A 54,815-nucleotide genomic window follows, 5' to 3' on the forward strand; every position below is an offset into this window, starting at 1 on the left:
CTTTCCTTCAGGTCGTCGCCGTAGATGCGCAGCACGAGCGGACTATGCGCGCCGCCCACGGCGTCGTTCACGCCGTCGATGATGGGCTGGCTGATGCCCACGTCGAAGCCCGGCATGCGCGCGAAGCGCTCGGTCAGGGTGCGCACGAAGTCGGCCTTCTTCACCCCGGCCGGCCACTCGCCATAAGGCTTGAGGCCCACCGGAACCTCCATGTGCGAGGGCGTCCACGGGTCGGTGCCGTCGTCGTTGCGGCCCAGCTGCGTCACGACGTACGAGACTTCCGGGTATTCGAGCAGCACGTGCCGCAGCTCGGTCGCCATCTCGCTGGCCTTGTCCAGCGACAGGCCCGAGGGCAGCTGCACCTGCAGCCACAACGCCCCTTCGTCGATGTCGGGCAAAAATTCGCGCCCGGCCGTGGCTCCCAGCACCACCACCGCGGCCAACGCCGCCACGCTCAGCCCGTAGGCGATGGCCGGCACCTCCAGCAGCCGCGCCAGCACCCGCCGGTACGCACCGGTGAGCCACACCAGCGGCTTGTTGACGAAGGGCTTGCTCGGCTTGCGCAGCGCCACGTAGGCCAGGCTCGGAATGAGCGTGAGCGCGCAGAGCAGGGCACCCACCAGCGCGTAGCCGACCGTGAAGGCCATCGGCTTGAACAGCTTGCCCTCGGCCCGCTCGAAGGCGAAGAGCGGGAAGTAGGCCGTGATGATGATCAGCGTCGCGAAGAAGATCGGCCCCGACACGTGGCTCACCGTCTCGAGGATGTTGCCCTCGGTGAGCGTGGCGTGCGGTTCTTCTTCCCGGCGCCGCAGGATGGCCTCCATCACCACGATGGCGCCGTCCACGATGATGCCGAAGTCGATCGCGCCCAGCGAGAACAGGTTGGCCGGCATGCGGGTGAAGTGCATCACGATGAACACCGTCACCAGCGACATCGGAATGGCCACGGCAGCCACCACCGCACTGCGCGGGCTGCCCAGGAAAAGAATGAGCACGAAGCACACCAGCGCCATGCCTTCGAGCACCGTGTGCGTCACCTTGTCGACGGTGAGCTTCACCAGGTCGTCGCGGTCGATGTAGGGCACGATCTTCACGCCCATGGGCGCGAGCTCGGCCTGCAGCTCGTCGATCTTCTTGTGCACACCCTCCAGCACGCGCGAGGGGTTCTCGTACTTGAGCATCAGCACGATGCCCTCGATGGTGTCCGGATTGGTGTCCTTGCCCAGGATGCCGCCGCGCTCCTGGTGGCCGAACTGCAGCCGCCCCAGGTCGCGCACCTGCACCGGCGAGCCATTGCTCTGCGCCACCACCACCGTGCCCAGGTCGTCCAGCGTGCGGATCTGGCCGATGCCGCGCACCACATAGCTCTGGTCGCCGCGCGCGATGCGCCCGCCGCCGGCGTTGGCACTGTTGTTGTTGATGGCCGTGACCACGTCGTTGAGCACCAGCCCGTACTTCTGCAGGCGCGCCGGGTCGAGTTCCAGCTGGAACTCGCGGGTGAAGCCGCCGAAGTTGTTGATGTCGACCACGCCCGCCACCTGCTTGAGCGCGGGAATCACCTTCCAGCGCTGCAGCTCCGACAGTTCCATCAGATTCTTCGTGTCCGACTCCAGCGTGTAGCGGTAGATCTCGCCGGCCGGCCCCGCCACCGGCCCCAGGCTGGGCTGCGCGCCCGAGGACAGGCTGACCTGGCCGATGCGCTCGGTCACGCGCTGGCGCGCGAAGTAGTCGTCGGTGCCGTCCTTGAAGGTCAGCGTGATCAGCGACAGCCCGAAGGTGCTGCTCGAGCGGATCGAGGCCAGCCCCGGCGTGTTGCTCAGCGCGCGCTCCAGCGGCGTGGTGATCTGCTGCTCGATCTCCTCGGCGGCCAGGCCGTTGACCTGCGTGGTCACCTGCACGTTCACGTCGCCGAGGTCGGGGTAGGCCTCCACCGTCATCTGCGTCCATGACCACGCGCCGAAGAGCACGAGCGCCACCGACATCGCCCAGGCCAGGTGCCTGCGGCGGAAGAACTGGGTGATGATGAGATTAATCATTCAGCAGCACACCGCCACGGACCACCACGCGCTCGCCGGCGGCCAGGCCGCTGCGGATGCGAACCTTGTCGCCGTCTTCCCGGCCCAGCTCCACCGTGCGGCGCACGAAGGTCCAGGGCTCGGCCTCGACGAAGACGCTCACGCTGTCGTTGTTCATCAGCAGCGCCGATGCCGGCACCTGCGGCTGCACGCCCTGCGGCACGCCCAGCACGGCCGTCGCGTACATGTTGGGCTTGAAGATGCCGTCGGGGTTGGCGAAGACGATGCGCGCGCGGGCGCGGCGCGTGTCCGCGTCGAGCACCGCGCTCACGAAGGCCACCTTGCCGGTGAAGCTGCGCCCCGGGTAGGCCGCCAGCGTGACCACCACGTTCTGCCCAGGCGCGACCGTGCCGACCACGCCCTCGGGCACGTTGACCGTGACCCAGACCGAATCCAGGTTCGACACCGTCATCAGCACCGCGTTGGCGTCGTTCAGGCTGGAGCCGGCGGCCGCGTTCAGCGCCGTGACCGTGCCGGACGTCGGCGCGACGATCTTCAGCACCTGGCCGGCCTGGGCGCCGCTCGCGTCCGCGCCCAGGCTGCGCAGGCGCGCCTCGCTGCGCTGGAGCTCGGCCTTCTGCTGGGCGACGCTGCTGCTGGCGGCTTCAACGTCCTTCGCGGCGTTGGAGCCTGCCTCGTTCACGCCGCGCGCGCGCACCAGCGCGCGCTGCGCGAGGTCGAGGGCGTCGCGAGCCTTCTGCGCGTCGGCCACGGCCTGCGCGAGGTCGGGCGAGCTCATCGTCGCAAGCACCTGGCCGCGCTTGACGATGTCGCCCAGGCGCACCTTCAGCTCGAGCAGCCGGCCGGTCAGCGGCGGCAGGATGTTGGCGGTATTGGCCGGATTGGCTTCCAGCGTGGCGGGCAGGCTCACCTCGTGCGGCAGCGTGTCCTGGCCGACCGTGGCGACCAGCAGGCGATCGCGCAGCGGCGAGCCGGCGGGCACGCTCAGGCGGTTGCCCTGGCGCACCAGCATCGGCGCAGGGGCGGCGGCCACCGGGGTGGCTGCATGGGCGGTGCTGTCGAAGGAATCGACGCACAGGGCCGCGCAGGTCATCACGCCGAAGACGATGCGCGCGGGAGTCATTTGGTAGAGGGATTTCTTCTTCATCGCATGCGGATGTCGAGGGACGGGCGCGCCGTGCACGGGACGCCTTCCCATGCCCTCGATCCGCTCCCGTCTCCTGCCGGGGAGCATAAGAAATGGCGCCTGAAGAAGCTCCCAAGAAATCCTGAAGAAATCTTCAGGATCGGCCTTCGGCGGCCCCGCTGGCCGGAAGTCAGGAACACGCGGCATGATCCGCGCGATGAGAATTCTGCTGATCGAAGACGACCGCAAGGCCGCGCGGCTGCTGGCCCGGGGCCTGCAGGAAGAGGGCTTCGTGGTCGACGTGGTGCACACGGCGGAGGAGGGCGACGAGGAGGCGTTCGTCGTCGCCTACGACCTGATCGTGCTCGACTGGATGCTGCCCGGAAAGGACGGCCTCACCCTGTGCCGCGACCTGCGCCAGCGCGGCTGCAAGACGCCCGTGCTCATGCTCACCGCCCGCGATGCGCTCAGCGACCGCGTGGCCGGCCTCAACACCGGCGCCGACGACTACCTGACCAAGCCCTTCGCCTTCGACGAGCTGCTGGCACGCGTGCGCGCGCTGCTGCGCCGCTCCGAGCTCGTGCGCCCGATGGTGCTTGCGCTGGCCGACCTGAGCCTCGATCCGATGAGCCAGCGCGTGCTGCGCGGCGGCATGGTGCTGGAGCTGACCCACAAGGAGTTCGCGATCCTGCAGATCCTGCTGCGCCACGCGGGCGAGGTGGTCAGCCGCTCGCGCCTGGCCGAGCAGGTGTGGAAGGACGACCTGATCGCCATCGACAACCTGATCGACGTGCACATCAGCAACCTGCGCCGCAAGGTCGATGCGCCGCCGGCCGCACCGCTGATCCAGACCGTGCGCGGGCGCGGCTTCAGGCTGGCGCTGGCGGACGACGGCGCAGGTGCCGGAAGCGTCGCGCATGCTTAGCTTCCGAAAGCGGCTAGCGCTGGCGCACGTCAGTGTGATCGTGGTGGTGATGGCGGTCGCCGCCCTCGGCTCGTACCTCGTGTTCTCGCGCAACGTGCACCGCGAGCTCGACGCCGCGCTGCTGGCGCTGGCCGAGACCGAGATGGGCATGCTGCTGTCGGCCGGCGAGGGCGACACCGTCATCGTCCACGAGGCTCCGCCGGGCCCGGGCGCACCGTCGTTCGTGCGGCTCGACCGGCTGGTGCAGATCGTCGATGCCGACGGCCGTGTGCTGGCGCGCAGCAGCAACCTCGGCGAGGCGCAGCTACCCATTCCGGCCGCGCTGCGCGAGCGGCTTGCGGCGGGCGAGACCGTGTTCGAGACGCTCGACGGCTACGGCGAGGAACCCACGCGCATGGTCTCGGTGCCCGTGCCGGGCCGCGCCTCGGTGCTCGCGGTGCAGGTGGCCGGCTCGCTGGACGACGTGAACCGCACCGTGGCCATGGCCAGCGCGCTGTTCATCATCCTCGGCGGTGCGCTGCTGCTGGCGCTGGGCGCCGCCGGCGCGCTCATCACCCGGCGTGCCTTCGGCGCCATCGACGACGTGGTGCGGCAGGCTCACCGCATCGGCGACGCGAACCTCGGCGAAAGGCTGCCGCACCCCGGCACGCGCGACGAGATCGGCCGGCTGGTGGACACGCTCAACGACATGCTGGCGCGCATCGAGCAGGGCATGGAAGCGCAGCGGCGCTTCACGTCGGATGCCTCGCACGAGCTGCGCTCGCCGCTGTCGCGCCTGCGCACCGAACTCGAGCTGGCACTGCGCAGGCCGCGCGAACCGGCCGCGTATGTGGAAACGCTGCGCTCTTCGCTGGAGGAGGTCGAGTCGCTCACGCTGCTGGTCGAGGAACTGCTGGTGCTGGCCCGCCTCGACGCCGGCCAGGAGCGCGACGCGGTGGAAACGGTGTCGCTGAATCAGCTCGCCGAAGAGGCCCTGAGGCGGCTTGAACCACTGGCGCGCGAGCGGCGCCTTGCCCTGTCGCTGGCGCCCGCTTCGCCCGTGGCCGCGCGCTTCGCCCGTGGCGCGGCCAGCCTCGCGCTGGCCAACCTGCTGGACAACGCCCTGAAGTTCTCTCCGCCCGATACCACGGTGCGTGTGAGCCTGCGGGCGGACACCGAGGCGAGCGAGGCCGTCATCAGCGTGGCCGACAGTGGCCCCGGCATACGCGGCGACGAAATGCCTCACCTCTTCGAGCGCTTCTACCGCGGCGCCACGGCGCGCTCGGATGAGAAGACACCGGGCCTCGGGCTAGGGCTGGCGCTCTCGCAGGCTGTGGTGCACGCGCATGGCGGGCGGATCGAGGCGGCGAACGAGAGCGGTGGCGGGGCGCGGTTCGACATGAGGTTGCCGCTGGTGGTGCCGGGCAAACCCTGACCGGATGGGCGGATGGCGCTTCGAGAATGGCCCGGTCCATTCCCGAAACGACGCAACGAAAGAGTCTTCGCCGCCATGTCCCAAGCCACGCTGTCCCGCCGCCGCTTCACGCTCGCCACCGCCGCCGCAAGCCTCGCCTTGCCGTCCTTCGCGCAGACCGCATGGCCCACCAAGCCGATCCGCGTGATCGTGCCGTACACGCCCGGCGGCTTCACCGACCAGATGGCGCGGCTGGTGCAGGTCGGGCTGCAGACGAAGCTGGGGCAGCCTGTGCTGGTCGACAACAAGCCGGGCGCCAACAGCCTGATCGGCGTCGATGCGATCGCCAAGGCGGCGCCGGACGGCACCACCTTCGGCGTCGTCATCGCGGCCTATGCGGCCAACACCACGCTGTACCCCAAGCTGCCGTATGACCCGCGCAAGGACCTGACCGGCGTTTCGCTGATGGGCGTATCGCCGCTGCTGGCTGCCGTGAACGTCGATGCGCCGTTCAAGACGGCGCGCGAGCTCATCGACTATGCGCGCGCCAATCCGGGCAAGGTGAGCTTCGGCTCCTCGGGCAATGGCTCGGCCGCGCACCTGACCACGGAGCTGTGGAAGTCGCTGACGCAGACCTACATGATCCACATCCCGTACCGGGGCGCGGTGCCAGCATTGACCGACCTGATGGGCGGGCAGATCCAGCTTTTCTTCGATGCGCCCACGGGCCTCATCAACCAGGCCAAGGCCGGCAAGGTGCGGCTGATCGGCGTGGCGGGCGACAAGCGCCTGGCGGCGGCTCCCGAGGTGCCGACCTTCATCGAACAGGGCTTCGCGGGCTTCACCGGCAGCACCTGGGCCGGCATGGTGGCGCCGGCGGGGACGCCGCGAGACATCGTCAAGCGCATGTCGGAAGAGGTGGCGCGCATCATCAAAAGCGACGACACGCGCGCCAAGCTGGATGCGATGGGCACCATTCCGGCGGGCAGCACGCCGGAGGAATTCGATGCTTTCATCACGGCTGAAACGGTGAAGTGGGGCAAGGTGATCCGCACGGCGGGGGTGAAAGCGGAGTAGCTCCGGAGGCCCCGGCCTCAAGCCGCCAGCACCAGCACCTTGCACTGGCTCGGCACGATCCGCATCCCGACGATGTTGCTGCGGTTCTGCACCGACAGGCTCGTCATGCGCGTGCAGGGCGAGCCCTTCAGCAGCACGGTGAACGCGCCCGTGATGTGTCGCGAAGGACCCATCACGGTCTGCGACACCACGCCCATCATCACGCCCGCGTTGTCGCCATTGGTGATCGGTGTGATCGTGGCAAGGTTGTGCGCCGGCGTGCCGCCGTAGAGGATGTTCCAGGCATTGGGAATGGCGGTCGGTCCCAGCGCGAAGTTGGGGTAGGGAATGGGCACGGCCGGCGGAGTCTTGCAGACATCGGGGAAGGCGAGGTCCATGCCCATCATCTGGGAGTTGGCAAACATGGCGGGGGCTCCTTTTCCGGGCATCAGCCCATGTGGATCTGCTCGGCGTCGATCTTGACCAGCTCCTTGCTGGTGACGAGCGTGTTCTTCGCATGCAGGCGCAAGGTGCTCGACGACTGGATGTCGATCTGGCCCGCGCGTACCTGTTCGACTTCCTCGGTCAAGCGGAAGCTCGACCGGGTGAGCAGGTGAAGGCGGTCGAGCACCACCTCGCACGCGCGGCCCACGAAACGCGAGACCAGCGCGCTGAAGCGCACCTCGGCGCCCTGGTAGTCGAGCTCCGAGACCTTGCACAGGCCGCGCCCGGCCGTGAGGTTCCATTCGGGTGCGCGGGTGGCGACGGCGGTGTCCGATTGCAGATCGAGTGCGCCGGAGCTGCGCACGGCGATGCCGCCGTGCCTCGACGCCAGGGTCAGGTCGCCGTTCACCGCGAGCACCGCATGGCCCTGGTCGGCCTGTGCGACAACGGCGATCAGGTAAAGCTCGTCTTCGTCAGGGCCTGCGACCATGACGATGTCGCCCGGCGCGGGCACCAGCAGGCAGCTGGCGGCGCGGCGACAGGGCCGCGACCGGGTCTCTCCCGTCGGGACCACATCGTGGCTGTCGTCCGAATGGCTGGCCACCACCTTCGCCATGCAAATGCCCGGGGGCTGCGCGGCGGCCTGTCGCTTGGCGGGCGGCGCCTTGTGCAGCAGGGGGGCGAGTTCGCTTTCGCCGTGGACGTCTGCAGGGGGGGCGGTGGAATGGGAGCTTCGTGCGCTCATCGTCATGCGATGTCCTTTGCGTCGATGGAGAGGCGACCCTCGGCGTCGCGGTCGAGGCGGATGGCGCGGGCCAGGCGCTGGCGGGCGATGCGCTCTGCCTCGTACAGGTGGGGGTCGTTGTCGAGCACACCGATGCGGTCGCTCCAGCGCGAGCCGGCCAGCTCGGCCCGGTGCAGCTGGGTGCGCTCGAAGCGGGCCTTCTCGAAGTTCGCGCCGCGCAGGTCCGCGCAGGAGAAATCGGCGTAGACGAGCCGGCAGCGCTCGAAGCTCGCGTTCTCGCAGCGGGCGCGGAGGAAGACGCCTTGTTCCAGGCTCGCGCCGGAGAAGTCGGCTCCCGCGAGCCAGGCGTCGGCCCAGAGCGACTGGTCGAGCGCCGCGCCACGGAAATCGGCGCCGCGCAGGTCTGCCTCGACGAACAAGGTTTGCGGCGCTTGCACGCGGGCCATGCGCGCGCCGTCGAGCCTTGCGCCCTTGAAGTTGCATTGCGCGAGCTGCGCGTCCTCGAACACGCAGCCGGACATGCGCGCGTCCGTGAACTGGCACATCGCGAAGGCCTGACCCGCGAACGACTGGCCGCGCAGGTCGGCCTCGGAAAACACGGCGTTGTGGAAGCGCGCGGTTTGGAACGCGACCTCGCGCAGGTCGCTGCGGAAGAACACCGCGCTCGTGAGCGAGGCATTGCGCAGGTCCGCGTTGCCCATGCGGCTGTCGTTGAAGATCGTCTTGGTAAGCGTGGCGCGCTCGAAGCTGGCGCCGTGCAGCTCGCAGCCGTAGAAGACCGTTTCCGCCAGCTGTGCACCGGCGCAGCGCGCGTCGCGCAGGTCGGACTCGGTCACGACGGTGCGCGGCCAATGGCTGGCGGTCGCATCCACCCCCCGCAGGCTGCAGCGCAGGAGCGACACGCCATCCAGCCGCCCCGACGCCAGCGTCGCGTCATCGAAGGTGCAGCGCTCGAACACCGAGTCGTCCAGCCGGCTGCCGGCGAGCGAGGCCCGCGTGAAGCGGCATTCGCTGAACATGCCGCCCGAAAGGTCGAGGCCGTCGAGCGGCATGCCGGTGAAATCTTCTCCTTCCACGCGCTTGCCGTTGCGGATGTGAAGCACCAGCTCCTGCGGGCTCATCGGATCGGCGTCGCGCGCGGGGCCGGCACGGTCTTGGTCTGCTCGATGTAGGCACCCTGGGTGGCGGTGGTGCCGTCGATGCGGATCTGCGACATGTCGGCACGAAACAGGTTGGCCTCGCGCAGGTCGGCGCTAGGCAGCAGGGCCTTGTTGAAGTTGGCGGTCATCAGGTTGGCGCCCCGCAGCGACGCCCGGCTCAGGTCGGCGCGAATGAAGAGGCTGTCGGGCGCCTGCACTTCGGCGAGGTCGGCGCCGCTCAGGTTGCAGGAAGAAAAGTCGCAGGTGTCGAGCGTGGCGCGGGTGAGCCGCGCATCTTCCATGGCCATCCCGCGCAGGCTGCACTGCACCAGCGTGGCCGCCTCGAAGCTGGCGCCGCGCAGGCTGGTGCTGCCGGCAAAGCAGGTGGTTCGCAGCAGGGCCGCCGCGAACACCATGCCCTCGTCGCACGGCGTGTGGGTCCATGCGCAGGCTTCGAGCGTGGCGCCGGTGAAGTCGAGCCGCGCCACGCGGCACGACAGGAAGGCGGCCTTGTAGAGGCGGGCGCGCCGAAAGCTGCAGCTTTCGATGGTCACGTCGGAAAGGAAGCCGGCGTAGGCAATGTCGGCGTTGTCGAAGTTGCAGCCGCGCAGCCGCGAATCGATCAGGTGCAGATGGTGCAGGCGCGCGCCCTCGAAGCTGCAGCCGGCAAGCGTCACCTTGTCCAGCTTCGCGCCTTCGAGGTCGGCGCGCGAGAAGTCAGCCTGTTCGCAGGCGATACCTCCGAGGTTCGTGTCGCGCAGCACCGCGTCATGAAACCGGGCGCCCGAGAGTTGCGCACGCACCAGTACGGCCTGGCTGAAATCGGCGCTGTCGCATTGCGCGCCGCGCAGGTCGGCGCTTTCCAGCAGCGTGCGGCGAAAGCATGCGCCGCGCAGGTCCAGGCCCGAGAGGTCGGCGCCGGTCAGGTCCATCTCGGTGAAATCGCGGCTGCCTGCGAGCACCGACGCCACATGGGCACGAAGTGCCGCAAGCCGCTCGGGGGGCAGGGGATCGACGCTGGACTGGTGCTGGGCAGTGCCGCGGTACAGCGCGAGCAGGCCGCGCTCGCCGTCCTCTGTCATTTTTCGCATCGATTCCACCTGGTCCGGCGGCATGGGCGCGGTGCCCGTGGCCGCTGCGATGCCCGTGAAGCCGCGCAGCACCGACGCGCCATCCACGCGCGGCGGCCCCTTGATCTCGGCGCGGTCATGCTCGCGCACCAGCTTGCCGGTGTCGAAGCCGACCTTCCTCGACTCGCTGGCGTTGGCGTCGGCTTCGCGCTGAAGGCGCTCACGCTCGACAGCGCCTTGCGCGCGCTGCGCGCGGGCATAGGCATCTGCCTGCTCGACGAACCCGGGCAACTCGTGCAGGGTGGGTGTGCGCTGGAAGGGCGCGGGAAGAGCGCGCTCCCTGAAATGGCGCGCCTTGTGCCCGGCGTCGAGCGCCATCTGCTTGAGTTCGTCGCGGGCTTGCCGGCCGCGTTCGCGCATGTTGCGCACCAGCGCTGATTCGGTGGTTTCGGGCTGTTCGAGCCATGGACCAATGGCCTCTGGCGGCACCAGTTCATCGTCTCGGAACATGTAGAGCGCGCCCTTTTCCGGGTCGCAGCGCTGGCGCAGCACGGTCTCGTAGTGCGCGAGGCCGCGTGGTGCGTCGATCGTTTCGAGCGCGGGCATCACGTGGGTGACGTCGCTGGCGTCGTCTTCTTCGATGAGGGTCTCGCCATGGAAGACCAGCGCCACGCGCTCCAGGTGCGGGAAGAACCACGCGGTGGTCAGCCGCTGCGCGATGTCCTCGATCTGCCCCGGCGACCGGCGCCGCGCGATGAAGGCGACGGCGCGCCAGCTGGGCAGTCGGCCCCGCTGGATCGGCACGCCGGGGTGCATGTTCCACACCGCATAGGGGGTGCCCGGAGCGATCTCCAGGGCACCGGCCAGGCGCTGGTCGGGCGGCGCGGCATTGAAGAGCTGCCAGTCCATGTCCTCGGCAAAACCCGGAAACAGGTGGGCGCGCCAGTGCTCGTCGTACTGCCTGCCGATCATGCGCATGCGCCGGGGCCAGGCGATGTCGAGCGGGCCGAAGCCGGCGGGTTCGGGCTGGTCGCCGGGCCGGTGCACGCGGTGGGAGGGGTCTTCGATGTTGGGCAGGCGCTGCACCTCGCGGCCATCAACTTGTTCGAGGCCGTGGCCGCGGCCCAGCGGGTTGTCCGCGAAGGCGGGGCCGCCATAGGCGCGCGTCCAGTCCACGCGCATGGACTCGAAGGGCTGCGGCTGCGTGGCACGGCCGCCAATCCAATAGCGGTCACCAAAGACGGCCAGGTCCTTGGCAAGGCCGCCGAGTTGCAGCCGTGCGGCGCACATCGTCTTTTCCGCCTGGTGCGCGGTGTAGGCGAAACCGGTGGCAAGCACCTCGGCGCGGATCTTCGGCAGGCCCAGGTCGATGGCGGTGGCCGGACCGAGTTCGTCGGACAGCGCTTTCCAGAACTCGGGTTCGGGCGTCAGCACGGGCTGCTCGCCCATCGATGCCATGCACAGCGTGGTCACGGCCAGGCGCTGCTCGCCACCGCGCAGGAACGGCCGCGTGGTGACGCTCAGCCGCAATGGCTTGACGGTCTTCATCGGCGGCGCATCCGCGGCATCCGCTCAGGACGCACGCGGGATCTCCAGCGGCGTGCGCTCGCGGTCGATCGCGACCGAGGCGGCGTTTCGCGGGTCGTAGCGCAGATGAACGATCTTCAGCGGTTCCTGGAACCGGGGCACCAGCGCGTCTTCGACGAATGTGCGGATCGACGCCGTGTGCAGCGTGCCGGCGGTGTCGGCGTAGTCCACGTCGAGCACCACGGCGCAAACGGTCTGCCCGCGCGAGCCGCCGCGGGTCATGTTTCCCGGGTGCATGCGCAGGCTGCGAAGCACGCCGTCGGCCGGCTGGCCCGTTTGCGCGAGCGACAGCCACAGCTTCTGTTCAGCCGAATACAGCCGGCTCTCGCGGCGCATGTAGCCCACTGCGCCGATCGAGAACACGACGACCGCCGTCATGACGACGGCGAAGACAACCCAGAGAAGAATTTCCCAGACAGGCATCGTGTCCTTCACATGACGATGTGCATGGCCTGCGCATAGGTCGCGAGACCGTCCATCAGGAAGCGCAGCGCGGCGTTGCCGACCTGTATGGCTTCCTTGGTGATGTCGGTGCCCTTGTTCGCGATCTTGAAGGTGAGGAAGTCCACCTTGAGCACGGCGTATTGCGAATTGATGCCGTAGAACTGTTGCCGCACGCCCCAGAAGTCCAGCGAGGCGCCCACGGCTCCGAAGCGAAAGCCCACGCCGCCCGAACGCGCCAGCCGCCAGTCGCTGCTCTTGGCGTAGTTGTTGGTGTAGCTGACGGAGTTGTTGGTGTAGTTGTTCGTCAGGTTGTTGTAGGTGTTCGACGTCGTGTTGTAGACGCTGGTGTTGATGACGTGCTGCGTCGTGTTGTGGATGTGGTTCGTCGTGTTGAAGGTCACGTCCGGCGAGGTGTGCACCGTGGGGCCGGTGACGGTGGTGGTCGAGGGGCCGTTGACCTGCACCGTGTTCGAGGCGTTGATGGTGTCCTGGCGGCCCGCGCTCACGAAGCGGATTTCCTGTCCGTCGATGGTGCCGTTGAAGCCGCCGCTGATCGCCAGCTTGACGCCGCCCGTGATGGTGTCGTTCAGCCCGCCGCCGATCGAACGCGTCTTGCCGCCGGAGATGGTCTGCGTCACGCCGCCGGTCACTGTTTCGGTGAAGCCACCGGTCACGCTGCGGGTGTCGCCACCGCTGATGGTTTCCTTGGCGCCCGCGGTGATGTCGCGCGTCTCGCCGCTCTGGTAGGTGGCCGACTCGTAGCCCTTGATCAGGGTGGTGCGGGTGCCGCCGGTGGTGTGCGTCTCGTCGGCCTCCACCTCCACGTCGAGGTTGCGCTCGGCGTGCAGCAGGATCTGCTCGGCGCCCGAGCGGTCCTCGAAGCGCAGCATGTTGGCCTGGTTGGCCGCACCGCCCGCGCTGGAGCGCGTGAGGATGCCGCTGGCCGTGGCGTTGGCGGGCAGCTCCCATGGCGGCATCTGGTCGCTGTTGTAGACGCGGCCGGTGATGATGGGACGGTCGGGCTCGCCACCGATGAAATCGACGATCACTTCCTGGCCCACGCGCGGCATGTGCATGGTGCCGTAGTTGGCGCCGGCCCAGTTGCTGGACACGCGCACCCAGCACGAGCTGTTCTCGTCCGACTGGCCATATCGGTCCCAGCGGAACTGCAGCTTCACGCGGCCGAAGCGGTCGGTCCAGATCTCCTCGGGACCGACCACCGTGGCGGTCTGCGGGCCGTTGGTGCGCGGGCGCGGCGTGGTGCGGGCGGGGCGGTAGGCCACGGAGGAGGGCAGCACGGTGAAGTCGAACTCGCACACCGATTCGCTGCTGCCGCCGGTGGAGTACTCGGGCTCCTGCAGGTTGTAGCGGGTCTCGGTGACGAGGTATTCGCGGTTGTCCGATTCGCGCGGGCAGTGCGTCATCTCGAACAGGTAGCCCGGCGCCATGCCGACGACGTTGGTGTGGCCCGAAGCCAGCTCGTGCGCGCACTGCAGCTCCTGCAGGCGGACCTTGGCGTAGGCATCGCCCTGCTGGTGCTCGCTGTAGCCGCCCAGCCATTCGTAGACCTCGTAGGTCGAATGCTCGTGGGCTTTGGGGTCTTGCTGCACGCTCTGCAGCGAGGCGCGCGACTTCTTGAAGTCGAAGTCGTCGAGCATCACGCGGCCCGAGGTGATCTGCTCGGCCACGCGCCACTGGTCGATGCAGGGCTCCAGCGCATTGAGCACGCGGTCGCGCGGGCGGTAGGCGATGCTGGCGTGGCCGGGCAGCGGCTTGTAGCTGCCGGTATCGTCGGCCAGCACCAGCAGGTGCGAGCCGTTGCCGTGCTCGAAGTGATAAGCGATGCCTTCGTGCTCCATGAGGCGGCTCACGAAGGCGAAGTCGCTTTCCTGGTACTGCACGCAGTACTCCATGGCGGGGTAGCTGCCCGTGAGGCGCTTGTCGAACTGGAAGCCGTACTTGCCCAGCACTTCGTCGAGCACCTCGGGCACGCTCTTGTTCTGGAAGATGCGGCAGTCGGTGGTGCGCGTGAGGTACCACAGCCACGGCTGCACCAGCGCACGGTAGATGTAGTGGCGGCCGGTTTCGTTGGCGCGGCCTACAAGCTCGAAGCGCACCACCGTGCCGTTGAGAAAGCGCGGCGCGCCTTCGTCGGCCAGCTCCAGCGTGAGCGAGGTGCCGAGCAGTTGCTTCAGGTCGAGGCTGAAGCTGGTGCTGACCATGTCCACCTCGAACTCGAAGAGTTGCGAGAGCCCCTCCCGTCCCCGCATGGCGCGGAACTTGAGCTGCTCGGCGCTCAGGACGGTGTGGACTTGGACAGTACGCGGCATTCGGAATTTCCCTGACCCATGGGGCTTCTGCGGATGCGAAACCTTCGATGGGCAGTCTAGAAATTCCTTATGTCATATACATGACGCGCAGGGGCGGCACGGGCCGCTTTCCCCTCTGAAAACAGGCGTAGAAGAAGCCCTTACATCGAGGCTTCGAGCATGGCCTTGTAGTCGTCGCGTGTGGCCAGGCGCGGGTTGGTCTTGTGGCAGTGGTCGGCCATGGCGCCGTCGATGATCTGCTCGAACATCGCGGGTGTCACGCCCACCTCGGCCAGGCCCTTGGGCAGCCCGAGGCGCGCGTTCATGTCGCGGATGGCGTCGCCGAGATCGCCGGCCGAATCGAGGTGCATGGCCTGCGCCATGCGCTGAAGGCGCTGCTCCTTCTGCACCGATTCGGCGCCCGAGTTGAAGTGGATCACCGCGGGCAAGAAGAGGGCGTTGAGCGTGCCGTGGTGCAGGCGTGGATCGACGCCGCCCAGGCTGTGGCTCAGCGAATGCACGCAGCCCAGGCCCTTCTGGAAGGCCATGGCGCCCTGCATCGATGCGCTCATCAGGTTCAGGCGCGCCTCGCGGTCGCTGCCGTCCTTTGTTGCGCGTTCGATGTGGCCCCAGGCGCGCTCCAGCCCGTCGAGGCCGATGCCATCTGCGGGCGGGTTGAACGCGGCCGACATGAAGGTCTCCATGCAATGCGCGATGGCGTCCATGCCGGTGGCGGCCGTGAGCCTGGGCGGCAGGCCGAGCGTGAGCTCGGGGTCGCAGATGGCGGCCTTGGGCATCAGGAACCAGCTGTGAAAGCCGAGCTTGCGGTGGTCGTCGACGATGACGATGGCGCCGCGTGCCACCTCGCTGCCCGTGCCGCTGGTGGTGGGCACCGCAATCAGCGGCACTGCGCGCTCGGTGATCTTGGGCGAGCCGCCTTCGATGGTGGCGTAGGTCTTGAGCGGGCCTTCGTGCGTGGCCGCGATGGCCACGCCCTTGGCGCAGTCGATGGCCGAGCCGCCGCCCACTGCGATGAGCCCGTCGCAGCGGCCGCTGCGGTACAGCTCGACGGCTGCGCGCACCGCGGCTTCGGTGGGGTTGGAGGGCGTCTGGTCGAACACCGAGACCTCGAGGTCGGAAATGGCATCGAGCGCCTTCTGCAACACGCCAGCCGCGCGCACGCCGGCGTCGGTCACGATCAGCGGGCGGTTGATGCCGATGCGCGCGCATTCGCTGGACAACAGCTTGATTGCGCCGAATTCGAACTGGATCTGGGTGAGGTATTGGATGAGTGCCATGAATGTGGATATGCCCTGGGGCAGTACGATTGCCGACCAGCCAAATCTAACAAGAGCGATCAGTCTTGCACACGAAAGAAACCCTTGCCGTTGTCGCGACCGGAACACCGCCGGCCACGCGGCTTACCCCGAAGATGGCCAGCGTGGTGGAGCGCATGGCCCGTGCCGGCCACCCCCCGCTCGACCGGCTCACGCCCGAGGAGGCCAAGGCCTCCTACGAAAAGGGCGCCGGCGTGCTCGAAGTGCCCAAGCCCGAACTGGCGCGGGTCGAAGACTTCAGCATCGAGGCCCGCGACGGGCATGCGATTCCGGCGCGGCTGTATGCGCCGTCCGTCGACGCGCTGCCCGCGCTGATGTACTTTCATGGTGGCGGCTTCACCGTCGGCAACATCCGCACGCACGACACGCTGTGCCGCGTGCTGAGCCTCAGGAGCGGCTGCGCCGTGGTGTCGGTCGACTATCGCCTGGCGCCGGCGTACAAGTTTCCCACCGCGTCCAACGACGCATGGGACGCCTTCGCCTTCCTGGCCCGCGAAGGCGGGCGCGTCGGTGTCGATCCGCGGCGCCTGGCGGTGGGCGGCGACAGTGCCGGTGGCACGCTGGCGGCCGTCTGCGCGATCCTTGCGCGTGACGCGGGCCTGCCGCTTGCGCTGCAGATGCTGATCTACCCCGGAACCACCGCGCACCAGGACACGGCCTCGCATCTGCGTCACGTCGACGGTCCGCTTTTGACCAAGTCGATGATCGATTTCTTCTTCGCTCAGTACGTCCGCACGCCGGCCGACCGCGACGACTGGCGCTTTGCGCCGCTGCTGGCCGACGACGTCGAGGGCGTGGCGCCGGCCTGGATCGGCCTGGCCGAATGCGATCCGGTGGTCGATGAAGGTATCGCCTACGCCGACAAGCTGCGCGCCGCGGGCGTGCCGGTCGACCTGGAGATCTACCGCGGCGTGATCCACGAATTCGTCAAGATGGGACGGGCGATTCCCGAGGCGCTGCAGGCGCAGGAGGACGCGGCCCGCGCACTCAAGGAAGCACTGGCACCATGAGCGAAGCAGCCACCCAACGCAGCAATTTCCGCTTCTTCCACCGCCTGCGCGTACGCTGGGCCGAAGTCGACATGCAGAAGATCGTCTTCAACGCGCACTACCTGATGTATTTCGACACCGCCATCTCGGACTACTGGCGCGCCTTGGCGCTGCCGTACGAAGAGGCGATGCATGCGCTGGGCGGCGACCTCTACGTGCGCAAGGCCACCATCGACTTCCGCGCCTCGGCGCGCATGGACGACATGCTGGACATGGGCGTGCGCTGCGCGCGCATCGGCAATTCGTCGATGGTGTTCGAGGGCGGGCTGTTCCGGCAGGACCAGTTCCTGGTCGGCTGCGAGCTGGTCTATGTGTTCGCCGACCCGGCGACGCAGACTTCGAAGCCGGTGCCTGCTGTACTGCGAGAAGTGCTGACCGGCTACGAGGCCGGCGAGACGATGAGCACCGTCGAGACCGGCGACTGGGCCACCCTGGGCGAAGGCGCTGGCGCCCTGCGGCGCGCGGTGTTCATCGAGGAGCAGAACATTCCCGAAGCGATGGAATGGGACGCGCAGGACGCCGTGGTGCTGCACGCGGTGGCGCGCAACCGCATCGGGCAGGTCATCGCCACAGGGCGGTTGCTGGCGGCCGAGAACGGCGTCTCGCACATCGGCCGCATGGCGGTGCACCGCAACCTGCGCAGCGGCGGGCACGGCGCTGCGGTGATGCAGGTGCTCGAAGACGCCGCCAGGGCGCGCGGCGACAGCGTGGTGGCGCTGAATGCGCAGCGCAGCGCCGAGCGTTTCTATGCGCGGCTGGGCTATGTGCCGCACGGCGACGGCTTCGAGGAGGCCGGCATCCCGCACATCGAGATGCGCCGGTCCCTTCTTCCTTCTTCTCAATAGCGCGCGGGCGGGTCCGGCACGTAGCCTGGGTCGGAACCCGGGAATGGCGACGGACCGGCCGGACGCGGCCAGCGCGGCGCGGGCTGCACCGGGATCACGCCCGCGGCAACGAGGTTCTCGCGGCTGTCGTAGCGGATGCGGACCACTTCGTCGGGCGACGGCTGTGCGCGCTCGAAGGTGGTCTTGCCGACATACGAGGTTTCGCGGCGGCCGTGCGCGGTGCCCAGGCTCGGGCTGGGCGCGGGCTGGCGCAGGCTGCCCGCGGGGGACTCCGCTGCTGCAGCGGCACCGTCGGCCGAACCGGCCTTCGCGCGCGCATCGCCCAGGGACGACGAGTCGCTTCGGCGCTCGCGCTCGCCGCGTTCGTCGCGGTACGGAAAAGGCGTGACCGGCGGCGGGGGCGGCTCGGGCATGCGCTCGCGGAACATCGCGACGCCGATCACGCCAACATCTTCCGGGCGGCCCGTGCGGCTCGCATAGGAGTTGCCGGCCGCGGCGAACTCGAAGGCCGCGATCTGCGAATCGCTCTTGCGCCAGCCGGTGATGTCGCTGCGCTCGCTGCCGCTGAACACATAGCCGTTCTGCCCGACGCCGGCCGTTTCGCCGGTGACGATGTTGACGCCGTCCACCGACATCACGGCCATGATGCGTTCGCCCGTCGCGTTGCGCGCCCGGATGGCGTAGCGCGCTCCGGGGCGGCCGGCCACCCAGTATTCGCCGCGGTGGCGGTAGATCGGCAGTTCGGTGCCGGTGCCGCGGTCGACCACGCTGATCTGCATCAGCGAGCCGATGCGGCTGGGCGGCGTGGGCGGGGCGTAAGGCCGCTCCGGGCTCTGCGCGCAGGCCGAGAAGGAGGCCGCGGCGCTCAGGGCCAGGGCGGTGGAAAAGAGTCTGCGCTTCATGGTGTCTTCCTTGCCGGGAGTTGATCGGTGCAGGCTTCTACGGCGCAGCATCGGCGGCAGGGTTAAACGACGCGCAAAAAAAATGGCGCCATCTGTTCGATAGCGCCGAACGCCCCTTTTCTTCAAGGGCGTTGGGGGAATGGGAGACTCAGATGTCCTCGAGCAGGGGGTAGGGCAGCGGATCGACCGTGAGTGCCGGGCCGTCGGCCGCGCCCGCGTGCAGGCCACCGGCCTCGAGCGCCGCGATCTGCATCGAGACCAGCGCGGACCAGCCGCCGCCGGGCGCCGGCGCGGCCTGCGCCACGATGCCCACGGGCTGCTCGGCATCGGCGGCCGCGAACACCTCCTGTCCGGTGGAGACGGGCGCATCGGCCTGCACGAGGTAGGTGCGCCGCTTCAGCGTGCCGCGGAACTGGCTGCGCGCGACCACTTCCTGGCCGGGGTAGCAGCCTTTCTTGAAGTTCACACCACCGACCGATTCGTAGTTGATCATCTGCGGCACGAAGGCGTCGACGATCGGCGTGGTCAGCGTCACGATGCCGCTGCGCACCTCGCTCCATTGCCACAGGGCGGCATCTAGCGCGGGGCCCGTGGGTGCGGCGTGGCCGGCCGGCGCGATCCAGAGCGCACGCGGCACGCCGTCGGCCGGATACAGCGACACGGCGCTGGCGTCTTCGCCGACGGCCGTGCGCTTGCCGGGCGAAGCGGCGGCGTCGAGGCCGTTGCCGGCCAGGGCGGTGCCAGCCAGGCCATACAGCGCAAACTGCTCGGTGGCGTCGGTCAACTTGGCCTTGGCGCGCAGCACGAACATCGACAGGCGCTTGAGCGTCGCGGCCAGGATGTCGCGGCTGCACACCAGCAGGATCAGCTCCGGTTGCGGCTTGATGCCGATGAAACTCGCGATCACACGGCCCTTGGCGGTGCACAGCGCAGCCAGCCGGGCGTCGGAGGCCCCGAGCAGCGAGAAGTCCTGGGTGAGCTGGCCGTGCAGGAAGCTGGCGGCGTCCGGGCCCTCGGCACGGATCACACCGAGGTGGGAGAGGGCGGTCACGCCATTGAGAACGACTGTGGTCATCGCTGAATTATCATGGCCGGGCCTGTTCCTTCGGGGCGGCAGGGGCTCCTTCCCTGCAGCCTGCGAATCCATCGGTTTTCTCCGGCTTTTTCCGTCTTCCCCATATCGGATCCGTGCGCAGCTTCTTCCTTACGCTTTTCCTGCTCGCTGCCCTGATCGCGCTCGCGCTCGGCGGCGCCGGTTTCTGGTGGGTGCACCAGCCGCTCAAGCTGCCGGCGCCCAGCGTCGACCTGTCTGTCGAGCCCGGCACCACGCCGCGCGGCATCGCACAAGCCGTGGCCGACACGGGCGTCGACGTGCAGCCGCAGCTGCTCTACCTGTGGTTCCGCATCTCGGGACAAGACCGCCAGATGCGCGCCGGCAGCTACGAGCTGGAACGCGGCGTCTCGCCCAAGCTGCTGCTCAACATTCTGGTGCGCGGCGAGGAAGCCACGCGCAGCCTGGTGCTGGTCGAGGGCTGGAACATCCGCCAGGTGCGCGCCGCGCTCGCCAAGGCCGACCAGCTCAAGCCAGACAGCGTGGGCCTGAGCGACGAGGCGCTGATGGCCAGGCTGGGCAAGCCGGGCCTGCATCCGGAAGGGCGTTTCTTTCCGGACACCTACACCTACTCGAAAGGCTCGACCGACATCGCCCTGATGCAGCGCGCGATGCGGGCCATGGACAAGAAGCTCGAAGCCGCCTGGGCCGCCCGCGCTTCCGATCTGCCGTTGAAATCGGCCGATGAGGCTCTTATTTTGGCCAGCATTGTCGAAAAGGAGACAGGCAAGGCCAAAGACCGCTCGGAAATCGCGGCTGTCTTCACCAATCGCCTGCGCATCGGCATGCCGCTGCAGACCGACCCGACGGTGATCTACGGCATGGGCACCGCCTTCGACGGCAACCTGCGCAAGAAAGACCTGCTGACCGACACGCCCTGGAACACGTATACGCGCGGCGGGTTGCCGCCGACGCCGATTTCCATGCCCGGCAAGGCAGCGCTGCTGGCTGCGGTGCAGCCGGCGCAGAGCAAGTCGCTGTACTTCGTCTCGCGCGGCGACGGCACAAGCCAATTCAGCAGTTCGCTCGACGACCACAACCGCGCGGTCAACCGCTATCAGCGCGGCGGCGGCAGCGATTCCAAACCGAAGGCGACCCAATGAGTGACAACGGTCTGTTTCTGACGCTCGAAGGCATCGACGGGGCGGGCAAGTCGAGCCACCTCGATGCGCTGGAAGCCCTGTTCAGGGCGCAGGGCCGCGAGGTCGTGCGCACGCGCGAGCCCGGTGGTACGCCGCTGGCCGAGACGCTGCGCGAGTTGATCCTCGATCAGCCGATGGACCCGCTGACCGAATCGCTGCTGGTGTTCGCGGCACGGCGCGACCACATCGCGCAGGTCATCGAGCCGGCGCTGGCGCGCGGCGACGTGGTGCTGTGCGACCGGTTCACCGACGCGACCTTTGCCTACCAGGGCGCGGGGCGGGGCTTCGATGAAGCCGTGCTGTCGACGCTCGAACAATGGGTGCAGGCGGAGGCGGGCAGGGCGGCGCCACTTCAGCCGCACATCACGCTGTGGTTCGACCTGGCGCCCGGGATCGCGGCGCAGCGATTGGCCGGCGCCCGCGTGCCCGACAAGTTCGAAGCCCAGCCCGTCGAATTCTTCAGCCGCGTCGCCCAGGGCTACGCGGCCCGCGCGGCCGCTGATGCGAACCGCTTCGTGCGCATCGATGCCAGCCAGGCCCGCGACCAGGTGTGGCAGCAGGTCGAAACGGCATTGGTGGCGCGTGGCGTGCTGAACCGAGGATCCGCCCGATGAGCGTGCCGGCCCTGTCCCCCTGGCTGCGCCAGCCGCTCACGGAGTTGCTGCGCCAGCGCGGCCATGCCTGGCTGCTTCAAGGTCCCTCCGGCATCGGCCAGTACGAACTGGCGCTGGCGCTCGCGTCCGCATGGCTGTGCGAGCAGCCGACGCCGGAGGGCACGGCCTGCGGCCACTGCGCCAGCTGCCATGCCATCGAGGTTCGCACCCATGCCGACCTGTGCGTGCTGATGCCCGAAGTCGCCATGCAGGAACTGAACTGGCCGCTCGACGAGAAGGCGCAGGCCGACATCGACGACAAGAAACGCAAGGCCAGCCGCGAGATCCGCGTCGAGGCAATGCGCGATGCGGTCGGTTTCGCGCAGCGAACCAGCGCGCGCGGCCGTGGCAAGGTGGTGCTGGTGTATCCGGCCGAGCGCATGAACACCATCACCGCCAATGCGCTGCTCAAGACGCTCGAAGAGCCCGTTGGCGACGTGCGCTTCGTGCTCGCCAGCGAGGCCGCGTGGCAACTGCTGCCGACCATCCGCAGCCGCTGCCTGGGCTTCACGCTGCCCTGGCCTGAAACCGCCGAGGCCGAAGCCTGGCTGGCCGCGCAGGACGTGCCCGCCGCCGATGCGGCCGCATTGCTGCGCGCCGCCGGCGGCCGGCCGAGCGACGCCTTGCGGCTCGCGCGCTCGGGTCAGTCGCCCAAGGCCTGGTCCTTGCTTCCCAAGGCCATGACGCGTGGCGACGTGGGTGCGCTGGCCGATCACGCACCGGCGCAGGCCGTCGGTGCGCTGCAGAAGCTTTGCCACGACCTGATGGCTGTCGGCAACGGCGCCGCACCCCGGTTCTTCGATGCTGCCGACCTGCCCGCCGCGCCGTCGCGGTTGGCGCTGGCGCGCTGGTCGAAGTCGTTGGCAAGTGCCGCGAGAACCGCGGAACACCCGTTCAATGCGGGTCTCATGCTTGAAGCGCTTGTGAGCGAAGCGCGAACCACCCTAAACTCTGCCGCTCGTCGCCCATGAACCAACCTGTCGCCTCCGCCGTTCCCAACGCCACGCCCGCCCGGCCGAGCGTCATCCAACTCGCCATCAAGGAAAAGGGCGCGTTGTACGCGGCTTACATCCCTTTGTTCGCAGAAGGCGGCATCTTCATTCCGACCACGCGCGAATACCGGCTCGGCGACGATGTCTATGTGCTGCTGACGCTGCCCGAAGACCCGCAGCGCTATCCGGTGGCAGGCAAGGTCGCCTGGATCACGCCATCGCGTGCGGCAGGCAACCGGGCACCGGGCGTGGGCATCCGGTTTCCGTCCGACGAAAAATCGCGCCAGCTCAAGGCACGCATCGAGGCTGCGCTGGGCGGTTCGATGGCCTCCGACCGTCCCACGCAAACCATCTGAGTTTTCCGCCGTCCCCGTGACGCGGAACTCCGTCGACGGCGCCACCTCCCACCAGGGAGTGCGCCGCGCACTTCACCATTTCCGATGTTCACCGATTCCCACTGCCACCTCACGTTCCCCGAGTTCGCGGACCAGATGCCGCAGATCCGCGCCGCCATGGCCGCCGCGCAGGTCGACCGGGCGCTTTGCATCTGCACCAAGCTTGAAGAGTTCGACGACGTGCAGGCGCTGGCCGCCAGCTACGACAACTTCTGGGCCAGCGTCGGCGTGCACCCCGACAACGAGGACATCGCCGAGCCCAGCGTGGAAGACCTGGTGCGGCTGTCGGCCCGGCCCCGCGTGGTCGCCATCGGCGAGACCGGCCTCGACTACTACCAGATGGAGGAACGCAAGGGCGGACGCAGCATCTCCGACATGGAATGGCAGCGCGACCGCTTTCGGGTGCACATCCGCGCCGCTCAACAGACCCGCAAGCCGCTGATCATCCACACCCGCGAGGCCTCGTCCGACACGCTGGCGATCCTCAAGGAGGAGGGCGAGGACGGCGCCGGCAATGCGGCCGGCGGCGTGTTCCATTGCTTCACCGAAACCGCCGAGGTGGCACGCGCGGCGCTCGATCTGGGTTTCTACATCTCGTTCTCCGGCATCCTGACCTTCAAGAAGGCCCAGGATCTGCGCGACGTAGCCGCTTTCGTGCCGCTGGACCGCATGCTGATCGAGACCGACAGCCCTTACCTCGCGCCCGTGCCGTACCGCGGCAAGACCAACAATCCGTCGTACGTGCCATTCGTGGCACGGCAGATCGCCGAACTGCGAAAAGTGCCCGTGGAGGCCATCGCCAAGGCCACGAGCGACAACTTCGAAACGTTGTTCAGGGACGTTAAATCATGAAGAACTACATCAAAAAATCTCTTTATCTCTTTGTTTTTGCTGCATCTTTTTCAGTGCATGCTGGTTCGTTCGAAGACTTCTTCCGGGCCGTGCGTGGCGACAACGCCAGCGGCGTGCGCACGCTGCTGCAGCGCGGTTTTGATCCGAACACGCGCGACGAACACGGCCAGACGGGTTTGCTGATCGCATTGCGTGAGCCTTCGCCGAAAGTCATCCAGGTGCTGATTGAGTCGCCTCAGACCAATGTGGACCTGGCCAACGCCAAGGACGAAACCCCGCTGATGCTGGCCGCGATCAAGGGCCAGCAGGACCTGGTCACGCAACTGCTGAAGCGCGACGCTGCGGTCAACAAGACGGGCTGGACGCCGCTGCATTACGCCGCGACCAGCGGCCAGTTGACCATCATGAAGGTGCTGCTCGACAACTACGCATTCATCGACGCGCAATCGCCCAATGGCACCACGCCGCTGATGATGGCTGCGATGTACGGCTCGAGCGAGGCGGTGAAGCTGCTGCTGGCCGAGGGGGCGGACACCACGATGAAGAACCAGCTGGGCATGACGGCCGTCGACTTTGCCAACAAGGCGAACCGTCCGGAAGCGGCGTCGTTGATCACTGCGGCGGCGGCAGCCAAAGCCAATGCGCCCAAGGCGATTCCGAAGGACGGCAAATGGTGAAGCCGGCGGGCGCCATGTTGCTGGCGTTTGGACTGATGGGTTTCGCGTCCGGCGCGATGGCGCAGCACTCGATCTACAAGTGCGTACATGGCGGCAAGGTCGCCTATTCGAACGAGCCGTGCCCGGACGCGAAGAAGGTCGAGGTCAAGCAGACGAAGGGCGTGAACTACGAGGGCCGGGGTTCGGGGAGCGCGCTGAAGCGTTGATACCGGCTGGGAGCCTCGTTGTGTTCACCTGAAATAAACACAATGTGCATTATGTTAAATCATAACGGCCAATCGCCATGAGTTCGTCGTCAACGCCCTATCGCCATGGGCGTCCGTCATTCCACCGCGAACCAGTTGAAAAAGTGTTCCGCTGAGCAGTACGCGACGAGCGGCTGCAGCGGAAAGGCCCGCCACGGAAAATCAACGGTACTCGGCTGAAGTCCGTCAAGTACAAGATCGGCGACCCCGGGCTTCAACTGATGGCGATGATTCAAGACCTGTCCCCAGATGGAACTTCCGTTCAAATGGAGCGGCCCCTCTGCGGGTACGAGCGACTCGACATACGCCGGCGGGAAGAGCCGCGTATAGGCTTGAGTGTGATAGAGCCACGAGAAGCCGAGAACCTGTTGAACGTCGGGGTGCTGCCGACGAACTTCTGCGAACAGTGCTCGCAACTCCGCATGACGCTCGTGCGTACTACTGCTAGCAAGAGGGCTGCTGCGCCGATGGCGTGGATCCGGCATGAAGTGAAGTCGCAGTGTCCTGTCTGCACCGCCGGGGTCGTAGCTGAAGCATCCGAATGGTGATTGCCGGACTGTGGGCGCGGCGCTTGCAGCGCTCAGCGTCAGGCGCAAGAGATCGCGATGTTGCGCGCAGGGCGGAATCTCTTGCAGGAATGCAGCCCAAGCGCGATCGCCCGCGGGCCCCCAAAGACCGAATCTCCGACGCAAATTCGTGCATTTGCCGATCGCGTCTGCAACTGGGACATCGGTCAGCGCGCAATAGCGTTCGGCGAACCGCAACTGCAGGTCAAGGTAAGCCTCCAACGGACTGATCGTCATGACGCGATTATTGGCTCGACCGTTGGATTGGACTGCGGGGGGACAAAGTAGTTGGCCGGCACCCAACCAGCTTGCGCACCGCTCGTCAACACGGGATTGCTGCTTGCTTACGGGCTCCGTTCAAAGTGATCAATCCCGAGCCCCCCGCGCGGCGCAAGCACTGCATCGACCGGCCTCACTTCGTAGAGCAGTTGCCCATGGATTCCGGCCAAAGAAAGCTCTTGCGTCAGCACTGTGACAAGACTGGGTGCGCAAAACTGGGGCAACTGCTCGAATGCGGCCCAGCGGAACCCGTCCATCTCGGGGCGACGTCGTCCACGGCGGTCCATGTAGAAGCTGGAACACACGCAGGATTTCGCCTCGAAATGCCTCACCAGCACTGCAAAGAGCCGAAGCTCTTTGTCCCGGCGGTAGGGAAAAAGTCCAATCTCCCTCAGCTGAGCAGGCAGCAACCGGAGGCCGCATTCCTCGAACGCCTCACGCACGGCGGTCTGCGCGCCCTGCTCCTGCCCATCGCTTGCGCCCTTGGGGATGTCCCAATACCGGCTGTCGGTCGCATGGCAAAGCAGCAGTTGCCCTGCTGCATCGAACACCAGAACGCCACAGCTGGTCGACTTTTCCATTGCACAAGCCTCACGGCATCCGTACGGTGGCATCGCTCGCGCCTCGCGCCACGGGGGCACGTTGCGGACCGCGCGGAAGAATCGGCACATAGCTGCGGGCCGAGCCGCGCATGACCAGCAAAGCGACCGTGTCGCTCTCTCTGATGGACTGGATCGCCGCATCGAAATCCGCCAGGCCGGCCACTTGCACATCGTTGACCGCGATCAGCATGTCGCCGTAGCGCAATCCCGCCCGCTGAGCCGAACCCGAGGCCGATTGCACAACGAGACCGGGATCCAGAAGGCTGATGCCCAGCACACCCTTTCGCTCCGAGAGTTCGAGCCCGAAGCGCGTCTCTTGCGGCAAGGCACGTGCGGCCAGCCGGGGCGCGAGGTCCGGTGGGATTTCGGCCACGCCTACCTGCATCGTCAACGGCGTCTTGTGGCGCCAGACTTTCAGTGCGAGCAGGCTGCCCTTGCGGGCTCCGGCTACACGATCCTGTATGTCGGCATAGGGCATTGCGGCAGCGCCATCGACGGCCAGCACCACGTCGCCGCTGCGAAGCCCCGCCTGCTCGGCGGGGCTGTCCGGGTCGACGCGCACCACCAGCGCCCCCATTGCGGTATCGAGCCCGAAGGCCGGTGCCAGTTCGACGGTCAGGGGCTGGATACGGGCACCGATATGCCCCCGCATCACCCGTCCGGTGATACGAAGCTCGTCCGCAATGTGCATCGCCGTGTCGATCGGCAGGCTGAACGACATGCCGGAGTACCCCCCGCCGGGCGAGTAGGCCATCGAGTTCATGCCGACCACCCTGCCCCGTTCGTCGAACAACGGCCCGCCCGAGTTGCCCGGGTTGAGCGCGACGTCGGTCTGTATCAGCGGCACCCCGCTCCCACCTGACACGTAACGCGGATTGGCGCTCACCACGCCGGCGGTCACGCTGCGCTCGAAGCCGAAGGGGGCGCCCATCGCGGCGACCCATTCGCCCGGGCAGAGCTCGCTGCTGCGGCCCACGGTGACGACCGGCAAGTCGGACGCCGCGACTCGCAGCAGCGCCACGTCGGTGCGGCGGTCGATGCCAACCACCTCGGCATCGAAGCGGCGCTGGTCCTCGGTGACGATGGAGATCGCCTGGGCGCCGGTCACCGCGTGCGCACTGGTCAGGATGTAGCCGTCGCGGCGGAAGATGAACCCCGACGCGAAACCGCGCTCCACGCCGCGGCCCCATTGCGTCGGTGCGCGCTGATCGCTGGCGGCAACCCAGTCGTTGCCCGTGCCCGCGACTGTCACGCTCACCACCGCAGGCGACTGACGCGCCGCGGCCGCCACGAAATCAGAGCCTTGCAGTCCCGACGACGTGCGCTCAAGGCACGACGATCGCGTCTGCGACCAGGTGCTCGTTCCGCCCGCCAGCGCGAATGCACCGAAGGCGGCCACGATCACGCCCCGTGCCAGGGTTGCGGCACTCATTCAACGCACCAGCAAGACTGGCACCGTGCACGCAGCCAGCACCTTGGTGGCAACCGACCCCAGCACCAGGTTGGTCAAGGTGCCATGGCCCCGCGAACCCATCATCACGAGATCGAACTGCCCCTTCTGCGCGAACGAAGCTATCTCCTCGGCGGGGTGGCCGATGCGGTGCTCGAAGCGGGCTTCGATGCCGTTCCTGGCCAGCAACGCGCGCACAGGCTCGAGCACCACCCGCGCATCGTCTTCGTAGTACCCGTGCACGATGTCCGGCCCTGCGAAGGCCGCGGCACGGTGCGGCACCGGCAGCACCGCATGGAAGACCGTGAAGGTGTGGCCCGCATTCGCCCAATCCTTGTGCGTGGTCAGGTAGGACAGCATGCGATTCGTGTAGTCGCTGCCATCGACGGCAAGCAGGATTTTCATGATGGTTCCTTCGGCGGAGACGTTCCCCGGTGCAAGGATGGTCCTCGCGCACCCGGCGCCTCGCCTTGCGCCAAATCAAGAAATCCGATGGCTCGCAGCACCTCGGCGCGACACCGCCGGTACTTGATGCAGCGCAAGGCCGCGGCTTACGACGCTGCCTACATTGACTGTCCATGAACGCAGCAGAGGCAAGCATGAACAACGTCCTGGTGATCGTCTATTCCTACACGGGCACTTCCCGCCGGGTCGCGGAGCTCCTGTGCAGCCAGCAGAACTGGCACATCGCGAACGTCACCGAGGTGCGCCCTCGCAGCGGCGCCCTCGGCAGCTTGCGTTGCGTGCTCGACTCGTTCTTCCGGCGACAGCCCGCCATTCGCTACGACGGTCCGCCGCCCAGCGACTTCGATGCCGTCGTGCTGGTGTCGCCGATCTGGATGCTGCAACTCGCCGGCCCCATGCGCAGTTTCGTCGCGCGCCAACGCCAGCGGCTGCCCGATGTCGCCGTGCTCTCGGTCATGGGTGGACAGGGAGCACCGAACGCTGCAGCCGAGATCGGCAAGCTCCTGGGCCGCGCGCCGATCCTGAGCTCCTCGCTCACGATGCGCGAGGTCGACGACGGCAGTTGTGCGGCCCGCCTGCAGGCCTTCGGCAGCGCTGTGAGCAGTGCCGAAGATTCGCAGGCAGTGGTGCGCCCCGTGACGCTGTCGCCGCAATCGATCTGAAGGCCGAGTCCGGATCGACGTGGCCAACTTTCTCTTTCAGACAGGTGTGATACATCGCACCGCCCACCTCGCGTGGACGCTTGCCGCCGGCACTTCGCTGCTCTGTGCCTGCGCCGCGCCCAGACCTGTGCCTCCTTCGGCCCCTCGCGGACAGATAGCGGCCGCGACCGAGCCTGTTGCGGCGGGCACGAGTGGCTTCTCGTCCCTGGTTGCAAGTCGCAGCAAGTCGGTGGTCGATATCAGCACCCTGCGCATCGGACGCGACGAGACCCCGGAAGACATCGAACTGGAAATCGCCCCGGAGCACGACTTCGCCGACCGGCTGGCCTGGCCCCTGCCGGCGAGCGCGCGGATCAGCCAGATCCGCGACCTCGCCTCGGGCGTGATCATCCGCAGCGACGGCCTGATCCTCACGAGCGCCCACGTGGTCACGAACATCGACGAGGCCCAGGTCCAGCTGGACGACGGGCGCCGCTTCACGGCGCGCGTGGTCGGCGTCGACAAGCGCACCGACGTCGGCCTCCTGAAGATCGATGCGAGCGCCCTGCCCGTGGCCGTCATCGGCGACTCCTCGACGCTCAGCCCCGGCGACTGGGTGGCTGCGATCAGCTCGCCTTTCGGATTTCACGGCAGCGTGACGGCTGGCGTCGTCAGCGCTGTCGGGCGCGTCATGGGCGGCGCGGGCGAAATTCCCTTCATCCAGACCGACGTCGCCATCAATCCGGGCAGCTCGGGCAGCCCGCTGTTCAACAGCCGCGGCGAGGTCGTCGGCGTCAACTCGATGATCTACAGCGGCAGCGGCGGCTACATGGGCCTGTCTTTCGCGGTGCCGATCAACCTGTCGATGCGCATCGCCAACCAGCTGCAGGAACACGGAGCGGTGCTGCGGGCCTACCTGGGCGCCGAATTCCAGGAGATGACGCCTGCGCTGGCCCAGTCCTTCGGCCTGCCTGCTTCAACAACGGCCGGCGCCCTGGTGGTCCGCGTCGAGGCGGGCAGCCCCGCGGAAGCTGCGGGCCTGGCGCAGGGAGACGCGGTGCTGGCCCTCGACGGCAAGCCTCTATTGCACTTCATCGATCTTCCGCAGCAGATTGCGCAACGCGCGCCCGGCAGTCGGCTGCAGCTCGAGGTGTGGCGACGCGGCGCTGCCCGCGTGCTCCAGGTCGCGCTGGTCGTCCAACCCGCCGTCGCCGGCACCTCTTTCGCGGCCGCGGCGCCCGAATGGAACGACGGCCTGGGCTTGAGCGTGGGCGAGCTCTCCCCCGCGCAGCGGCTGCAGTTGCGCATCGACAGCGGCCTGATGGTGCGTGAGGCCGGCGGCCTCGCGCGCAGCGAAGGCATCCGTGCCGGAGACGTGGTCGTGGCCATGAACACAACGAAGCTTTATCGCCCGGAGGACTTCAAGCGAAGCCTTGCGCGGGTGCCTCCCGGAGACACGGTCGCGCTGCTGGTGATGCGCGACCGCCGGCTCGCCTACGTGGCGATCCGCCTTCCGGCCTCGCGCCGTGGCCGCCTCTGACCGCGGCGCAACACCTCCATCGCAGCCATCGCATCTCAAGGACGACACACCATGAAACACCTCGACGCAGCCGACCGCCGCTCGCTTCATCTGCAGCTCGACATGCTGAAGCGGCAGGTTCTCGACGAACTCCGCGCCTCGGTGCCCACGGCCCAGCTCCTGGAATCCGGAGGCGGTCGCGAAGTGACGACCCATGCCGACGAAGCCGAAGCGGAGCGCGCAGCCGACGTGCATCTGGCCGAGATCGAGATCGATCGCACCAGGCTCGAAGCGATCGAGCTGGCGCTCGCGCGCCTGGCGGACGGACGCTACGGCGTCTGCGAAGACTGCGGTGCGGAGATTCCGCGTGCGCGGCTGTTCGCGCAGCCCACCGCCGTCCGGTGCGCGGCCTGCCAGACGAGCGTGGAAACAGGCCACCGGCACTGAAGGGGCGAAGATCCATCACTCGCTGTCGTTCTGGCGGCGGGTTCTGGCCTTCATTCCTTCTTTGACTTCTTTGCTTTCGTGCCCTTCTCCTTCCGGTCAGGCAACGGCTTTCCTTCCTTGGCCTGCTGGCGGTGTACACCGTGGAGCAGCGACTTCTTGACGCCCCGGTCCCGGCTGGGTGCGCCGCAGCGCGGCATGCCGCCGTTGTGCGACGCGCCGGGCACCTACGTGCTGGTGCGTTGAGCCGGCAACCGGCTCAGAGGGCCGGTCCCAGGCCGATGGGCGCGGGAACGATGTTCACGATGCGCGTGAAGAGCGCGTTGTATTCGAGATCGGGCACGTGTCCGGTCATCGGGTCGCGGTTCTGGGCGAAGGCTTCGTCCAGGTCGCGCCAGTCGTTCTCGGTCAGCACGCGCTCGGCCAGCGGCAGGATCTCGCGCTCCTCCAGCGCCATGTGGCTCAGGTAGAAGTCGACATACTCGCCGACCGTTTTCTCGAATTCTTCGCGCCGCGACTCACCCAGCATCTCGAACGCGAGCAGCGCGTGCTCGACGTTGCGGATCCTGCGCTCACCCTTGGCATGGTCGCCGTCGAGCTTGTCGAGCAGATCCCGCGAGATCGGCGTCCTGGCGCGCAGCTTGGGAAACAGCAATTCGGTTTCCTTGCGGTGGTGGCGCTTCTCCGGAAACTCGTCCACGTAGAAGAGCATGGCTCGTAGCGTCGCGAAATCGGGCAAAGTGCCCTTCTTGCGGTGTTGCTCGAGCAGCATGACGATGGAGCGGAGCATGGCGGCGAGCGCGGCGTGCTCCTGGCGAATGATGCGAACGGTGGCGTGGGTCATGAGGGTTGTCCTGTGCATGCCTCAAGGGTGGCGCTTTCGTTCGCGCGCAGGCTTGTTCCAGATCAAGCCCTGGCCGTCGGCAGGCCCCGCGCTTGATCAATGTCAAGCCGCGCGGAGCGCCCGTGCGGATACTGGACCGATCCACACCACAAACCGGAGTCGTGCCATGTACCAGCGAATTCTTGTTCCCATTGACGGCAGTTCCACATCCAGCCATGGCCTGGCCGAAGCCATCAAGCTGGCAAAGCTCACGGGCGGGCGCCTGCGCCTGGCGCACGTTATCGACGAGTTGTCCTTCGCGCTGGCCATGGATGCCTACGCGGGCCATGCCGGCAATTGGCTCGAAGAACTGCGCGGCAACGCCACGAAGCTGCTCGAGGCCGCGCGGGCCAAGGCAGTCGAGGAAGGCGTCGAAGCCGACACCGTATTGCTCGACAGCTTCAAGGGCACCGTGTACGACCAGGTGATCGCCGAGGCGGAAGCATCGAAGGCCGAGCTGATCGTGATCGGCACTCACGGCCGTCGAGGACTCGGCCGCTGGGTCATGGGCAGCAGCGCGGAGCACATCCTGCGCCTGTCGCCAGTGCCGGTGCTGCTGGTGCGTGCGCCCGAAAGCGCGAAGACCGAACACGAGCGTTTCACGCTGCCGAGCGGAACGCTCGCCAGCCAGTGAGGGTTCAGCGGTTCGCGGTCGCGGTCGCGGCGCGCCAGCGCGCTGCGACCAGCGCGATGTCTACGGTGTCTTCCGTGGAAACCTCGATGGCCAGCGCGCGCTCGTCGGCCGCCAGCGGGTCTTGCCATTCGAACTGACGCTCCAGCACTGAAAGGCCGGCTTCCGAGGCGTCCGTGCCTGCCGTGTCGCGCTCGGCCACGCGGCGGCGCAGCGTTGCCGGGCTTGCGCGGCAATCCAGGATCGTGAAAGGCACGCGGAGCTCGGTTGCAAGGGCTTCGAAGCTGCGTCGCTCGGCGCCGCGCAGGAAGGCCGCGTCCACGATCACCGGATAGCCCGCAAGCAGTGCATCGCGGGCGCAGGCGCGCAGCCTTTCGAAAGTCTGCCGCGTTGCCTGCGCGCCGTAGATGTCGAGCCCAAGGGCGGCGGAGCGCGCCAGCGGATCGAGGCCATACAGCCGCTTGCGCTCCACGTCCGATCGCACGCGGACAGCGCCCGCGGCGCACAACAGTTGCAAGGCAACGCTGGATTTTCCTGAGCCCGACAAGCCGTGCGTGATCATCAGGCGGGCGCCCTCCTCCGGCTGCACCGTCATCCGCGTTGCGCAGGCCAGGTAGTCGGGCCGGGCCTCGCCATCCGGGGGCCTTGGACCCAGTCCCGTGGCCATGGCCCGCACCAGCGCCCGATAAACCTCGTAGAAGCGCCACACCTGCAGGGCCGGGTAGTCACCGCTGTGCTGCATCCAGGCGTCCAGGAAGCGGAGTGCGAGATCGTCGCGGCCGTGGGCCTTCAGGTCCATGGTGAGGAATGCAAGGTCGCTCATCACGTCGATCCAGCGCAGCGCCGGGTCGAACTCGATGCAGTCGAAAGGCATGAGCGCACCGTCGACCAGGACCACGTTGGCCATGTGCAGATCGCCGTGGCATTCGCGTATCGAGCCGCCCTGCTGGCGGGCGATCCATGCCATGCGCAGCACCTGGCCTTGCTCCCGAACCCACGTCTCCAGTGCTGCAAGGGGGGCGAGGCGGCTTTCGCCGCCCTGCGCCCGCAACGCGGCCAGCGCATCCGTAGCTGCTCGAACGATCGAGTCAGGACTGCCGAAGCCTGACACCGGCGTCGCTCGCTCCGCTGCCGCGTGCAGGGCCGCCAGCCGCTGCGCGAAGCCGTCGAGCAGCGCGGGCTGCAGCCGGTCTTCCACCAGCAGGTCGCGCAGCAGCGACGACCCCGGGAATCGCAGCATGCGCACCACGTGGTCGATCACCGTGCCGGCGCCGCCGATGCGCGGCGACTCGCGCGTGCCGCAGACCGGTGCCACGTCGATGTAGAGCGAAGGAGCAAAGCGTCGGTTGAGGCGCAGCTCCTCCTCGCAGAAGTGCTTTCGGGCCTCGACGCTGCCGAAGTCCAGGAACGGCAGGCGTACCGGCTTCTTGAGCTTGAAGGCCTGCGTCCGCGTCAGCAGCACCCAGGAAATGTGCGTCTCGACCAAGACCACGGGTTGCCCGGTCTCCCGCTGGAGTTGCTCTCGCAGTGCGTTGACCAGTGTGGTGTCCATATGGCTTGTTTGCGATTCAATGACGTTTGGAGATGGCGAAAAGGCGCCACAGCGACCAGCCCGCAGGAAGCACGACCCACAAGGCCCACGGCGAAGACGTATCCGGCAGGCCGAACAGGGCCCCCACGCCAGGCACCGCCGTCAGCATCCCCCAGACCACGCACACGCCAACCAATAGAGCATTGAACACCGTGTTGGTGTGCGTGAGCCGGACACTGGCGCCGCGAAACCACACGAGCAGCAGCAGGTTGCCGAGCACGATCGACCCGAGGCTGGCCATGCGCAGTTCCTCGTGCGTGGCCCCCAGCGCGCGGCAGCCCCATTGCACCAGCGCCACGCCGACGAAGACCAGGGCCCCCATCGCGAACGCGCGGGCCGCCGAAGCCATCGAGAACAGCGCGTCGTCCCGGGGACGCGGCGGCACCGTCATGCTGTCGTCGGGCGCCGGCTCGGCCTCGAACACCAGCGAGCAGGCCGGGTCGATCAACAGTTCCAGCAGCACCACGTGCAGCGGCAGCAACAGCACCGGGCCGCCCATCACGACAGGGATCAGCGCCACGCCGACGATGGGCACGTGCACGGCGAAGAGGTAGCCCAGCGCCTTGCGCAGGTTCGCGAAGATGCGCCTGCCGGCGCGCACTGCCTCGACCAGCGAGGCGAAGTTGTCGTCCAGCAGCACCAGCGAGGCAGCTTCGCGCGCAACATCGGTGCCGCGCAGGCCCATCGCGACGCCGATGTCGGCAGCCTTGAGCGCCGGTGCGTCGTTCACGCCGTCGCCGGTCATCGCCACGATGTCCCCCTGCTGTTGCAGAGCCCGCACGATGCGCAGCTTCTGCGCGGGATCGACCCGCGCAAAGACCTGCACGTCGCGTACGCAGCGGCGCAGTGCCTCGTCGTCCATCGTGGCCAGCGCCTTGCCACTCATCACCTGCCACTCGCTTCCATCGATCAGCCCGGCTTGCTGCGCGATCGCGCGGGCTGTGAGGGCCGCGTCTCCGGTGATCATCACCACGCGAACGCCCGCGCGCCGGCATTCCTCGATGGCGCCGGGCACCTCCGCGCGCAATGGGTCCATGAAGCCGAGCAGGCCCAACGGCGCCAGGCGCAGCCCGCCGGGCAGCGCGGCGTCGTCGCCGGCTTGCGCCGCATGCCCCTCGGCCACTGCGAGCACCCGCAGGCCAGCCGCGCTCCATCGGTCGGCGGTTTCCCACAGCCGTTGCATCAGCGCCGGCTCGGCATCGCAGAGCCCGAGCACGGCCTCCGCTGCGCCCTTGACCGCCACCGTCTGCCCGGCTTCGCGGGGCGCCTGCCACCAGTGCACGACATAGGGCATGCCATCGCGGATGCCGCGGCGCGGGCCGGGCGTCCAGCCTGCATCGCCGCCGGCCAGGCCCGCGGCTTGCGCGGTGGCGCGCACCGCGTGGTCCATGGGCTCGACGCCGCCCGTGCTGCTGGCGCGCAGCGCGCCCGCCAGCAGGCGATGAAAGCGCGCGGCCGGCTCGCCCGCGCCCGGGTTGCATTCCGCCTCCATGTCGTACAGCGCCGTGAGCGCCATGCGGTTGTGCGTCAGCGTTCCGGTCTTGTCCACGCAAAGTACCGTGGTGGTGCCGAGCGCCTCGATGGCCTGCGGCTGGCGGGTCAGCACGTTCGACCTTGCAAGGCGCCAACTGCCGAGCGCCAGCATCACACTCCACACGACCGCGAACTCCTCGGGGATCAGCGACATTGCCAGCGTCAGTCCTACCAGCAGGCCCTGCGTCCACGAGCCCTCGCGCAGCGCGAACACCGTTGCCGCGACGACGCAGGTGAAGGCCGCAAGCCAGGCGACGCGCCCCACCAGCTGGCGCAATTCCTCCTGCAGCCGGCTCGCACGGGACGTGAGCTGGGAGATCGAGCGGTGAATGGCACCCAGCGCGGTGTGCGCGCCGGTGCCGGTCACCTCGGCCACGCCGTCGCCGCGCACCACCAGGCTACCCGCGAAGAGCCGGCCGCCCTCGCCTTCGCCGTTTGCGTGCTTGCCCTGCGGCATCGATTCGCCGGTGCGCAAGGACTCGTCGACCTGCAGCCCGACGGCCTCGACGATCCGCGCATCGGCGGACAACCGGTCGCCCTCGTTCACCAGAAGCCGATCTCCGCGCACCAGCTCGCGGCTCGCGATGTGCAGCGCGCGCCCCTGCCGCACGACCGTGCAGCGGGGGCTGGAGAGCTCCTTCAGCGCTTCGAGCACACGCTCGGTCCGTTGCTCCTGATAGATCGACAGCCCGCCCACCAGCAGCACCGAGAGCGCGAGCATGCCGGCGTCGCCCAGGCTGCCGAGCAGCGCATACAACGCGGCGGTCGCCAGCAGCAACAAGAACATCGGCTGCGTCAGCGCACTCCAGGCGATGCGGGCCAATCCCCTGCGGGAGACGGAGGGCAGCACGTTCGGACCGTCGCGGCGCAGGCGCTGCGCGGCCTCGGAATCGGTCAGGCCCTGAGGCGGGTTGTCGGTCACGATGGGTCCTGGGTGTCTGGCGTCAAGCGTGCCACCATCGGCCGCCGCGGCCATCCGCGTCAGTGCGCCATCAGGACCGGCACCGTCATCTGCGCGAGGATCTGCCGCGTCACGCCGCCCAGGATCCGCTCGCGCAGGCGCGAATGGCTGTAGCCGCCCATCACCAGCAGGTCGGCGCTCAGGTCCGAAACCCGCGACAGCAACGCGTCTGCGACGTTGATTTCGGTCACCTCGGACTCGGCACGCGCCTGCACGCCGTGCCTCAGCAGGAACTGGATCATGTCCGATACCAGCAGCTGCTGCGTGTTGTCTTCGTCGCGCGGGTGGCGCAGCGACAGGAGCGTGACGCGTGTCCCGCGCCTCATCGCCGGCAATGCCGCCTGAAGGGCCATGGCGGCTTCACGCGAGCCGTCCCAGGCCGCAACGATGTTCTTCGGGATCCCCCCGAACGCACCGGCCGAAGGCACGACCAGCACCGGTCGCCCCACTTCCATCAGCACCTGCTCGGCAAGCCCACGCACCGTGGTGTCCTTCCTGTTCGAGTCGTCTTCCTGTCCGAGCACCACGAGATCGCTCGCGCGCCCGTACCGTACAACGGCGTCCACCGTGGCGCCATCGACCAGCCGCACCTCGTACGACAAGGGCCCCGATCCGGCAATGCCTTCCCTGAACTCGCGCGCGATAGCCTCGGCTCGCCGATGCAGATAGTCGGCCGACTCGACGATGTAGTCGGTCATGCCGGTGGCGATGGCGTCGGCGGGAATCACGCCGTCGTACAGGCCCGTGGGCACCAGCCCGACCAGGTGGCTCTCGTGCGCCCGGGACCACTGGGCCGCCATCGCGGCGCACACGGAGCTGCGGACCGAATGGTCCAGGTGAACGAGGATGGTTTTGAAGTTCATGGATGCCCCGCAAGGTGGTGCGCCGCGTCCTGGCGCAGGAAATGGACGTCAGACAGATGTTCGTGCCCCGGGAGCGCGCGGGGGTTGACGGCGATCAAACCAACGCCGGGTCAGTGCTTCAGCACGCACTTGTCGTACAGATGCGGTGCGCGGCCTTCGGGGTCGTAGCGGCGCTTGAGCATGGTGTAGGTGCCCATGCCGTAGGCGCTGTCGAATTCTTCGCGGGTGAAGAAGCTGTCCGAGTAGAGCGACTTGATGCCCCCCAGGCGCAGCACTTCCTGTTCGACCAGGCGGTTGAAGTGCCCCGCTTCATGCGCTTCGCGGCGCTCGACCACGTCCCAGAAGCCGAAATTGACGTGCAGCGTGCCCGCATCGAGCGGGTACAGCGCAAAGCAGGCGCCAGGGTCCGGCACATGCAACGGGCAGATCCAGACCGGCAGGATGCCGATCTCGCGCTGCAGGAAGTCGAGGAAGGCCGGCGCCGAGCGGATCGGGACGTCGACGTCCTGGATCACGGATTCGGTGTGCAGCCCGTGACATGCTGCCAGGCGCCTTGTCACGCCCCAGCGGGCATTCAGGCGCATGAGCCGCGTGTAGGTACGGGAGTTGAGGTGCTCACGGCCGAACAGGCGACGCACCAGCGGGTTCTGCGCGCCGAAGTTGCGCGAACACCAGAACCAGTCCGTATCCCAGCGCCACAGGTAGTCGTGCACGCTGAGGTAGTCGACCGGCATCTCCAGCAGCGAGCGGTAGTAGATGCGCTCGAACTCGTAGTTGCTCAGCCAGGGGGCGGTGTTCTCGAAGCGAGCGATGTTCAGCACCATCGACCGGGGGCCGAACACTACGCCGTCGACAAAGTCGGCATCGCCCTCGCAGGCCTCGGCCAGCGCCGCGAAGAATTCCTCGGGATGCTCGTATGCGATGTGCTCCACGCGCACATAGGGCTGCACAGGCAGCGTGCGCAGCACCAGCCGCAGTGCGTAGCCGAGCGAACCGTAGGAATTCGGAAAGCCGAAGAACAGGTCGCGATGCGCGTTGTCGGGGGTGCAGTGGACGATGCGGCCGTCCGGCAGCAGCACGTCGAGTTCCAGCACCGAGTGGTGGACCAGCCCCTGGCGCATCGATGTCGCCTCGATGCCCACGCCCGCTACCGCCCCGCCTACGGTGATGGTCTTGAGCTGGGGCACCACCGCCGGCATCATGCCGTGCCGCAGCGTTGCAGCTACCAGGGCCTCGTAGGTGGCCATGCCTTCGACCTCGACCGTGCTGCATGCGGTATCGATGCCGATGACATGGTTGAAAACGCCGAGGTCGATGAGGCGCCTCGGACCGGCCTGGCGGTCGCGAAACAGGTTCGACGTTCGCTTGGTCAGCGCGATCGGCGGCGCCGGCCCCACGCCGTCTTCGCGCATGGCCGCCACGAGGTGGCTCCTGCGTTCCGCGTGAGCCAGCGCCTCAGTGCTGCGGTTCATACAGGTGCTCCCTGCCCATCGGGTAGCTCTGCGGTGTCACATTGCCCTTGCTGAAGACGATCTGGAACAGGTGCGTGTAGCCCGCCTGCGAGCGGAACATCTCGGCGCAGCCGATCAGGTAGGTGCGCCAGATGCGCCGGAAGCGTTCGTCGAAGCGCTGCGGGTCGAGGATCTGTATGGCAGGCCAATGCTTCTCGAAGCGTTCGGCCCAGGCATCGAGCGTGGGTGCGTAATGCCGGCGCAGGTTCTCGATGTCGAGCACCTCCAGGCCGCTGCGCTCCATTTCCACGATCACGTCGGCCAGACTGGGAATCCAGCCGCCGGGAAATACGTGCTTGCGTATGAAGAGCTCCGTCTCGAAGCGCCCGACGTGGCCGATGAAGTGCAGGATGCCGAGCCCGCCGGGCTTGAGGAACTGCGCGTGCGCCCGGATCACCTCGGGCAGCTGGTCGCGGCCCGCGTGCTCCAGCGTGCCGATGGATACGACCTTGTCGTACTGCTCGTCGACGTCGCGGAAGTCGGCTTCGCGCACCTGCAGCGAGGCTTCCAGTCCGCGCCGCTCGATCTCGTCGCGCAGCCATTCGACCTGCTCGGTGGTGGTGTTGAGGCCGACGCCGGTGGTGCCGATCTTTTCCCGCGCGCGGAACATGAAACCGCCGAAGCCGCAGCCGATGTCGATGAAGCGGTCTTCGGGCTTCAGCATGATCTTGCGGCACACGTGGTCGATCTTGCGGCGTTGCGCTTCCTCCAGGCTGCGGGTGCCCTCGGGCCAGTAGCCGCAGGTGTACATCATCAGTGGATCGTCGAGCCACGGCCGGTAGAAGCCGGTGCCGAGGCCATAGTGCGCGCGTGCGTTGGCCTTGGCATGGGCCGGGTCCCGGTTGGAGTGGCGCAGCTCGTGCAGGCTGTTCTCGATGCCGTTGAGCGCACCGGCCTGCTGATCGAAGCCGGCGGCCATGCCGGCCGCCAGGGCGGCGCCGAAATCGCCCTCGACGTCCACTTCCTGGTCGAAGTAGGCGTCCATCAAACCGATGTGGCCGCGCGTCGCCGTGGCCAACAGCGCGGCCTCGGTATGGAAGGTGATGGTGAAGACCGGTGGGACCTCGCCCACGCCATGGCGACTGCCATCGGGCATCACAACGGCGAAGCGCGTCGCGGCGCGCTGGCCGATGCCGTCGAGCATGTTGCGCAGTGGAAGGGACAGCATCGCGCGCCTAGCCGTCCAGCGGTACGCCGCCGCCGAAGCGGCAGATCCACTGGTCCATGAGTTCGCGCTGCACTGCGCTCATCGAGCGCTGCCAGGCCGCCAGCATTTCCCATTGCTTGCGCTGTGCCAGCAACATGCTCTTGCCGACGGCCATCTGCCAATTCATCACGGATTGAAGGTAGCCGGCTCCGAATGCAGTCGGGATCGTCGGGGTTATGGAAAAGGCGTCGTTGGGCATGAGAAATGTCTCCCATCGAAGAACTCGTGCTCGCTGCGCACGTTGCTGCCATGCTGCCGCGTGCAGTGGACATGCTCCCTGACCTGCTGCGCAAGAACCTGCGAAGCGCCGAGCCGAAGGACTTGCTCTGCGTGGTGATCGCCCCAGGCGACTGCATGAAAAAGCGACATTGAAGAACCCGTTGGAAAGAGGAAATGAAAGAGACGGAAGAAAAAAAGTTCGGCAGGCGCAAGGGCCCTACGCTTCGATGATCACTTTGAGCGCATGCGTCTCGGCGGCGCGCACGAAGGTGTCGTAGGCATCCAGCACCTGGTCCAGCGTGAAGCGGTGCGTGATCAGCCGGGCCGGGTCCACCTTGTGGGACTGCACCGTCTTCAGCAGCATCGGCGTGGACACGGTGTCGACCAGCCGCGTGGTGATCGCGATGTTCTGCGACCACAGCCGCTCCAGGTGAAGCTCGGCCGGGTGCCCGTGAACGCCGATGTTCGCGATGGTGCCGCCGGGCGCCACGATGTCCTGGCACAGCACGAAGGTGGCCGGTATGCCGACCGCCTCGATCGACACGTCGACGCCGCGGCCGCCGGTCAGCGCGAGCACCGCCTCGGCCGCCTTGCCGTCGGTGCTGTTGATCGTGTGCGTCGCGCCGAAGCGGCGCGCAACCTCCAGCCGGCCGTCGTCCAGATCGATCAGGATGATCTGCGACGGCGAATAGAACTGGGCCGTGAGCAGCGTGGCCAGGCCGATCGGCCCGGCGCCCACGATGGCCACCGTGCTGCCGGGCGCGACCTTGCCGTTGAGCACGCCGCACTCGAAACCGGTCGGCAGGATGTCGCTGAGCATCACCAGCGCCTCTTCGTCCGCGCCGGGCGGAACGGGATACAGGCTGGTGTCCGCATGCGGAATGCGCACGTACTCGGCCTGCGTGCCGTCGATGGTGTTGCCGAGAATCCAGCCACCGGTGGCGCAATGCGAATACATGCCGCGGCGGCAGTTCTCGCACTTGCCGCACGAAGAGATGCACGAGATCAGCACATGGTCGCCAGCCCTGAAGGCCGTGACGCCGGCGCCGACGCTCTCGATCACGCCCACACCCTCGTGCCCGAGGATGCGGCCCGGCGTGCAGGTCGGCACGTCGCCCTTGAGGATGTGCAGGTCGGTGCCGCAGATGGTCGTCTTGAGTATCTTGACGATGGCGTCGCCCGGCGCCTGGATCTCCGGCTTGGGATGGTCTTCGAGCGATTTGAGGCCGGGGCCCCTGTATACGAGTGCTTTCATGCCACCACGTTATGCCTCCCCGTTCGCGCGCCCTTGAGATAGCGCAAGGAATGCCTGCGTCGCCGTGCAGATGCCTTGACGCGCCGCCACGCCGGAGGACACTGAATGCATGAACACCTTCAGCCCATCGGCTGCGATCGTCGGATTGGCCGTGGCGCTGGGCATCGGCATGATGGTCGGCATCGAACGCGAACGCCGAAAGGGCGACGGCGACCGGCGCGCGGCCGCGGGGCTGCGCACCTTCGCCGTCGTGGCGCTGGCGGGTGCTGTCGCGCAGATTCTTCCCGTCCCGGCGCTCGTTCCCATCGGGGGAGCGCTCGTCGCCACGCTGGCGGCTGTGTCGCACTGGAAGAGCCGCTCGCAAGATCCGGGCATGACCACCGAGATCACCCTGTTCGCTACTTACCTGGTCGGCGTGCTGTGCATCATCGAGCCATCGCTTGGCGCGGCCTGCGGGACCGGCCTGGCACTGCTGCTGGCGGCGCGCCGCAGGCTGCATCGCTTTGCAACCGAGTTGCTCAGCGAGCAGGAACTGCACGACGGCATCCTGCTGGCGGCGCTCGCCCTCATCGCGCTGCCGCTCATTCCTTCCCGGCCCATCGAGATGCTCGGCGGCATCAATCCCCGGCCGCTGGCCTCCATGGTGCTGCTGATCATGGCGATACAGGCCGCGGGACAGGCAGCGGTGCGATGGCTCGGCGTGCGCGGCGGCCTGCTGGGTGCGGGCTTTGCATCAGGGTTCGTGTCGAGCACGGCCACCGTGGCCTCGTTCGGCAACCGTGCGCGCGAAAAGCCACCGCACACCGGCCTGCTGGCCGGTGCTGCGGCCTTGTCTGCGGTGGCCACCTGGGTGCTTGCGCTGGCAATGACCGCCGCCTTGTCGCCGCCGGCCGGGCTCGCGCTGTTGCCGGTGGCACTTGCCGGCGCGGCAGGCGCGGCGGCCGTGGGCCTGCTGCCGCTTCTGTCTTCCCGGCCATCAGCGGCGATCGAGGCGCCCGCCAGCACGCGCACCGCGCTGCGCCCGCGCGAAGCGTTCACCGTCGCGCTCGCGCTGGCGCTGGTTGCGCTGCTGGTGGGCACGGCGCAGCGGCACTTCGGCGACACCGGCCTGCAGGTCGGCATCGCGCTCGCGGCGCTGGTCGACGCGCACGCGCCCGTGGCCTCGCTCGCCTCGCTGCACGCGGCCGGCACCTTGTCTGTGGATCAGTTCGTCCGCGGCGTGCTCGTGGCGGTCGGAACCAACACGCTCACACGCTGCATGGTGGCCCTGGCTGCCGGCGGCAGGGCTTATGCGCTGCGCGTGGCAGCTGCGCTGGTAGCGAGCCTGGCCTGCGCATGCGCCGTCGCGGTCTGGCTCAAGGGGTGAGCCGCTTCATACGAACGCGAGCCCTGGCGCCGCCTGCGGGCCGCGGTACAGCCTGAGCGCAGGGTCCTCGACCACGTACTCCTCCACCCCACCCTCCGGCAGTCGCTTGCGTCGCGTGAAGGTCCAGGCGTAGGCCGGCTCGATGCCATGGCTCGCGTTGTCCGAAAGGGCAAGGCTGATGGTGCCGGCAGGCGCGATCGACAGCAGGTGCGAGTTGCGCATGCCGGGATGCCCTCGCTGCGCCTTGATCCAGCGCAAGACGCCGGGCCCGGCGGACTTCTAGAGTTCTCCTCATTCACCACATCCGTTCCTGAAATGAACACGCTGCGCTCAATCCTCGTCCACCTGGATGGCACCGAACGTGCCGAGGTGCGGCTGCGGCTCGCGCACCGGCTCGCGGCCATGCACGAGTCGGCATTGACCGCGCTCTTCGCGGTGTCCCCGTCCGTGCTGGCGGTGCTACCGCTGATGGGTGGAATTCCGTCGATGCCGATGGCCGGAGAGGTCGATCCCGATCACCGCGCCCATGCCGCAGCCGTGTTCGAGCGCCTTCTGCAAGACCACGCCAACCGCAGCGACTGGCGCGAACTGCGCGGCGAACCCGTCGTCGAGAGCTTCATCCAGCGCGCGCTCACCTGCGACCTCATGGTGCTGGGGCAGCGCAACCCGCGGGACGTGGCCGGTTTCGATGTGCCCGGCGACTTCGTCGAGGCAGTCATGCTCGGCAGCGGCAAGCCTGCATTGATCGTTCCTTTTGCCGGCAGGGTGTCCCCGAAGCCGGGGAAGGTGTTGGTCGCCTGGCGTTCGACACGCGAGTCCGCCCACGCACTTACCACTGCCCTGCCCATGCTGCAGGCGGCGAAGGAGGTCCACCTGGAGGCCTGCGCAGACAGCGAAGACCCCGTGCCGCCGATGTCCCGGCTGCGGGATTACCTGCGCCTGCACGGCATTGGGCAGGTGCAGGAGCACCGGACTCTGGAAGACAGCAGGCACGCCGGCCAAGCGCTGCTGTCGCTGGCGGGGAAGATCGGCGCCGGACTGATCGTCATGGGCGGCTATGGCCACAGCCGTGCGCGCGAACTCGTGCTCGGAGGCGCCACCCGCACGATGCTGGAGTCGGCCACGGTCCCGGTCTGGATGGCGCACTGAGCGGCGGCGCCCGCCAAAACTTCATCCGGCGGCTTTCCAGAGACGGACAAGGGCTTCAAGCGCTGGTCTCCTCCTTGTGCGCGCGTGCCGCCTTCCGAGCCGCATTGGGCGGCGCGCTGCAGCGCCTCCTCGACGCGGCCGGGCAGCGCGATGTCGCGCTTGAGCCCCGTCACGAGCTCAGCCGGCCCAGGCTCGTGCAACCGCTATTGCACGACTGCGCAGAGGCCGTCGGCGTCGCCGTTGCAGACATCGAATCGCCGGACCATGGCTCGGCGTCTGTCACCGTGCCTCAGCCCGGGATGCGCCAGGCCCCATCGGCCTGCCGGCATGCGCTGCCGCCGATGCTGTCGGACCGCCCGCCGACCGACACTTCCAGCTTGAAGTTGCGGCACCGGGCGCCGCGCTGGTCGAAGCTGCGCGTGGGCGTGAAAACGAAGCTGTCGCCCGTCTCGCGATTGCGCCAGACAGAGGACTCGCCGTTCGCCAGCGTTTCCAATGCACTCGCCGCGCGGCGGCGGTCGTTGTCGTCCATCGCCCTGGCCGCCACACTGCCGGGCGCCGTACCCGCGAGAGATCCGGTGAGCATGCTGCCGGCTGGTGTGCGCCCGGGAAAGCTGCCGCAGCCGGCCAGCGCCAGTGCAACGCACGAAGCGGAAAGAACCGGTGCAAGCTTCATTCGCATCTCCTGGGCGCTCGGCCGTTCAGGCGTAGGAACGCAGGCGCCGCGAAAAATCGGCCAGCGGCGCGATGCCGCTCGCCTCGGCGCGCTGGCACCAGTCCTGCAACTGCCGGGCGAGCTGCTCGCCGGTGGCCGTGGAACGGCTCCATAAGGCGGTCAGTTCCCCGCGCATCGCGTACATCGTAGCCAGCGCCTGCGATGCATTCAATGCCTGCAACACCTGCTGGTAACGCGACGGGCCGAGCAGGCCCTGGTCCTTGCCCAGCAATGGTTTCACCGCCTTGAGGGCGCGTGCGGCTTCCGGCGACATGCGACGCAGCCGGTCGAGTTCCGCGACGCAGGCCTTCTTCAGAGAGCGCGTGTAGTTCGACAGCACGTCGTAGTGGCAGCGGATGACTGCCTGCACCGTGGCGAGATCGACATTCGCCTTGGGCGCAACAAGGCGCGGCGTGGGTGCCACGTGCTTCACCGTCGCCAGCCCCAGGGCTTGCAGTGTGCGGATGTAAAGCCAGCCGATGTCGAACTCGAACCACTTGCTGGAGAGCTTGGCCGAGGCAGGAAAGGCGTGGTGATTGTTGTGCAGCTCTTCCCCGCCGATCAGGATGCCGATCGGCGAGATGTTCGTGCTGGCATCACGGGCCGGCCAGTTTCGGTAACCCCAGTAGTGGCCGATGCCGTTGACCACGCCGGCCGCCCAGAACGGGATCCACGCGATCTGCGTGAGCAGTATCAGGCCGCCAGGCAGCACGCCGAAGAGCACCATGTCCACGATGCCCATCAGCACGATGCCGAGGATCTTGTGCTTCGAATAGAGATTGCGCTCCAGCCAGTCGTCGGGCGTGCCGTGGCCGTAGCGCTCGAGCGTTTCCGCATGCCCCGCTTCGCGCACGTAGAGGAACACGCCGCCCCACAGCACCCTGTTGAGTCCGTACACCTGCGGGCTGTGCGGGTCTTCGGGTGTTTCGCACTTGGCGTGGTGCTTGCGGTGCACCGCGGCCCACTCCTTCGTCACCATGCCGGTGGTCAGCCACAGCCAGAAGCGGAAGAAATGGCTCACCGCCGGGTGCAGTTCGAGAGCGCGATGCGCCTGGTGGCGGTGCAGGAAGATGGTGACCGAAGCGATGGTGACGTGCGTGAGCGCCAGCGCGGCCAGCACAGCGCCCCACCAGGGAAGATCGAGAGCGCCGGAATAAAGCAGGGTTTGCATTCGTACCTCGTGAATAGTGCGGACGATTCTGCGGACTGCACTGGCTCCGGGCTTTGATGCAGGTCAACACGCCAGCCTCTCACCGTCCACCTGCGAGATCACTCGCCGGGTCTTGCCGCTGCGCCCGCAATGCGCACTTTCGCCGCCATGGCAATGGATATGGATGCCTCGCGCGCCCTGCGCCTCGAGGAATGCCGCGAGCACGGTGCGCGCCTTGTGCAGGGTCCGTCCGGCCTGTGCGCCCTGCCTCCGGGTCTTGAGCAGCAGATCGTGCGGCCCCTGCTGCACCAGCTGAAAGTCGAACAGGCCGGCCTCTTCCTCGAGCACCGTGCTGACGGCCAGCGTCACCACGCTGATTGCCGCCCCCCGCAGCGCCAGCCAGGCGCAGCGTGTCGTCGTCCCGCCCCTGCACCTCGATGGCCCTGCCATGGATCAAATGTCGGCGGCATATGCGGCTCCAGGTGGGTGGGCGTGCATGGCGGGTTCCTTCAGATCCCGAGCTTGCACCTGCGCCGCGGCGGCGGGTTGACGTGCATCAAGCCGAAGGCCGGCGCTGCGCTGCACCATGGACGATCACTTCGGAGCCTCCCTTGAGCATTCGCCATCTCGATCGCCTGCTGTCGCCGGCCTCAGTTGCCGTGTTCGGCGCCTCCAACCGGCCAGGCAGCGTTGGCGCCACGGTCTGGCGCAACCTGCGCGCCGGCAGCTTCGCGGGGCCGGTGTACGGCGTGAACCCTAAGCACGGCTCGCTCGATGGCGTGCCCATCTTCTCCAGCGCGGCGCATCTTCCCGCCGCGCCCGACCTGGCGTTGATCTGCACGCCGCCGGCCACGGTGGCGCCGTTGGTCGCGGAACTCGGCGCGCTCGGCACCCGCGCGGTGGTGATTGTCACGGCGGGTTTGAGCGCGCAGCAGAAGCAGGCCGCGCTGGAGGCGGCGCGCCCTTTCACGCTGCGCCTGCTCGGCCCCAACTGCCTCGGGCTGCTCAGTCCCCACATCGGCCTGAACGCCAGCTTCGCGCACGCCGATGCGCTGGCGGGCGACGTGGCCTTCGTCTCGCAGTCGGGTGCGCTGGTCACGGCCGTGCTCGACTGGACGCGCAGCCGCGGCGTCGGCCTGTCTCACCTGATCTCGCTGGGCGACCATTGCGACGTCGACTTCGGCGACCTGCTCGATCACCTGGCCAGCGACGCGCGCACACGGTCGATCCTGCTGTACGTGGAGGCGATCGAATCGCCGCGCAAGTTCATGTCTGCCGCACGGGCGGCCGCGCGCAACAAGCCGGTGATCGTGGTGAAGGCCGGACGCGCGGGCAACGGCGTGAAGGCCGCGGCCTCGCACACGGGCGCGCTGGCGGGTTCCGACATCGTCTACGACGCGGCCATCCAGCGAGCGGGCATGCTGCGCGTCGATACCTTGCAGGAGCTTTTCATCGCCGCGGAAACGCTGTCGCGCTTTCGCAGCAACCGGCACAGCACGCTCACGGTCATGACCAACGGCGGCGGTGCCGGCGTGATGGCCGCCGACGCGGCCGCGCGCGAAGGAGTCACGCTCGCCGCCCCGGCTGCGAAGCTGCTGGCCCGCCTCGACGCGGTGCTGCCCGCGAACTGGTCGCATGCCAACCCGATCGACATCATCGGCGACGCACCAGTCGAGCGCTATGCCGAGACACTCTCGGCCTTGCTGGCCGACGAATCGGCGGGCGCGGTGCTCTTCATGCATGCGCCGACGGCCATCGTGCGCAGCGAGGACATCGCGCGCGCCTGCATGCCGCTGGTGCGCAGCCACGCCTCGCGCGTGATGAGCACCTGGCTCGGCGACAACGCGGTGGCGCAGGCACGCAAGCTCTTCGAGGACGCAGGCGTCGCCGACTACGCCACGCCGGAAGAGGCAGTGCACGCCTTCGCGATGTTGCAGACCTACCGGCGCAACCAGGAGACCCTGATGGAGACGCCGAGCGCCTGCCGCAACGCCGCGCCCGACAGCGCATCGGTGCGGGCAACGCTCGCTGCCGCCGCGGCCGAGGGGCGCGAGTGGCTGGGCGAGCAGGAGGCAAAGTCGCTGCTGCAGGCCTACGGAATCGAGACGGTGCCCACGCTGGCAGTGGCAGCGACTGCCGAGGCGGCCGTCGAGGCGGCTCGCGGGCTGGGTTACCCGGTGGCGCTGAAGATCCTCTCGCGCGACATCACCCACAAGTCGGACGTGGGCGGCGTGCGGCTCGGGCTGTGCGATGAAGCCGCCCTGGGCAAAGCCGCCTGCGAGATGCTCGACACGGTGCGAGCAGCCAGGCCGCTGGCACGGATCGACGGCTTCACCGTGCAACGCACAGTGCACCGCCCGCATGCGCAGGAAGTCATCGTCGGCGCGAGCATGGACAGCGTCTTCGGCCCCGTGATCCTCTGCGGCCAGGGGGGCACGGCGGTCGAGGTGGTCGGCGACACAGCCATCGCGCTGCCGCCGCTGAACCGCGCGCTCGCGCACGAACTGGTGTCGCGCACGCGCGTGGCACGTCTTCTGGCGGGCTTTCGCGACCATCCGCCGGCCCGGCTCGATGCGCTGTACGACGTGCTCATCGCGGTGTCGCAGATGCTGGCCGACCTGCCGCAGCTGGCGGAACTGGACATCAACCCGCTGTGGGTCGACGAAAACGGCGCGCTGGCGCTCGACGCGCGCGTGCGGCTGTCGCCCACGCCGGTGGGCGGCGCGGAGCGCTTCGCCATCCTGCCCTACCCCGCGCAGTGGGTGCGCGCGCAGACCTGGAATGACCGTGCGATCGTGGTCAGGCCGATCCGGCCCGAGGACGAGGCGCAGCACCGGCGCTTTCTCGAGTCGCTGGATGCGGAAGACATCCGCATGCGCTTCTTCTCCACCCGCAAGGAACTGCCGCGCAGCGAGCTCGCGCGCCTGACCCAGATCGACTACGACCGCGAGATGGCCTTCATTGCCGAGGCCACCGACGCACAGGGCGGCGCCGAGACACTGGGCGTGGCCCGCACGGTGAGCGACCCCGACAACGTGGAGGCCGAGTTCGCGATCGTCGTGCGCTCCGACCTCAAGGGCCAGGGGCTGGGCGCACTGTTGTTCGAACGCCTGATCGAGCATGCGCGCCGCCGCGGCATCGAGCGGCTGGTCGGCCTCGTGCTGCGCGAGAACACCCGCATGCTGAAGCTCTCGGCCGCGATGGGCTTCAAGGCCGATCCGGCAGAGCCGCCCTCTTCGGGTCTGCGGCGGATGGTGCTGGAACTGAAGACTTCAGCAAGCCCGTCGTGCTCGTCGGCGTGAACCCGTAGAAGCGCCCGTTGAGGTAGCGGGCGACCTCCATGATGTCTTCGTCGCGCCAGCCGAGCGAGGAGGCCTGCTGCCAGCGCCGCACCTGTTCCTCGAGGCTGTTCCAGTCGTAAACCAGCTTCCTGCCGCAACAGAAAGCCAACTTGATCCAGCGCAACGAACCCTCTGATGCGAGCGCCTAAATTGAAGCTTCCTCAACTCCCCCATGGAGCATCGCGCATGAACACCGCACTGTCCCGCCTGGACCGGATCGAAAACCTCTTTCCCGACATACTGCGCCGCTGGGCACGCCCCATGCAGCTGATCGACGAAGCCGAGTTGCCCGCCGACATCCGCGTCGACGTCACCGAGAACGACAAGGAATACCTCGTCACCGCCGAGATCCCCGGCGCCAAGAAAGAAGACGTGCGCGTGTCGGTCGACGGCAGCTACGTCTCGATCTCCGCCGAGATCAAGAAGGACGAGGAGAAGAAGCAGGGCCGCTCCATCGTCCGGGAAACCTACCACGGCAGCGTGTCGCGCGGCTTCTCGCTGGCCAGCGAAGTCGATGACAAGAACGCCGTGGCGAAGCTCGAGGACGGTGTGCTGCGCCTGACGCTGCCCAAGCGCGCGAACAGCACCCACAATGTTCTGAAGATCCAGTAGCCACGCCCCGACCGGCGCTGCCGGCAGCGGGCTTCCCGCGCGGACCGCCCAGGTCTTCCGGGGAACCCGCATGCTCAGCGCCTACATCACCCATCCCGACTGCTCGCGCCACGACATGGGCGCGGGCCATCCGGAATGCCCAGAGCGGCTTTCCGCCATCCATGACCGGCTGCTGATCGCTGGCCTGCTCGACTACATGGCGCCGTACGACGCGCCCCTTGCCACGCGCACCCAGCTGGCGCGCGCGCACACGATGTCGTACGTGCGTGCACTCATTGCCGAAGCCCCTGCCGAAGGCCTGCGCTTCGTCGACCCCGACACCCTCATGAACCCGCACACCGTGCAGGCCGCGCTGCGCGCCGCCGGTGCCGCGGTGCTGGCAACCGACCTGGTGCTGGCGGGCAAGGCACCCACGGCCTTCTGCAACGTGCGCCCGCCAGGCCACCATGCCACGCGCGATGCGGCCATGGGGTTTTGCTTCTTCAACAATGTGGCAGTGGGCATCCGGCATGCGCTGCAGGTTCACAGCCAGCAGCGCGTGGCCCTGATCGACTTCGACGTGCACCACGGCAACGGCAGCGCCGACATCTTCCGCGGCGACGATCGCGTGCTCATGTGCTCCATCTTCGAGAAAGGGATCTACCCCTTCTCGGGCGAGGATGACAACGGCCCGGGCATGGTGAACGTGGGCTTGCCCGCGCGCTCGGGCGGCGATGCGTTCCGCGCGGCGGTCACCGGGCGCTGGCTGCCCGCGCTCGAAGCCTTCGCGCCGCAGCTCGTCTACATCTCCGCGGGCTTCGACGGGCACCGGGAGGACGACATGGGCAACCTCGGCCTGGTGGAGCGCGACTACGCCTGGGTCACGCGGCAGATCATGGACGTGGCGCAGCGGCATTGCCGCGGCCGTGTCGTCTCTTGCCTCGAGGGCGGCTATGAGCTCAGCGCCCTCGCCCGCAGCGCCGCGGCGCATGTCAAGGTCCTGATAGGCGCTGACTGACCACGGTGCCGGGCCGTGGCAGGGAATGTCCGGTGGGCACGGTGTCCAGCACACGAAGGCGGTGTAAGCGCGGGTTTGCGCTTCCTCCAGTCACGCTCGATCCACCAGTTGCGGCTGCAGTGGGCGTACCCCGGACCGTTTCGATCATTGGCTTGATCTGCATCAAGCGCCGCTCTGGCCACCGTCGCGCGAGCGGTCGCGAACGCCATAGACTTTGCGAATCCAGAATTCCAGAGAACCCAAGTCATGAAGATACTTGTCGCGATTGATGGATCCAAGAACTCGCTGCGCGCTGTCAAATACGCCGCCAGGCTTGCGCACCTCCTGCGTACCGCATCGAAAAAGATCACCCTGATCAGCGTGCATGACGACACCGGCCTGCGCCATGCCAGGGCCCTCGTTGGCAAAGCGGAAGTCGCGGATTATCTGAGAGAACTCAGCGAGAAGGAGCTCAAGTCCGCCCGAAAGCTACTGAAGGACGATGGCATTGGCTACGACATGGAGATCCGCACCGGCCACGTGGCTCAAGAAATCATCGACTGCGCAAATGCAGGCAAATTCGACATGATCGTGCTGGGCTCGAAGGGCCGTAGCGCGGTGGCAGATCTGCTGCTCGGCTCCGTGGCGCAGCGCGTGCTCTCGAACGCCAAGCAGCCCGTTGTGATCGTGAAGTGATGCCGACCGGCGGGCCGAAGCTTCGCCTGTTGCGCCAAATCAAGGTTCACTTAAGCGCGCACGGTGACTTGAGCCGAAGTAGTCGATGGAATCAAGATTCCCGAAGGCGTCGACCCATACAAGCACCCATTTTGGAACATCTAGAGAAATTTCCATGAAATGCATTCGCGCAGTCGCCGGCTCGTTTGCCATTCTCGCCGTCGTCGCTTCGCCGTCCGCCTGGAGCGCGGACCCTGCGGCCGATTCCAATGCTGCGGGAAACGACCGCCAAGGCGTCGACCTCGGCTCCCACAGGAGTGAATCTCCAATCGACCGCACACAAGATCGCGATCGTCGCGATCAACAGCCCCTTGAACAACGGCGACGCCGCTGGACGCAGTGACGATGCGGCGCGAATTGTTGTCGCTATCGAGGAAAATATTTCTAAAAAAAGAATTCGTGCAGGTGATGATGATTCATGTCGATTACGTGCAGCAGCAGGCAGGTCGCTCGGACCTTGTCCAAGGTTTCAATTTCAACAAAGCTCCGAGCGGTGCTTCTGTGCCGCACAAGACATAGACAGATCGATCAACCGACTGACTTGAAAGGGGTCTCCCTATGAACTGGCGCAGCACGCAGGACCGCTACAGCTCAGCATCCATCGGCATGCACTGGCTGATGTTGCTGTTGATCGCCGCAGTCTACGCGTGCATCGAACTGCGAGGCAATTTTCCCAAGGGGAGCTACATTCGCGAAGGATTGAAGACTTGGCATTTCATGCTGGGCATCGGCGTGCTGGTGTTGGTCGCCATCCGCGTCCTGCTCAGGCTTGGCGACCGCACGCCCCCGATCCAGCCTGCACCGCCGAGATGGCAAAGCCGCCTTTCGAAGGTGATGCACTATGCGCTCTATGGCCTGATGATCGGTATGCCGCTGCTTGGATGGCTGACTTTGAGCGGCGAGGGCAAGCAGATCCCGTTTTTCGGTATGCACTTGCCTTCGATCATTGGTGAAAGCAAGTCAATCGCCGATTGGTGCAAGGAAATCCATGAAGCGGGCGGAACAATAGGCTATTTCCTGATCGGTGCACATGCTGCCGCCGCTCTCTATCACCACTACTTTCTCCGCGACAACACGCTCGACCGTATGCTGCCGATCCAGCGCCGCTGAAGGCAGCTTGGCCACGGCGCTCGGTCTCGGAGCTTCAGGGGGGCGCCAAACCCGCCGCTTCGACGCCAGCCTCGATGCGAACGATCGGCAGCTGAGAACGCACGAAGCTCAAGGCGTATTGAAGCTCGCCGAGGCTCTCGGCATGCAGCGTGAAGAGAGGATCACCACGCTTGACGCGGTCCTGAACCCGCACGTGCACCGAGGCGCCCGCGGCCGGATCGCGCGGCGCACCTGCCAGCTTGGCCGTGCGCGCCACGAGGCGGGTGTCGATGGCCGACACCACGCCGTCCACGGGTGCACACACGCGGTGCATGTGGGCCGCCTTGGGTGGCACGCGCAAGCCGCCCTGCGCCTCGCAGATTGCGATAAATTTTGCCAGGGCGCGGCCATCGTCCAGCACCTCGCGCGCCAGCGACCTTCCCATGCCAGGCGCAGCCTTGTCCGCCATCTCGAGGCTCAGCCCGGCCAGTACGAGTGCGCGTTCCCGCAGGTCTTGCGGAGCGCCAGCCGTGCGTTCGAGTACAGCCATCACGTCCATCGCCTCGAGGGCCGGACCTACACCCCGGCCGACGGGCTGGTTCCCATCGGTCAATACTGTCTGCACCTGCAAGCCCAGCGCCGCGCCCACCGCTACCAGGCTGCGCGAAAGCCGGTCCGCCGCAGCCGGGTTGCGTACCTTGGTCAACGCACCCACCGGGATGTCGATCAACACACGCTGCGAACCCATGGCGGCCTTCTTGGACAGGATGGACGCCACCATGAGACCCTCGCTGTCGATGCTCAACGGCCTCTCCACGCGAATCAACATGTCGTCGGCGGGGCTGATGCGCATGGCGTTGCCCCAGGCGATGCAGCCTCCTTCTTGCTCGACGACACGGCGCATTGCCGCCATGTCCAGGTCGACCGGTGCCAGCGTCTCCATCACGTCGGCTGTTCCGGCTGCCGAGGTGATGGCGCGCGACGAGGTCTTGGGCATCACCACGCCGCATGCAGCGACGATGGGCACCACGATCAGCGTCGTCCGATTGCCAGGCAGTCCGCCGATGCAATGCTTGTCCACCACAGGCGACGTTCCCCAGTCGAGGCGTTCCCCCACATCGACCATCGCGCGCGTGAGCGCCACGGTCTCGTCGAAGTCGAGGCCATCGCCGGCGCAAAGCGTCACGAACGAAGCCAGGTGGATGTCGGGAACACGCCCGCGGCTCACGTCGTTCATCAATGCGCGCAGCGCCACATAGTCCAGCCGTCCTCCGTGAAGCTTGGTGCGAAGATGAGTCAGCGAATCGAGGACGGGCGGGTGCCGCACCACCAGTTCGTCGCCTTCGGCCGCGCCCATCAGGTTCCAGGCGGATTCTGAAAGCGCGATTTCGTCGTTCCGAAGCCAACTGCTGCTCACCTGGTGCAGGATCGCAAGCAGGTGGTGGCCACTGGAGGAAATTAGCTCGACTTGCGCCTGGGACTGAAAGCCCTCGGCTCGGCAGACATCGCAGTCGCTGCGCATGTAGACCACGGGCTGCTGGTAGGTGTCAATGCCCGCGCGGCGGGCTAGCAGACGGTTGACTGACATGGGGATCGTTCCTCGAAGCGACAAGAGCCCGCGGCGACTCAGGCGGCGACTGCAACACGGGTCTCCACCGTCGCAGTGCCGGCCTCGCCGTTGGGCCCTGCACGCACCAACGGCGCCGGGATCGACGTGCGACTCTGCAGCGCGCGTCCGAAATCCCGGCAATTCCCTTGCGCGCCTGCGACGATCAGCCCGGCGCCCCAGGCCCCGGCCTGTTCGGCGTCGATGTCGGCGACATGGGCCATCCGCGTGGTGAAGGGCAGCGTCCCGGCCGCAATGCCTGCAGCCTGCGCGCACTCCCTGCCCTGCTGCAGGACCTGCTCGCCGGCCTCCTGCATCCACGCAATCAGGTCCGTGCCGCCGCCATCGCCACCGTGGTACCTCGATGCATTGACGACGTGCACGAGCCGCAGTGCCGAGCCGTCGCGCGCGGCCAGGCCGATGGCCTCGTCCAGTCCTCTCAACGAGGCGGCGCTGCTGCCCAGGGAAACAAGAATTCTTGAATTCATGGCAGATGTCCAGTTGTGCGGCAGTGCGGATCGGGTGAGCTGAAACGACAGTCTCTTCGCGTCGCGCCGCGGCGCCTTGACGCGCATCAAGCCGCCGGCGAGTTCGAACGATGTTGATGTGGCGCAAGACCGGCGCGCTCGCGCGGCAGAAGAATTCGTCTGCCCGTCGCGCCCGGGGCCGGCGGCAGGTGCCCGTTTCAAACGGTCCCGAGGAGAAAGCCATGTCCGTTTACAAGCACATACTGGTCCCGCTGGACGGCAGCCCAACGGCCGACCGCGGCCTGCAGGAGGCCGTCCGCTTGGCCCGTGAACTCAAGAGCAAGCTGCGGCTGCTCCACGTGATCGATGACTTTCCGATGCTGATGGAGATGTCGGCGATCTCCAGCTTCGAGGCCGGCCTGCAGAGGATGAGGGAATACGGCGAATCGGTCCTGACCGGGGCCCTGGCCCAGGCCACCGAGGCCGGCGTGGAAGCGCAAACCGTGCTGCGCGAA

Annotated in this window: 53 protein-coding genes and 1 pseudogene (2 of these 54 cut by a window edge); 25 read left to right on the plus strand and 29 right to left on the minus strand. The window is 67.6% G+C overall.

Going from position 1 to position 54,815, the window contains the following annotated elements:
* Both ACEN9N_RS09455 and ACEN9N_RS09460 read right to left on the minus strand, forming a co-directional pair.
* On the minus strand, window positions 1-2,036 hold the 5' portion of the coding sequence (locus ACEN9N_RS09455; RefSeq protein WP_495655920.1) for an efflux RND transporter permease subunit. It extends 1,060 nt beyond the left edge of the window; the window shows 2,036 of its 3,096 coding nt (coding positions 1-2,036); it begins with the start codon at window positions 2,034-2,036; its stop codon lies beyond the left edge, outside the window.
* On the minus strand, window positions 2,029-3,183 hold the full coding sequence (locus ACEN9N_RS09460) for an efflux RND transporter periplasmic adaptor subunit (protein ID WP_495655921.1): 1,155 nt from the start codon (window positions 3,181-3,183) through the stop codon (window positions 2,029-2,031). The genes ACEN9N_RS09455 and ACEN9N_RS09460 overlap by 8 nt, the downstream gene beginning before the upstream one ends.
* A 184-nt stretch (window positions 3,184-3,367) precedes the next feature.
* Here ACEN9N_RS09460 and ACEN9N_RS09465 point away from each other — a divergent pair, with 184 nt between their 5' ends.
* The 3 genes from ACEN9N_RS09465 (at window position 3,368) to ACEN9N_RS09475 (ending at window position 6,557) form a co-directional block, all read left to right on the plus strand.
* Window positions 3,368-4,087, plus strand: coding sequence for a response regulator transcription factor (locus ACEN9N_RS09465; RefSeq protein WP_495655922.1), 720 nt, complete (start codon window positions 3,368-3,370; stop codon window positions 4,085-4,087).
* Complete coding sequence (locus tag ACEN9N_RS09470; RefSeq protein WP_495655923.1) at window positions 4,080-5,501, plus strand: sensor histidine kinase; 1,422 nt, start codon at window positions 4,080-4,082, stop codon at window positions 5,499-5,501. Before ACEN9N_RS09465 ends, ACEN9N_RS09470 begins: the two co-directional genes overlap by 8 nt.
* A gap of 75 nt (window positions 5,502-5,576) precedes the next feature.
* On the plus strand, window positions 5,577-6,557 hold the full coding sequence (locus tag ACEN9N_RS09475) for a tripartite tricarboxylate transporter substrate binding protein (protein ID WP_495655924.1): 981 nt from the start codon (window positions 5,577-5,579) through the stop codon (window positions 6,555-6,557).
* A 17-nt stretch (window positions 6,558-6,574) separates the two neighbouring features.
* Here ACEN9N_RS09475 and ACEN9N_RS09480 read toward each other — a convergent pair whose 3' ends face one another.
* From ACEN9N_RS09480 to gbd, 7 genes are all read right to left on the minus strand, one after another.
* Complete coding sequence (locus ACEN9N_RS09480) at window positions 6,575-6,961, minus strand: DUF4150 domain-containing protein (protein WP_413311963.1); 387 nt, start codon at window positions 6,959-6,961, stop codon at window positions 6,575-6,577.
* 23 nt (window positions 6,962-6,984) lie between these two features.
* Window positions 6,985-7,725 carry a DUF3540 domain-containing protein gene (locus ACEN9N_RS09485; RefSeq protein ID WP_193386523.1) on the minus strand — a complete coding sequence of 247 codons (741 nt, stop codon included), beginning with the start codon at window positions 7,723-7,725 and terminating at the stop codon, window positions 6,985-6,987.
* A 2-nt stretch (window positions 7,726-7,727) separates the two neighbouring features.
* Window positions 7,728-8,846 carry a pentapeptide repeat-containing protein gene (locus ACEN9N_RS09490; protein ID WP_495655925.1) on the minus strand — a complete coding sequence of 373 codons (1,119 nt, stop codon included), beginning with the start codon at window positions 8,844-8,846 and terminating at the stop codon, window positions 7,728-7,730.
* A complete protein-coding gene (locus ACEN9N_RS09495; protein WP_495655926.1) occupies window positions 8,843-11,482 on the minus strand; it encodes a DUF2169 family type VI secretion system accessory protein in 2,640 nt (879 codons plus the stop codon). Before ACEN9N_RS09495 ends, ACEN9N_RS09490 begins: the two co-directional genes overlap by 4 nt.
* Before the next feature lie 24 nt (window positions 11,483-11,506).
* Window positions 11,507-11,944, minus strand: a complete 438-nt coding sequence (locus ACEN9N_RS09500; RefSeq protein ID WP_007827692.1) for a hypothetical protein — start codon at window positions 11,942-11,944, stop codon at window positions 11,507-11,509.
* Between the two features lie 8 nt (window positions 11,945-11,952).
* Complete coding sequence (locus ACEN9N_RS09505) at window positions 11,953-14,295, minus strand: type VI secretion system Vgr family protein (protein ID WP_495655927.1); 2,343 nt, start codon at window positions 14,293-14,295, stop codon at window positions 11,953-11,955.
* A gap of 140 nt (window positions 14,296-14,435) precedes the next feature.
* Window positions 14,436-15,572, minus strand: a complete 1,137-nt coding sequence (gbd, locus tag ACEN9N_RS09510) for a 4-hydroxybutyrate dehydrogenase (RefSeq protein ID WP_495655928.1) — start codon at window positions 15,570-15,572, stop codon at window positions 14,436-14,438.
* 134 nt (window positions 15,573-15,706) lie between these two features.
* Here gbd and ACEN9N_RS09515 point away from each other — a divergent pair, with 134 nt between their 5' ends.
* Window positions 15,707-16,621 carry an alpha/beta hydrolase gene (locus ACEN9N_RS09515; RefSeq protein ID WP_413312006.1) on the plus strand — a complete coding sequence of 305 codons (915 nt, stop codon included), beginning with the start codon at window positions 15,707-15,709 and terminating at the stop codon, window positions 16,619-16,621.
* Window positions 16,618-17,505: a YbgC/FadM family acyl-CoA thioesterase gene (locus ACEN9N_RS09520; RefSeq protein WP_495655929.1), complete on the plus strand. Its 888-nt coding sequence runs from the start codon at window positions 16,618-16,620 to the stop codon at window positions 17,503-17,505. The genes ACEN9N_RS09515 and ACEN9N_RS09520 overlap by 4 nt, the downstream gene beginning before the upstream one ends.
* Here the strand turns inward: ACEN9N_RS09520 and ACEN9N_RS09525 are convergent.
* Both ACEN9N_RS09525 and ygfZ read right to left on the minus strand, forming a co-directional pair.
* Window positions 17,499-18,407, minus strand: coding sequence for a hypothetical protein (locus ACEN9N_RS09525; protein WP_495655930.1), 909 nt, complete (start codon window positions 18,405-18,407; stop codon window positions 17,499-17,501). The genes ACEN9N_RS09520 and ACEN9N_RS09525 overlap by 7 nt on opposite strands.
* Before the next feature lie 148 nt (window positions 18,408-18,555).
* Window positions 18,556-19,482, minus strand: a complete 927-nt coding sequence (ygfZ, locus tag ACEN9N_RS09530; protein WP_495655931.1) for a CAF17-like 4Fe-4S cluster assembly/insertion protein YgfZ — start codon at window positions 19,480-19,482, stop codon at window positions 18,556-18,558.
* Window positions 19,483-19,595: 113 nt separating this feature from the next.
* On the opposite strand from ygfZ, the gene mltG reads away from it, so the two are divergent.
* The 7 genes from mltG to ACEN9N_RS09565 all read left to right on the plus strand — a co-directional run bounded on the left by mltG (window position 19,596) and on the right by ACEN9N_RS09565 (window position 24,435).
* Window positions 19,596-20,621 (plus strand): endolytic transglycosylase MltG, encoded by a 1,026-nt coding sequence (gene mltG, locus ACEN9N_RS09535; protein ID WP_495655932.1) that lies wholly within the window; start codon window positions 19,596-19,598, stop codon window positions 20,619-20,621.
* Entirely contained in the window at window positions 20,618-21,274 is a 657-nt protein-coding gene (gene tmk, locus ACEN9N_RS09540) for a dTMP kinase (protein ID WP_413311946.1), read from the plus strand. The genes mltG and tmk overlap by 4 nt, the downstream gene beginning before the upstream one ends.
* A complete protein-coding gene (locus ACEN9N_RS09545) occupies window positions 21,271-22,284 on the plus strand; it encodes a DNA polymerase III delta subunit-related protein (RefSeq protein WP_413332650.1) in 1,014 nt (337 codons plus the stop codon). Before tmk ends, ACEN9N_RS09545 begins: the two co-directional genes overlap by 4 nt.
* The gene (locus ACEN9N_RS09550) at window positions 22,281-22,661 is read left to right on the plus strand and encodes a PilZ domain-containing protein (RefSeq protein WP_007827708.1); all 381 of its coding nucleotides are present in this window, start codon (window positions 22,281-22,283) and stop codon (window positions 22,659-22,661) included. The genes ACEN9N_RS09545 and ACEN9N_RS09550 overlap by 4 nt, the downstream gene beginning before the upstream one ends.
* An 84-nt stretch (window positions 22,662-22,745) precedes the next feature.
* Window positions 22,746-23,552 carry a TatD family hydrolase gene (locus ACEN9N_RS09555; protein ID WP_007827710.1) on the plus strand — a complete coding sequence of 269 codons (807 nt, stop codon included), beginning with the start codon at window positions 22,746-22,748 and terminating at the stop codon, window positions 23,550-23,552.
* Complete coding sequence (locus ACEN9N_RS09560) at window positions 23,549-24,229, plus strand: ankyrin repeat domain-containing protein (protein WP_495655933.1); 681 nt, start codon at window positions 23,549-23,551, stop codon at window positions 24,227-24,229. Before ACEN9N_RS09555 ends, ACEN9N_RS09560 begins: the two co-directional genes overlap by 4 nt.
* Window positions 24,223-24,435 carry a DUF4124 domain-containing protein gene (locus ACEN9N_RS09565; RefSeq protein WP_007827714.1) on the plus strand — a complete coding sequence of 71 codons (213 nt, stop codon included), beginning with the start codon at window positions 24,223-24,225 and terminating at the stop codon, window positions 24,433-24,435. Before ACEN9N_RS09560 ends, ACEN9N_RS09565 begins: the two co-directional genes overlap by 7 nt.
* 116 nt (window positions 24,436-24,551) lie before the next feature.
* On the opposite strand, the gene ACEN9N_RS09570 is transcribed toward ACEN9N_RS09565, so the two are convergent.
* The 4 genes from ACEN9N_RS09570 to ACEN9N_RS09585 form a co-directional block, all read right to left on the minus strand.
* Window positions 24,552-25,277, minus strand: coding sequence for a hypothetical protein (locus ACEN9N_RS09570; RefSeq protein ID WP_495655934.1), 726 nt, complete (start codon window positions 25,275-25,277; stop codon window positions 24,552-24,554).
* 107 nt (window positions 25,278-25,384) lie between these two features.
* Window positions 25,385-25,900, minus strand: coding sequence for an NUDIX hydrolase (locus ACEN9N_RS09575; protein ID WP_495655935.1), 516 nt, complete (start codon window positions 25,898-25,900; stop codon window positions 25,385-25,387).
* A gap of 10 nt (window positions 25,901-25,910) precedes the next feature.
* Window positions 25,911-27,353, minus strand: a complete 1,443-nt coding sequence (locus ACEN9N_RS09580; RefSeq protein ID WP_495655936.1) for a trypsin-like peptidase domain-containing protein — start codon at window positions 27,351-27,353, stop codon at window positions 25,911-25,913.
* Window positions 27,354-27,776, minus strand: coding sequence for a universal stress protein (locus tag ACEN9N_RS09585; RefSeq protein ID WP_007827722.1), 423 nt, complete (start codon window positions 27,774-27,776; stop codon window positions 27,354-27,356). It abuts the gene before it with no gap.
* Between the two features lie 194 nt (window positions 27,777-27,970).
* On the opposite strand from ACEN9N_RS09585, the gene ACEN9N_RS09590 reads away from it, so the two are divergent.
* The 3 genes from ACEN9N_RS09590 to ACEN9N_RS09600 all read left to right on the plus strand — a co-directional run bounded on the left by ACEN9N_RS09590 (window position 27,971) and on the right by ACEN9N_RS09600 (window position 30,443).
* Window positions 27,971-28,498, plus strand: coding sequence for a flavodoxin family protein (locus ACEN9N_RS09590; protein ID WP_007827724.1), 528 nt, complete (start codon window positions 27,971-27,973; stop codon window positions 28,496-28,498).
* Between the two features lie 229 nt (window positions 28,499-28,727).
* Entirely contained in the window at window positions 28,728-30,017 is a 1,290-nt protein-coding gene (locus ACEN9N_RS09595) for a trypsin-like peptidase domain-containing protein (protein ID WP_495655937.1), read from the plus strand.
* 51 nt (window positions 30,018-30,068) lie between these two features.
* Window positions 30,069-30,443, plus strand: coding sequence for a TraR/DksA family transcriptional regulator (locus ACEN9N_RS09600; protein ID WP_007827728.1), 375 nt, complete (start codon window positions 30,069-30,071; stop codon window positions 30,441-30,443).
* 256 nt (window positions 30,444-30,699) lie between these two features.
* On the opposite strand, the gene ACEN9N_RS09605 is transcribed toward ACEN9N_RS09600, so the two are convergent.
* A complete protein-coding gene (locus tag ACEN9N_RS09605) occupies window positions 30,700-31,284 on the minus strand; it encodes a hemerythrin domain-containing protein (protein ID WP_495655938.1) in 585 nt (194 codons plus the stop codon).
* A gap of 166 nt (window positions 31,285-31,450) precedes the next feature.
* Between ACEN9N_RS09605 and ACEN9N_RS09610 the strand changes: the two genes are divergently transcribed.
* The gene (locus ACEN9N_RS09610) at window positions 31,451-31,957 is read left to right on the plus strand and encodes a universal stress protein (protein WP_413311936.1); all 507 of its coding nucleotides are present in this window, start codon (window positions 31,451-31,453) and stop codon (window positions 31,955-31,957) included.
* Window positions 31,958-31,961: 4 nt separating this feature from the next.
* Here ACEN9N_RS09610 and ACEN9N_RS09615 read toward each other — a convergent pair whose 3' ends face one another.
* The 6 genes from ACEN9N_RS09615 to ACEN9N_RS09640 all read right to left on the minus strand — a co-directional run bounded on the left by ACEN9N_RS09615 (window position 31,962) and on the right by ACEN9N_RS09640 (window position 39,819).
* Entirely contained in the window at window positions 31,962-33,506 is a 1,545-nt protein-coding gene (locus ACEN9N_RS09615) for a bifunctional aminoglycoside phosphotransferase/ATP-binding protein (RefSeq protein ID WP_495655939.1), read from the minus strand.
* A gap of 16 nt (window positions 33,507-33,522) precedes the next feature.
* A complete protein-coding gene (locus ACEN9N_RS09620) occupies window positions 33,523-36,000 on the minus strand; it encodes a cation-translocating P-type ATPase (protein ID WP_495655940.1) in 2,478 nt (825 codons plus the stop codon).
* A gap of 59 nt (window positions 36,001-36,059) precedes the next feature.
* A complete protein-coding gene (locus tag ACEN9N_RS09625) occupies window positions 36,060-36,902 on the minus strand; it encodes a universal stress protein (RefSeq protein WP_495655941.1) in 843 nt (280 codons plus the stop codon).
* A gap of 110 nt (window positions 36,903-37,012) precedes the next feature.
* Window positions 37,013-38,374, minus strand: coding sequence for an FAD-binding oxidoreductase (locus tag ACEN9N_RS09630; RefSeq protein WP_495655942.1), 1,362 nt, complete (start codon window positions 38,372-38,374; stop codon window positions 37,013-37,015).
* On the minus strand, window positions 38,358-39,581 hold the full coding sequence (locus ACEN9N_RS09635) for a class I SAM-dependent methyltransferase (RefSeq protein ID WP_495655943.1): 1,224 nt from the start codon (window positions 39,579-39,581) through the stop codon (window positions 38,358-38,360). Before ACEN9N_RS09635 ends, ACEN9N_RS09630 begins: the two co-directional genes overlap by 17 nt.
* A 7-nt stretch (window positions 39,582-39,588) precedes the next feature.
* Complete coding sequence (locus tag ACEN9N_RS09640; RefSeq protein ID WP_495655944.1) at window positions 39,589-39,819, minus strand: hypothetical protein; 231 nt, start codon at window positions 39,817-39,819, stop codon at window positions 39,589-39,591.
* A gap of 5 nt (window positions 39,820-39,824) precedes the next feature.
* Here ACEN9N_RS09640 and ACEN9N_RS09645 point away from each other — a divergent pair, with 5 nt between their 5' ends.
* On the plus strand, window positions 39,825-39,992 hold the full coding sequence (locus ACEN9N_RS09645; RefSeq protein ID WP_495655945.1) for a hypothetical protein: 168 nt from the start codon (window positions 39,825-39,827) through the stop codon (window positions 39,990-39,992).
* 64 nt (window positions 39,993-40,056) lie between these two features.
* Here ACEN9N_RS09645 and ACEN9N_RS09650 read toward each other — a convergent pair whose 3' ends face one another.
* Window positions 40,057-41,094, minus strand: coding sequence for a zinc-dependent alcohol dehydrogenase family protein (locus ACEN9N_RS09650; RefSeq protein WP_495655946.1), 1,038 nt, complete (start codon window positions 41,092-41,094; stop codon window positions 40,057-40,059).
* A gap of 109 nt (window positions 41,095-41,203) precedes the next feature.
* Here ACEN9N_RS09650 and ACEN9N_RS09655 point away from each other — a divergent pair, with 109 nt between their 5' ends.
* The gene (locus ACEN9N_RS09655; RefSeq protein ID WP_495655947.1) at window positions 41,204-42,460 is read left to right on the plus strand and encodes an MgtC/SapB family protein; all 1,257 of its coding nucleotides are present in this window, start codon (window positions 41,204-41,206) and stop codon (window positions 42,458-42,460) included.
* A 42-nt stretch (window positions 42,461-42,502) separates the two neighbouring features.
* On the opposite strand, the pseudogene ACEN9N_RS09660 reads toward ACEN9N_RS09655, so the two are convergent.
* Window positions 42,503-42,685: pseudogene (locus ACEN9N_RS09660) on the minus strand (ribonucleotide reductase barrel domain-containing protein); the annotation flags it as partial.
* Between the two features lie 90 nt (window positions 42,686-42,775).
* On the opposite strand from ACEN9N_RS09660, the gene ACEN9N_RS09665 reads away from it, so the two are divergent.
* Window positions 42,776-43,609: a universal stress protein gene (locus ACEN9N_RS09665; protein ID WP_495655948.1), complete on the plus strand. Its 834-nt coding sequence runs from the start codon at window positions 42,776-42,778 to the stop codon at window positions 43,607-43,609.
* A gap of 289 nt (window positions 43,610-43,898) precedes the next feature.
* Here ACEN9N_RS09665 and ACEN9N_RS09670 read toward each other — a convergent pair whose 3' ends face one another.
* The 3 genes from ACEN9N_RS09670 to ACEN9N_RS09680 form a co-directional block, all read right to left on the minus strand.
* A complete protein-coding gene (locus tag ACEN9N_RS09670; RefSeq protein ID WP_495655949.1) occupies window positions 43,899-44,285 on the minus strand; it encodes an RT0821/Lpp0805 family surface protein in 387 nt (128 codons plus the stop codon).
* 25 nt (window positions 44,286-44,310) lie between these two features.
* Complete coding sequence (locus ACEN9N_RS09675; protein WP_495655950.1) at window positions 44,311-45,495, minus strand: DesA family fatty acid desaturase; 1,185 nt, start codon at window positions 45,493-45,495, stop codon at window positions 44,311-44,313.
* A gap of 63 nt (window positions 45,496-45,558) precedes the next feature.
* Entirely contained in the window at window positions 45,559-45,843 is a 285-nt protein-coding gene (locus ACEN9N_RS09680; protein ID WP_495655951.1) for a hypothetical protein, read from the minus strand.
* A 242-nt stretch (window positions 45,844-46,085) separates the two neighbouring features.
* On the opposite strand from ACEN9N_RS09680, the gene ACEN9N_RS09685 reads away from it, so the two are divergent.
* From ACEN9N_RS09685 to ACEN9N_RS09705, 5 genes are all read left to right on the plus strand, one after another.
* Entirely contained in the window at window positions 46,086-48,776 is a 2,691-nt protein-coding gene (locus ACEN9N_RS09685) for a bifunctional acetate--CoA ligase family protein/GNAT family N-acetyltransferase (RefSeq protein ID WP_495655952.1), read from the plus strand.
* Between the two features lie 225 nt (window positions 48,777-49,001).
* The gene (locus ACEN9N_RS09690; protein WP_495655953.1) at window positions 49,002-49,427 is read left to right on the plus strand and encodes an Hsp20/alpha crystallin family protein; all 426 of its coding nucleotides are present in this window, start codon (window positions 49,002-49,004) and stop codon (window positions 49,425-49,427) included.
* A 70-nt stretch (window positions 49,428-49,497) separates the two neighbouring features.
* The gene (locus tag ACEN9N_RS09695; RefSeq protein WP_495655954.1) at window positions 49,498-50,424 is read left to right on the plus strand and encodes a histone deacetylase family protein; all 927 of its coding nucleotides are present in this window, start codon (window positions 49,498-49,500) and stop codon (window positions 50,422-50,424) included.
* Window positions 50,425-50,670: 246 nt separating this feature from the next.
* Window positions 50,671-51,099 (plus strand): universal stress protein, encoded by a 429-nt coding sequence (locus tag ACEN9N_RS09700; protein WP_007827760.1) that lies wholly within the window; start codon window positions 50,671-50,673, stop codon window positions 51,097-51,099.
* 597 nt (window positions 51,100-51,696) lie between these two features.
* Window positions 51,697-52,248, plus strand: coding sequence for a cytochrome b (locus ACEN9N_RS09705; RefSeq protein ID WP_495655955.1), 552 nt, complete (start codon window positions 51,697-51,699; stop codon window positions 52,246-52,248).
* 34 nt (window positions 52,249-52,282) lie between these two features.
* On the opposite strand, the gene ACEN9N_RS09710 is transcribed toward ACEN9N_RS09705, so the two are convergent.
* Both ACEN9N_RS09710 and ACEN9N_RS09715 read right to left on the minus strand, forming a co-directional pair.
* Window positions 52,283-53,815 (minus strand): thymidine phosphorylase family protein, encoded by a 1,533-nt coding sequence (locus ACEN9N_RS09710; RefSeq protein ID WP_007827765.1) that lies wholly within the window; start codon window positions 53,813-53,815, stop codon window positions 52,283-52,285.
* 38 nt (window positions 53,816-53,853) lie between these two features.
* Window positions 53,854-54,321 (minus strand): universal stress protein, encoded by a 468-nt coding sequence (locus ACEN9N_RS09715; protein WP_495655956.1) that lies wholly within the window; start codon window positions 54,319-54,321, stop codon window positions 53,854-53,856.
* A 110-nt stretch (window positions 54,322-54,431) separates the two neighbouring features.
* Here ACEN9N_RS09715 and ACEN9N_RS09720 point away from each other — a divergent pair, with 110 nt between their 5' ends.
* A protein-coding gene (locus ACEN9N_RS09720) for a universal stress protein (RefSeq protein WP_495655957.1) crosses the window boundary here: on the plus strand, window positions 54,432-54,815 show its 5' portion. The gene runs 186 nt beyond the window's last position; 384 of the gene's 570 nt are visible here — the first part of the coding sequence; the start codon lies at window positions 54,432-54,434; its stop codon lies off the right edge, out of view.

It is taken from the genome of Variovorax sp. Varisp46, assembly GCF_059491885.1.

Excerpts from the sequence above, each read along its gene's own strand:
- ACEN9N_RS09560 (WP_495655933.1), top strand. The coding sequence starts at position 23,549 with ATGAAGAACTACATCAAAAAATCTCTTTATCTCTTTGTTTTTGCTGCA.
- ACEN9N_RS09690 (WP_495655953.1), top strand. The coding sequence starts at position 49,002 with ATGAACACCGCACTGTCCCGCCTGGACCGGATCGAAAACCTCTTTCCC.
- ACEN9N_RS09655 (WP_495655947.1), top strand. The coding sequence starts at position 41,204 with ATGAACACCTTCAGCCCATCGGCTGCGATCGTCGGATTGGCCGTGGCG.
- ACEN9N_RS09580 (WP_495655936.1), bottom strand. The coding sequence starts at position 27,353 with ATGAGTGCCGCAACCCTGGCACGGGGCGTGATCGTGGCCGCCTTCGGT.
- ACEN9N_RS09615 (WP_495655939.1), bottom strand. The coding sequence starts at position 33,506 with ATGGACACCACACTGGTCAACGCACTGCGAGAGCAACTCCAGCGGGAG.
- ACEN9N_RS09675 (WP_495655950.1), bottom strand. The coding sequence starts at position 45,495 with ATGCAAACCCTGCTTTATTCCGGCGCTCTCGATCTTCCCTGGTGGGGC.
- ACEN9N_RS09665 (WP_495655948.1), top strand. The coding sequence starts at position 42,776 with ATGAACACGCTGCGCTCAATCCTCGTCCACCTGGATGGCACCGAACGT.
- ACEN9N_RS09465 (WP_495655922.1), top strand. The coding sequence starts at position 3,368 with ATGATCCGCGCGATGAGAATTCTGCTGATCGAAGACGACCGCAAGGCC.
- gbd (WP_495655928.1), bottom strand. The coding sequence starts at position 15,572 with ATGGCACTCATCCAATACCTCACCCAGATCCAGTTCGAATTCGGCGCA.
- ACEN9N_RS09710 (WP_007827765.1), bottom strand. The coding sequence starts at position 53,815 with ATGTCAGTCAACCGTCTGCTAGCCCGCCGCGCGGGCATTGACACCTAC.
- ACEN9N_RS09490 (WP_495655925.1), bottom strand. The coding sequence starts at position 8,846 with ATGAGCCCGCAGGAGCTGGTGCTTCACATCCGCAACGGCAAGCGCGTG.
- ACEN9N_RS09625 (WP_495655941.1), bottom strand. The coding sequence starts at position 36,902 with ATGAACTTCAAAACCATCCTCGTTCACCTGGACCATTCGGTCCGCAGC.
- ACEN9N_RS09600 (WP_007827728.1), top strand. The coding sequence starts at position 30,069 with ATGAAACACCTCGACGCAGCCGACCGCCGCTCGCTTCATCTGCAGCTC.
- ACEN9N_RS09700 (WP_007827760.1), top strand. The coding sequence starts at position 50,671 with ATGAAGATACTTGTCGCGATTGATGGATCCAAGAACTCGCTGCGCGCT.
- ACEN9N_RS09570 (WP_495655934.1), bottom strand. The coding sequence starts at position 25,277 with ATGACGATCAGTCCGTTGGAGGCTTACCTTGACCTGCAGTTGCGGTTC.
- ACEN9N_RS09480 (WP_413311963.1), bottom strand. The coding sequence starts at position 6,961 with ATGTTTGCCAACTCCCAGATGATGGGCATGGACCTCGCCTTCCCCGAT.
- ACEN9N_RS09555 (WP_007827710.1), top strand. The coding sequence starts at position 22,746 with ATGTTCACCGATTCCCACTGCCACCTCACGTTCCCCGAGTTCGCGGAC.
- ACEN9N_RS09565 (WP_007827714.1), top strand. The coding sequence starts at position 24,223 with ATGGTGAAGCCGGCGGGCGCCATGTTGCTGGCGTTTGGACTGATGGGT.
- ACEN9N_RS09670 (WP_495655949.1), bottom strand. The coding sequence starts at position 44,285 with ATGAAGCTTGCACCGGTTCTTTCCGCTTCGTGCGTTGCACTGGCGCTG.
- ACEN9N_RS09520 (WP_495655929.1), top strand. The coding sequence starts at position 16,618 with ATGAGCGAAGCAGCCACCCAACGCAGCAATTTCCGCTTCTTCCACCGC.
- ACEN9N_RS09505 (WP_495655927.1), bottom strand. The coding sequence starts at position 14,295 with ATGCCGCGTACTGTCCAAGTCCACACCGTCCTGAGCGCCGAGCAGCTC.
- ACEN9N_RS09635 (WP_495655943.1), bottom strand. The coding sequence starts at position 39,581 with ATGCTGTCCCTTCCACTGCGCAACATGCTCGACGGCATCGGCCAGCGC.
- ACEN9N_RS09485 (WP_193386523.1), bottom strand. The coding sequence starts at position 7,725 with ATGAGCGCACGAAGCTCCCATTCCACCGCCCCCCCTGCAGACGTCCAC.
- ACEN9N_RS09495 (WP_495655926.1), bottom strand. The coding sequence starts at position 11,482 with ATGAAGACCGTCAAGCCATTGCGGCTGAGCGTCACCACGCGGCCGTTC.
- ACEN9N_RS09585 (WP_007827722.1), bottom strand. The coding sequence starts at position 27,776 with ATGAAAATCCTGCTTGCCGTCGATGGCAGCGACTACACGAATCGCATG.
- ACEN9N_RS09545 (WP_413332650.1), top strand. The coding sequence starts at position 21,271 with ATGAGCGTGCCGGCCCTGTCCCCCTGGCTGCGCCAGCCGCTCACGGAG.
- ACEN9N_RS09610 (WP_413311936.1), top strand. The coding sequence starts at position 31,451 with ATGTACCAGCGAATTCTTGTTCCCATTGACGGCAGTTCCACATCCAGC.
- ACEN9N_RS09515 (WP_413312006.1), top strand. The coding sequence starts at position 15,707 with ATGGCCAGCGTGGTGGAGCGCATGGCCCGTGCCGGCCACCCCCCGCTC.
- ACEN9N_RS09470 (WP_495655923.1), top strand. The coding sequence starts at position 4,080 with ATGCTTAGCTTCCGAAAGCGGCTAGCGCTGGCGCACGTCAGTGTGATC.
- ACEN9N_RS09460 (WP_495655921.1), bottom strand. The coding sequence starts at position 3,183 with ATGAAGAAGAAATCCCTCTACCAAATGACTCCCGCGCGCATCGTCTTC.
- ACEN9N_RS09590 (WP_007827724.1), top strand. The coding sequence starts at position 27,971 with ATGAACAACGTCCTGGTGATCGTCTATTCCTACACGGGCACTTCCCGC.
- ACEN9N_RS09645 (WP_495655945.1), top strand. The coding sequence starts at position 39,825 with ATGTCTCCCATCGAAGAACTCGTGCTCGCTGCGCACGTTGCTGCCATG.
- ACEN9N_RS09475 (WP_495655924.1), top strand. The coding sequence starts at position 5,577 with ATGTCCCAAGCCACGCTGTCCCGCCGCCGCTTCACGCTCGCCACCGCC.
- ACEN9N_RS09525 (WP_495655930.1), bottom strand. The coding sequence starts at position 18,407 with ATGAAGCGCAGACTCTTTTCCACCGCCCTGGCCCTGAGCGCCGCGGCC.
- ACEN9N_RS09715 (WP_495655956.1), bottom strand. The coding sequence starts at position 54,321 with ATGAATTCAAGAATTCTTGTTTCCCTGGGCAGCAGCGCCGCCTCGTTG.
- ACEN9N_RS09650 (WP_495655946.1), bottom strand. The coding sequence starts at position 41,094 with ATGAAAGCACTCGTATACAGGGGCCCCGGCCTCAAATCGCTCGAAGAC.
- ygfZ (WP_495655931.1), bottom strand. The coding sequence starts at position 19,482 with ATGACCACAGTCGTTCTCAATGGCGTGACCGCCCTCTCCCACCTCGGT.
- ACEN9N_RS09605 (WP_495655938.1), bottom strand. The coding sequence starts at position 31,284 with ATGACCCACGCCACCGTTCGCATCATTCGCCAGGAGCACGCCGCGCTC.
- ACEN9N_RS09550 (WP_007827708.1), top strand. The coding sequence starts at position 22,281 with ATGAACCAACCTGTCGCCTCCGCCGTTCCCAACGCCACGCCCGCCCGG.
- tmk (WP_413311946.1), top strand. The coding sequence starts at position 20,618 with ATGAGTGACAACGGTCTGTTTCTGACGCTCGAAGGCATCGACGGGGCG.
- ACEN9N_RS09630 (WP_495655942.1), bottom strand. The coding sequence starts at position 38,374 with ATGAACCGCAGCACTGAGGCGCTGGCTCACGCGGAACGCAGGAGCCAC.
- ACEN9N_RS09640 (WP_495655944.1), bottom strand. The coding sequence starts at position 39,819 with ATGCCCAACGACGCCTTTTCCATAACCCCGACGATCCCGACTGCATTC.
- ACEN9N_RS09575 (WP_495655935.1), bottom strand. The coding sequence starts at position 25,900 with ATGGAAAAGTCGACCAGCTGTGGCGTTCTGGTGTTCGATGCAGCAGGG.
- ACEN9N_RS09695 (WP_495655954.1), top strand. The coding sequence starts at position 49,498 with ATGCTCAGCGCCTACATCACCCATCCCGACTGCTCGCGCCACGACATG.
- ACEN9N_RS09500 (WP_007827692.1), bottom strand. The coding sequence starts at position 11,944 with ATGCCTGTCTGGGAAATTCTTCTCTGGGTTGTCTTCGCCGTCGTCATG.
- ACEN9N_RS09705 (WP_495655955.1), top strand. The coding sequence starts at position 51,697 with ATGAACTGGCGCAGCACGCAGGACCGCTACAGCTCAGCATCCATCGGC.